Source organism: Streptomyces endocoffeicus (assembly GCF_016741935.1).
GTDB classification, from domain to species: Bacteria; Actinomycetota; Actinomycetes; order Streptomycetales; family Streptomycetaceae; genus Streptomyces; species Streptomyces endocoffeicus.
Genome location: NZ_JAERRG010000003.1, coordinates 1 through 57,671, shown reverse-complemented (window position 1 = coordinate 57,671; position 57,671 = coordinate 1). Strand labels below are relative to the sequence as shown.

Below are 57,671 nucleotides of genomic sequence, written 5' to 3'. Positions count from 1 at the left end.
CGCTGGTCATCGGCCTCGGGCTGATCGGGCAGCTGGTGGTGCAGCTGCTCGCCGCCTCGGGAGTCCGTGTCGTCGGGGCCGACCCCGACCCGGTGCGCTGTGAGCTCGCCGAGCGCCTGGGCGCGGCGGCCTGCGGCGATCCCGCGTCCGCGGCCGTGGAAGCCGCCGTCGCCGAGCTCACCGGCGGCCTGGGCGTGGACCAGGTGTATCTGGCCGCCGGTGGCGGCAGTAACCAGCCCGTCGAGCTGGCCGCCCGACTGAGCCGGGACCGCGGCCGGGTCGTCGACATCGGCAAGTGCCGCCTGGACCTGCCGTGGAACGCGTACTACGAGAAGGAGCTCGACGTCCGGTTCTCCCGCAGTTATGGCCCCGGGCGCTACGACCCGGAGTACGAGCTCGAGGGGCGGGACTACCCGATCGGCTACGTGCGCTGGACCGAGCGCCGCAACCTGGCGTGTTTCCTCGATCTCCTCGCCCGCGGCAGTGTCGACGTGGAGCCCCTGGTCTCCCACATCGCCGACTTCGACGACGCCGTCGAGACGTACCGGCGCCTGAAGGACGGCGACCTGAAGGCCGTGGCGGTGCTGTTCCGGTATCCCGGGCACCCCGGCCACGCCGTGGAAACGGGGTCCCCGGCGGTGGCCGTGCCCGCGGTGCGACGCGGCGGCGGAGTGTCCACTCCGGCCCGGTACGCCAACGCGTCGGTGCGGCTGGCGTTCGTCGGCGCGGGAAACTACGCGACGTCGATGCTGCTGCCGCACCTGGAACGGCGCGACGGCGTCGAGCTGGCCACGGTCGTCACCACTACGGCGCTGTCCGCGGCCAACGCGAAGCGGAAGTTCGGCTTCGCCGAGGCGACCACCGATCTCGACGCCGTGCTCGGCGACCCGTCCATCGACGCGGTGTTCGTGGTCACCCGGCACAGCTCGCACGCCGAACTGACCCAGAGGGCGCTGCGGGCCGGCAAGGCGGTGTTCGTGGAGAAGCCCCTGGCCCTCACCGAGGACGAGCTGGCCGGCGTGCTCGCGGCGGTGGAGGAGTCCGGCAACGACCGGCTGCAGGTGGGCTTCAACCGCCGGTTCGCGCCGCTGCTGCAGGAGGCCAGGAAGCGGTTCGGCGCCCGGACCGGTCCGGCGAACCTCCGCTACCTGGTCAACGCGGGCCGGCTCGACCACGGCAGCTGGTACCTCCAACAGGGCACCGAGGGCTCGCGGTTCGCCGGCGAGGGCGGGCACTTCATCGACACGGCGAGCTGGCTGCTCGATGCCGATCCGGTGTCGGTGTACGCGGTCGCCGCGTCCGGCAACGAGGACCTGCAAATCGTGCTGCGCTACCCGGACGGGTCCACCGCCACCCTCGCTTACGTCACCACCGGCTCGCCGGGCTTCCCCAAGGAGACGCTCGACCTGATCGCGGACGGCAAGGTGCTGCGGCTCGACGACTTCGTCCGTGCCTCGGTGTTTGTGGACAGGGGGGTCGGCCGCGACCGGTGGGTCAGTTCGCGGCTGCCCAAGGCCCGGGACAAGGGCCAGTCCGCCGAGCTGGCCGCGTTCGTCAAGGCCGTGCGGACCGGCGGGCCGATGCCGGTGCCGCTGGAGTCGCTGGTCGCCACCACGGCGGCCACCCTCGCCGTGCGGACCGGCCTGGCCGCCGGTGCGCCGGTGACGTTGGCGAGGGCGCGATGAACATGAGCGCGGGCTGGTACCTGCGGCGGCTGTCCCGGATGGGACCGCGGGAGGTCGGCGGCCGGGTGGGCGACGCGGTGCGCAGACGGCGGTGGCGGTCGGCGCGGCCGGACTGCCCGAGCGTGACCGGCGCCCGGTTCACCGCGGTACTGCCCGCGGGGACGATCGCCGCGGTGCCACCGGACGCCGCGAAACGTCTCATCGCCGAGGCGGACCGGCTGATGGCCGGGCACGCCGAGTACTTCGGGGTGGACCGCGACGACCTGGCCGACCCGGACTGGTGGTACGACCCGAAGACCGGGCGCCGGGCCCCGTCGGGCTACGCCTTCGACGTGCCGTACCGCGACGAGGACGCGGTCGGGGACATCAAGCAGATCTGGGAGCCGTCCCGGCATCAGTACCTCACCGTGCTCGCCGCCGCCTACGCGATCACCGGGAACGAGCGGTACGCCGAGCGAGTGGCCGAGCACCTGCGGTCGTGGTGGACGGCCAACGCGCCGCTGCGCGGGGTGCACTGGACCAGCGGCATCGAGCTGGGGATCCGGCTGCTGTCCTGGGTGTGGATCCGCCGGCTGCTCGACGGCTGGCCGGGCGTGGCCGGGCTGTTCGAGGGCAACCCGGTGGCGCTGAACCAGATCTGGCACCACCAGCGCTGGCTGGCCGCCTTCCCCAGCCGGGGGTCCTCGGCGAACAACCACGTCATCGCCGAGGCCGCCGGGCAGCTCGCCGCGGCCTGCGCGTTCGGCTGGTTCCCCGCCTCGGCGCGCTGGCGGTCCGACGCGCTGCGGTCGCTGGAGCGGCGGCTGCGAAGCAACACCTTCGGCTCCGGCCTCAACCGCGAGCTGGCCACCGAGTATCACGGACTGGTGCTGGAGCTCGGCCTGGCCGCGGTGGCCGAGGCGGATGCCGCCGGTGTGCCGGTCCCCGCGTCGGTCCGGCTGGTGCTGCTGCGGATGACCGACGCGCTCGCGGCCATCGTGGACGGCCGGCTACGGCCGCCGCGCCAGGGGGACGCCGACGACGGGCACGGTCTGGTCGTGGACGGCGCGGGCACCGACCGCTGGGCCTCGCTGCTGGCCACCGGGGACGCCGTGTTCGGCCGGCTCCCCTGGTGGCCGGTGGTGACCGGCACCGATGTGCGCACCCCGCTGCTGGCCGCGCTCATCCGGCCGTACGCGAAGGACGGCACCGCACCGGCCGCGCCCCGCCCGGCGAGCCGCCCGGCGCACTTCGCCGACGCGGGGATGACCATCCTGCGCGGCCCCGGAGAGATCTGGTGCCGCTGCGACGGTGGTCCGCACGGCTTCCTGTCCATCGCCGCGCACGCTCACGCGGACGCGCTGTCCGTGGAGGTCCGGCACGACGGGGTCGATGTGCTCGCCGACCCGGGGACGTACTGCTACCACGGGCAGCCCGAATGGCGGCAGTACTTCCGCTCGACCCTCGGCCACAACACCCTGCAGCTGGACGGCGGTGACCAGTCCGTCTCCGGCGGCCCGTTCCTGTGGACCCGGCATGCCCGCAGCCGGGTCCTGGCCGCCGACACATCGGGCGGGGGCGTGGCCCGCTGGTGTGCCGAGCACGACGGCTACCAGGGCTCCGTGCACCGCCGCCGGGTGGAGCTGACGGCCGCGGCCGAGGAGCTGAGGGTGGTTGACGAGGTGCGCGGCCCGCGCCGGGAGGTGCGCCTGGCGTTCCACCTCGGCCCGGCGATCGCCGCGGACCTGGTGGACAACCGGGCGGTGCTCACCTGGAACAGGGACGGCGAGGACCGCTCCGCGGTGCTCGACCTGCCCGGACAGCTGTCCTGGCGGGCACATCGCGGCGCAACCGGACCGCCGCTGGGCTGGTACTCCGCCGGCTTCGGACGCAAGGAACCCACCACCACACTGGTCGGCACCGGCTTAGCCGACGGCGCGCGGGGGTTCACCACCGTACTCAGGTTCCACGGCTAGGGGGTACGCGTGGTGATCAAGTGGCGGAACTGGGCGTTACCGGTGGCGGCGGCGGCGCTCGTCCTGCCGGCGGCGACCGGCTGTGAGAGCACGCCGGGCGCCCCGGCGGCGGAGCCGACCGCCGCGCCGTCCACGTCCGCGGCCCGGTCCGTGGCCCGGGCGTGCGCCAAGCCCGCGGCCGGGCCGGCGAAGGCACCGGCGGGCGCGGTGACGGTCGACCCCGCGGTGGTCGGTGACCTGGCGGCGAAGACCAAGAGCAACCCCCCGAACACCACGTTCTGGCTTCGACCGGGCAAGCACCGGCTCGACCCGGACCGCTATGCCCAGGTCATCCCCAAGAAGGGGAACCGCTACCTCGGCGCGCCGGGCGCGGTGCTCGACGGCCGGAAGAAGAACCAGTACGCGTTCGGCGGCACCGCCCGCGATGTCACCATCCGCCACCTGACCGTGCAACGTTTCGTGGCGCCGCCGGACGAGGGCGTGGTCAACCATGACTCGGCCGACGGGTGGGTGATCGAGCACGCGACGATCCAGGACAACTCCGGCGCCGGGCTGATGGCCGGTGCCCGCCAGCGAGTCCGCGCCAGCTGCCTGCGCGACAACGGCCAGTACGGCATGAACGCGTACAAGGCCAAAGGCCGTATCAGCGGCCTGGTGGTCGAGGACAACGAGATCGTGGGCAACAACACCGGCGACTGGGAGCGGCGGCGGGAGGGCTGCGGCTGCACCGGAGGCGTCAAGTTCTGGGCCGTCAACGGCGCCGACGTACGCGGCAACTGGGTGCACGACAACCGTGGAACCGGGTTGTGGGCGGACACCAACAACAACGACTTCCGCATCGAGAACAACGTGCTCGAGGACAACGACGGTGCCGCGCTGATCTACGAGACCAGCTACAACGCGGTCATCCGGAAGAACACGATCCGGCGGAACAACTGGGTCGAGGGCCGCAGGGAAGCCGACCGCGGCGACACCTTCCCTTACGCGACCGTCTACTTGTCCGAGTCCGGCGGCGAACCACGGATCAAAGCCCGCACCGACAAGATCGAGATCTACCGGAACGTGCTGGAGAACAACTGGTCCGGGATCACCCTGTGGGAAAACGCCGACCGGTTCTGCAACAGCCCGGCCAACACCTCGTCCGGCGACTGCACCTTGCTGGTCCGGCACACCGACAGCTGCGCGAAGCCGGCGATCGCCAAGCCACCGCTCTACGCCGACTGCCGGTGGAAGACCCAGCGGGTGGACATCCACGACAACCGCTTCGTGCTGGACACGTCCGTCGTCAAGTGCACGGTGAAGTGCGACCGGATGGCGGTGCTGGCCAACTACGGCACCTATCCGGACTGGTCGCCGTACCAGGGCGAAGGGGTGGCCGAGGAGATCACCCACAAGCAGCACAACCGCTGGCACGACAACGTCTACCTCGGACCGTGGCAATTCGTCGCCCACGACCCGAGCCGGGTGCTCGAGTTCGGGCAGTGGCAGGGCACGCCGTACCAGCAGGACGCGGGCAGCACCCTCCGCGCACGGGACGGTGGTTGAGATGGGCGGGGGTCACACACCGAAGGCCGTCGGGACCGTCTGGGGGCTGCTGGTCCTCAACACGCTCGGCTCCGCCGGGGCGAAGACCATCGTCCCGCTGCCCCGCTCCCTCATCCAGATGGTCACCATGGGCGCGCTGGTCGCCGCGTTCGCGCTGGCGCTCGCGGTCAATCTCCGGCTGCGCATCCGGGCCAGTGCGTACGTGTTCCTGCTCACCCTGCTGCTGCTGACGAGCGTGATCTCCAGCGCGCATCTGGAGTCCGGGTTCGGCGCGCTGTTCCGCTGCACCCGGCTGGCGCTCTTCGTCGGCACGCTGTGGCTGCTCAGCCGCTGGTGGGACGGCAGCCTGACATTCGTCCGGCACCACATCCGGATGTACTTCGCGGTGCTCGGGTCGGTGGCCGCCGGCCTGGTCGTCGCACCGGGCGCGGCCCTGCCCGACCTCTACGGCGGGCGGCTGGTCGGCGCGTTGTGGCCGCTCACCCCGCCGCAGATCGGACAGTACGCCGCGGTGATCATCGGGCTCACCGTGCTGCTCGTACTGGGCCGCCGGATCGACAGGGCCGGCGCGACGCTGGTCATCGTGCCGTCACTCGTCCTGCTCGCGCTGACCCATACCCGGACGGCCACGCTCGGCCTGTTCCTCGGCCTGGCGTTGGCGATCGGCTCGCTCCTCCTCACCAGCGCCGCGGCCCGCCGCTTCTTCACCTGGGCGGTGCTGTGCGCCACGGTGGCCGCGGTGGGGTTCGCCTCCGTGCTCCAGGCCTGGTTCCTGCGCGGACAGAGCAAGGAGAACTTCTCCAGCCTCACCGGCCGGGCCAAGGTCTGGGACGCCCTGCTGGCCGCGCCCCGGACGACCGGGGAGAAGTTGTTCGGCGTGGGCCTGGGCGACAAGTCGTTCGGCGGGCTGCCGATCGACAACAGCTGGCTGGCCGTCTACAACGAGCAGGGTCTGCTCGGCGTCACCTTTGTCGCGTTGATCATCATCGTGCTGGGCGGCGTCGCGCTGCTGCGGCCACCGTCGCTGCAGAGGGCCTGCGCGATCTTTCTGATCAGCTACTGCGCGATCGCGTCGTACACCGAGGCCGGTCTTGGCGACGCCTCGCCGTATCTGCTGCATCTGGCCCTGGCCGCCTCGCTGTTGGCGGCACCCGCCGCGGCCGCTCCGCTCGCCACGCCCGAACTCCCTCGACGACACATTCCGCGCTGGGCCCGGAGATCGGAGGTTCCTTGAGCATGCACGGCATGCACGTCCTAGTAGTACACAACCGCTACGCCTCCGCGCAGCCGAGCGGGGAGAACAAGGTCGTCGACCAGGAGGTGGCGCTGCTGCGCGCGGCAGGACACCGGGTCGAGTTGTTCGAGCGGCGCAGCGACGACATCGCCGACCGGTCCTTGCCGGGCAAGGCCGCGGTGCCGCTCCTCGTGCCGTGGAACCCGGCGGTCCGCAGGGAACTCGCCGCCCGGCTGCGCGCCGAGCGGCCGGACGTGGTCCACGTCCACAACGTCTTCCCGCTCCTGTCCCCCGCGGTGCTCGCCGCCTGCGCCGACGCCGGTGTGCCCGCCGTCGCCACGCTGCACAACTACACCCAGATCTGCCCGCCCGGCACGCTCCAGCGCGACGGCCGGCCGTGCGCCGACTGCGTCGGCTCCGCGCCGCTGCCCGCCGTCCGGCACGGCTGCTACCGGAGCTCCCGGCTGGCCACGGTGCCGCTCGCGGTCAGCCTGTCGGTCAACCGGCGGCGGTGGTGGTCCGGCGTGGAGCGGTTCTTCTGCATCTCCGCGGCGCAGCGCGACGTCCTGGTGCGGGCCGGTATGCCGGCCGAGCGGCTGGCGGTGAAGCACAACTTCGTGCCCGACCCGGGCGCCCGCCGAGTGGGCGCCGGCGAGCATCTGCTCTTTCTCGGCCGGCTCGCGGAGGCCAAGGGCGTACGGCTGCTCATGTCCGCGTGGGACGAGATCGCGGCGAGCGGCGGGGTGGGCGTACCGCTGATGATCGCCGGCGCGGGGCCGCTGGAGCGAGAGGTGACCGCGTGGGCGGCGGGCCGGGACGACGTGGCTTTCGTCGGCCTGTTGGACCCGGCGGAGTGCCGGAAGGCCATCGCGCAATCGGTCGCCGTGGTGGCTCCCTCGACGTGGCTGGAGGCGTTCGGCCTGGTGGTCGTGGAGGCGATGGCGGCCGGGGTCCCGACCGTCGCCGCCGGTCACGGCGCCTTCGTCGAACTCGTCGAGGACGGTGTGACCGGGCTGCTGCACCGGCCGGGCGAGCCCGCCTCGCTCGCGTCCCGCATACGCCGGATCGCGGCCGAGCCGGACCGCAACCGGGAGATGGGCCAGGCGGCCCGGCTCCGTTACGAACAGGGTTTCAGCCCGGCCGTCGGGCTGGAGCGCCTGGTGGAGGGGTACCGCACCGCGATCGCGGGTCGGACGGAATCAATGGGGGGCAGTAAATGACACGATGCCGACTCTGCGGCTCGGCGACGTTGGCGAGCGTCGTCGATCTCGGGGCGACACCACCCTGCGAGAGCTTTCTCGCCGCGGACCAACTGGACCAGCCGGAGCCCGCGTACCCGCTGCACCTGCGGGTCTGCACCGACTGCTGGCTGGCGCAGATCCCGCCGCTGATCACCCCGGAGGAGACGTTCAAGGAGTACGCGTACTTCTCCTCGTACTCGACCTCCTGGGTGGAGCACGCGCGCACGTTCGTCGCCGACGCCGCGGAGCGTCTCGCTCTCGGCCCGGACGCCTTCGTGGTCGAGGTCGCGAGCAACGACGGATATCTGCTGAGGCATGTGGTGGACCGGGGGATCCGCTGCCTCGGCATCGAGCCGTCGGTGAACGTCGGCGCCGCGGCGCGCGACGCGGGTGTGCCCACGGTCACGGAGTTCCTGGACCCGGCCACCGGCTCGGCCGTCCGCGCCGAGCACGGCCCGGCGGACCTGGTCGTGGCCAACAACGTGTACGCGCACATCCCCGACGTGGTCGGGTTCACCCGGGGGCTGCGCGCCCTGGTCGCCGACGACGGCTGGGTCTCCATCGAGGTGCAGCACCTGCTGACCCTGATCGAGGAGAACCAGTACGACACGATCTACCACGAGCACTTCCAGTACTACACGGTCGCGTCCGCGATCCGGGCCCTTGCCAGCGGCGGACTCGCGCTCGTGGACGTCGAGCTGCTGCCCACGCACGGCGGTTCCATCCGGCTGTGGGCCCGGCCGGCCGAGGTGGCAGGCGAGCCGACCGCCCAGGTGGCCGACGTACTGGCCCGGGAGAAGGCCGCCGGACTGCGGGAGCTGTCCGGGTACACCCAGTTCTCCGCCCGGGTGGCCAAGGTGCGCCGGGATCTCCTCACGTTCCTCATCGAGGCGGCCGAGCGCGGCAAGACGGTCGTCGGCTACGGCGCCCCGGGCAAGGGCAACACCCTGCTCAACCACTGCGGTATCCGGCCCGACCTGCTCTCGTACACGGTCGACCGCAACCCCTACAAGCACGGCAGGTTCACTCCGGGCACCCGCATCCCGATCCTGCCGCCCGAGCGGATCGCCGCGGACAGGCCGGACTATGTGCTCGTCCTCCCGTGGAACCTGCGGGAAGAGCTGGTCGAGCAGCTGTCCTTCGTGCACGACTGGGGCGGCCGGCTGGTCTTTCCCATCCCGGAACTGAGCATCGTCGAGGCCGCGTCCCGAAAGGTCACAGCATGAAGGTCGTTCTGTTCTGCGGCGGTTACGGGATGCGGATGCGGAGCGGTGCCGCGGACGACGTGCCCAAGCCGATGGCGATGGTCGGCCCGCGACCGCTGATCTGGCACGTCATGCGCTACTACGCGCACTTCGGGCACACGGAGTTCATCCTGTGCCTCGGCTACGGCGCCCACCACATCAAGGACTTCTTCCTCAACTACGAGGAGACGACGTCCAACGACTTCGTGCTGCGCGGCGGGCGGACCGAGCTGCTGTCCACCGACATCTCGGACTGGACGATCACGTTCGCGCAGACCGGCGTCGAGTCGCCGATCGGGGAGCGGCTGCGCCGGGTGCGGCACCACCTGGACGGCGATGAGATGTTCCTCGCCAACTACGCCGACGTCCTCACCGATGCCCCGCTGCCGGAGATGATCGACCGGTTCGCCCGGCGCGACGCCGGTGCGTCGATGATGGTGGTGCCGCCGCAGTCCTCGTTCCACTGCGTGGACCTGGGCGATGACGGCCTGGTGGGGGGCATCACCGCGGTGAGCGAACTGCCACTGTGGGAGAACGGCGGCTACTTCGTGCTCCGCCAGGAGGTCTTCGACCACATCCCGGAGAACGGGGACCTGGTCGCCGACGGATGCGCCCAACTGGCCAAGCGCGGACGGCTGGTGGCGCATCAGCACCGCGGCTTCTGGAAGCCGACCGACACCGTGAAGGAGCGGGCCGCGCTCGACGCCGCCTACGCCCGGGGCGACCGCCCGTGGGCTGTGTGGGAGCACGACAACGCCGGGGTGCGCGCGTGATCCGGCTCGGGGCCGGGTCCCTGGACGCGATCGTCGCCGTGGGCGCGCACTGCGACGACATCGCGATCGGCGCCGGTGGCACGCTGCTGACGTTGTGCCTCGCGCGGCCCGGCCTCCGGGTCGACGCGCTGGTGCTCTCCGGCGGCGGCAGCGAACGCGAGCAGGAGGAGCGGGCCGCGCTCGCCGCCTTCTGTCCGGGCGCCGACCTGCGGCTGACCGTGCTCAAACTGCCGGACGGCCGTATGCCCGTGCACTGGGACGAGGCCAAGGCCGCCGTCGAGGAACTGCGCGGACGGACCGACCCGGATCTGATCCTGGCGCCGCGCACCGATGACGCGCACCAGGACCACCGCGGCCTGGCGAAGCTGATACCCACCGCCTTCCGCGACCATCTCGTGCTCGGCTACGAGATCGTCAAGTGGGACGGCGACCTCGGCCGACCGGCGGCGTACCAGCCTCTGACGCCGGAGATCGCCGAACGGAAGGTGCGGCTGCTGCAGGGGCACTACCCCTCGCAGCGGCACCGGCCCTGGTACGACCGGGAGGCCTTCCTCGGCCTGGCCCGGATCCGCGGCATCGAATGCCACGAGCGATACGCCGAAGCGTTCGCCGTCACCAAACTCACGCTCAACCTGGGGGGTTGAACCTTGCGCGTACTGCTGACCGGACACCAGGGCTATCTGGGCACCGTGATGGCCCCGGTCCTCGTGGCCGCCGGGCACCAGGTCGTCGGCCTCGACGCCGGCCTGTTCGCCGACTGCGTCCTCGGCCCGGCGCCCGCGGACCCGACAGGGCATCGGGTGGACCTGCGCGACGTCACGGCCGAACACGTGGCCGGGGTCGATGCCGTGATCCACCTGGCCGCGCTCTCCAACGACCCGCTGGGATCGCTGGCGCCGGAGCTCACCTACGACATCAACCACCACGCGTCCATACGCCTTGCCCGGCTGGCCCGCGACGCCGGAGTGCGGCGCTTCCTGTACGCGTCGACCTGCTCGGTCTACGGCGCCGCCGGTGGCGACGGCCTGGTGACCGAGGACGCCCCGCTGCACCCGGTGACGCCGTACGCGGAGTCCAAGGTGCGGGTGGAGGACGATCTGCACGCGCTGGCCGACGGCGACTTCAGCCCGGTGTTCATGCGCAACGCCACCGCCTTCGGCTACTCGCCCCGGCTGCGCGCCGACATCGTGCTGAACAACCTGGTGGGCCACGCGCTCCTGTCCGGCGAGGTGCTGGTGCTCTCCGACGGCACCCCTTGGCGCCCGCTGGTGCACGCCGCCGACATCGCACAGGCCTTCACGGCCGCGCTGACCGCGCCGCGGGATGCGGTGCACGACCGGGCGTTCAACATCGGCAGCGAGGCCAACAACGTCACGGTCGCCGAGATCGCCGGACAGGTCGCCGAGGCGGTGTCCGGTGCGAAGGTGGTGATCACCGGGGAGACCGGTGCCGATCCGCGGTCGTACCGGGTGGACTTCTCCCGGTTCCGCGCCGCGGTGCCCGGCTTCGACTGCGAGTGGACGGTGAAGCAGGGCGCGCTCGAACTCGCCGACGCCTACCGGCAACACGGGCTGACCCGGGAGGACTTCGAGCAGCGCTTCACCCGCCTCGCCGTGCTGCGCGCGGCGTCCGGCGCCGGCACCGTCGACGACACCCTGCGGTGGCGCCGGTGACCATGGCCCGCGAACAGCCCACGACCACGGTCGGCGAAGAGATGCACGCACTGGTGGAGCGGCTGTACCCGCTGTGCCGGAGCATCACCGGCGACGGGGTGCGCGCCACCCTGGAGATCGTCGGCGAGTACGTCCCGCTGCGGGTGCACGAGGTGCCGACCGGGACCCAGGTGCTCGACTGGACGGTGCCGCAGGAGTGGAACATCCGGGACGCGTACATCGCCGACACAACCGGCCACCGGGTCGTCGACTTCGCCGTGTCCAGCCTCCACGTGCTCGGCTACAGCGTGCCGGTGTCGGCGACCATGCACCTCTCCGAGCTGCGCCGGCATCTGCACACCCTGCCGGACCACCCGTCCTGGGTGCCGTACCGCACCAGCTACTACAAGCCGGAGTGGGGGTTCTGCCTGGCCCAGGACACCTTGGACGCGCTGCCGGACGGCGAGTACGAGGTGCGTATCGACTCCACACTCACCGATGGCCACCTCACCTACGCCGAGCACATCGTCCCCGGGCAGGTGGCCGACGAGGTGATCGTCTCCTGCCATGTCTGCCACCCGTCGCTGGCCAACGACAACCTGGCCGGCATCGCCGTGGCGACGTTCCTGGCGCGGGCGCTGGCCGAGGAAACGCCGTACTACACCTACCGGTTCATCTACGCGCCCGGCACCATCGGGGCGATCACCTGGTTGGCCCGCAACGCGGAGCGGATCGACCGGGTCAAGCACGGCCTCGTGCTGGCCTGCGCCGGTGATCGGGGCCACCTCACGTACAAGCGGAGCAGGCGCGGCGACGCGGAGATCGACCGGGTGCTGCGACATGTGCTGGCCGCCTCCGAACGCCCGCACCGCGTCACCGAGTTCACCCCGTACGGCTACGACGAGCGGCAGTTCTGCTCGCCCGGGTTCGATCTCGGCGTCGGCTCGCTCACCCGGACCCCGTACGCGGGCTACCCCGAGTACCACACCTCGGCGGACAACCTGGATTTCGTCTCCCCGGAGGCGATGGCGGATACGCTCGCCGTCTGCCGCGAGGCGTTCGCCGTCCTCGACCGCAACCGGCGCTGCCGCAACCTCAGCCCCTACGGCGAACCACAGCTGGGACGGCGTGGGTTGTACGACTCGCTCGGCGGGCGCAGCGACGCGAAGCAGGCCCAGATGGCCATGCTCTGGGTGCTCAACCTCTCCGACGGCGAGCACAGTCTGCTGGACGTCGCCGAGCGGTCCGGGCTGCCGTTCGACACCGTCGCCGACGCGGCCGGCGCCCTGCGCGGCGCCGGGCTGATCAAGGCATGACGCCGATGCCCACCGAGGGGGAGAATCCGCGGACAGCGGCGCCACCGGCCGGATCCGCCAAGCGGGCCCTCGTCGGCCGGCTGTCCTGGGGACTGGCCGACCAGGCGGCCTCCAGCATGTCCAACTTCGTGGTGGGCATCTATGTGGCCCGCTCGCTGGGGGTGACCGCGTTCGGCGTGTTCAGCCTGGCCTGGGTGACCTACGGCGTGGTGCTCAACATCTCCCGCGGGCTGGCCACCGACCCGCTCGTGGTGCGCTTCAGCGGCGTGTCGGACACGTCCTGGCGCGCGGCGGTGGCCCGGTCGACGGGTACCGCGCTCGGCGTGGGTACGGCCATCGGCGCGGGGTGTCTGGTGGCCGGGCCGGCCCTCGGCGGCCGTGTGGGGCCCGCGTTCGCCTGCCTCGGCGTCATGCTGCCGGGGCTGCTGCTGCAGGACGCCTGGCGGTTCTCGTTCTTCGCCGCCGGCGCCGGGCGGAAGGCGTGTCTCAACGATGTCGTGTGGGGCGTCGCGCTCGTTCCGGCCATGATCGTGGCGGCCCGCGTGGGCAGCGTGGCCGCGTATCTGCTCGCCTGGGGCGCGTCCGCCACGGTGGCGGGGGCGTACGGCTACCTCCAGTCCGGCATCCGGCCCCGGGTGACCGAGGCGCGCGGGTGGCTTCGCGAGCAGCGCGATCTCGGCTACCGGTACCTGGTCGAGAACACCTGTCTCAGCGGCGCGAGCCAGCTGCGGGCGTACGGGCTCGGCGCGATCGTCGGGGTCGGCGCGGTGGGCGCGGTGCGCGGCGCCGAGCTCCTGCTCGGCCCGTTCCTCGCCGTGCTGATGGGCCTCTCGCTGGTCACCGTCCCGGAGGCGGCACGGGTGCTGCGGCAGGCCCCGCGTCAACTGGGCAGGTTCTGCCTCCTCCTCGGCGGCGGGCAGGCCACCGGAGCGCTGCTCTGGGGCTCGGCGCTGCTGCTGATGCCGGACCGGCTCGGCGAGTCCGTGCTCGGCGGCGTCTGGCACTCCTCCTCGGGGCTCATCGCGCAGATCACCCTCAGCGTCGCGGGAGCGGGCCTCGGCACCGGCGCGGCGGCCGGGCTGCGCGCGCTCGGCGCGGCCCGGCGCAGCCTGCGCTGCCAGCTGTTCGCCTCCGCCTGCTATGTCGGCGGCGGGCTCGGCGGGGCGGCCGTCGCCGGCACGGCCGGCTCGGCCTGGGGCGTCGCCGCCGCGACCGTCAGCGGCTCGGCCGTGTGGTGGCTGCAACTGCGGTCCGCCCTGCGCGAGCACCACCTCAACTCCCTTCCCGAAGTGAGGACTTCATGACCGCGCAACCCAGGCTGAGCATCGGCCTGCCCGTCTACAACGGCGAGGAGTACCTGGCCGAGTCGCTCGACGCCCTGCTCGGCCAGACCTACGAGGACTTCGAGCTGGTCATCTCCGACAACGCCTCGGCCGACGGGACCGAGGACATCTGCCGCGAGTACGCCGCGCGGGACGCGCGCATCCGGTACCTCCGGCTGCCCCGGAACATCGGCGCCACGCCGAACCACAACCGGGTGTTCGCCGAGTGCCGCGGCGAGCTGTTCAAGTGGGCCTCGCACGACGACCTCTACGCCCGCGATCTGCTGCGGGCCTGCGTCCAGGCGCTGGACGAGCGGCCGGACGTGATCCTCGCACACGCCGACCAGGCGGTCATCGACGGCGACGGCCAGGTGAAGGTCCCGTACGAGTACACGCTCGCCACCGGCTCACCGCATCCGGCGGAGCGCTTCCGCAGCATGCTGTTCGAGCCCGGCGGTGACGACTTCTACGGGGTGATCCGGGCCGACGCGCTGCGCCGGGTGAAGCCGATGGACAGCTACCACCACGCGGACCGCACGTTCGTCGCCGAGATCGCCCTGCACGGGCGCTTCCACCAGGTGCCGGAGCTGCTGTACTTCCGCCGCGACCACCCCACCCGCGCCGAGCGGGCGAACCCCTCCAAGCGCTCCCGGTGCGTCAACCTGGACCCGCGCCGGGCGGGCCCGCTGCATCCGACGCCCCGGCTGCTCGCCGAGTACGTCTGGGGCTTCGCCTCGGCGATCCGGCGGGCCCCGTTGTCCGCGGCCGACCGGCGCGCGTGCTACCGCCACCTGGCCGCGTGGATGACCAGCCGGGTCCGGCCGGGCGCCGGTGAGCGGGTCGAGGACCGCGCCCCGGTCGACCCGGCCCTGCTCACCGTCTCCGTCGACGCCCTCGTCGCCGGGCGTGAAGGGAGGCGGGCATGAGGACGGCGACACGTGTGGGGGTGTTCGGCCTGCTCGGCTCCGGCAACCTCGGCAACGACGGGTCGCTCGAGGCCGTCCTCGGGTACCTCCGCGCCGAGCACCCGGAGGCGGTCGTGGACGCGCTGTGCGGCGGACCCGAGGCCGTGACGGCCCGGTTCGGGATCCCCGCGACGCGGCTGCACTGGTACCGCGGGGAGTACCGGACCGCGTCCCGTGCGGGCGCGATCGCGGGGAAGGGCCTGGGCAAACTCGTCGATGTGTTCCGCACCGCCGCCTGGGTGCGCCGGCACGACGTGGTGATCGTGCCGGGCATGGGCGTCCTGGAGGCCACGCTGCCGCTGCGGCCCTGGGGCTTCCCGTACTCGCTGTTCCTGCTCTGCGCGAGCGGCCGGCTGCTGCGCACCCGGGTCGCGCTGGTCAGCGTCGGCGCCGCCGAGATCGGCAACCGGCCGACCCGGGCCCTGGTGCGCTGGTCGGCGCGGCTGGCCGCGTACCGGTCGTACCGGGACGCCCAGTCCCGCGACGCGATGCGGGCGATGGGTGTGGACACCGCGCGCGACGAGGTCTACCCGGATCTCGCGTTCTCCCTGCCGGCACCGCCGCCGAGCGGGCCCGCGCGGTCGCCGGGCCCGGTCTGCGTCGGCGTCATGGACTTCCACGGCGGCAACGACGACCGCGCCCGTGCCGACGAGATATACCGGCGCTACCTGGACGGGACGATCCGGTTCGTGCGGGCACTCGTCGAGGACGGCAGGCCGGTCCGGCTGCTCACCGGCGACACCTGCGACGCGACGGTGGTCGCCGCGATCCTCGACGCGGTGGACTCGCCGCTGGTCACCGCCGCCGAACCGGCCTCACTGGACGACCTGATGAAGGAAATGGCCGCGGCCGACACCGTCGTGGCGGTCCGCTACCACAATCTGATCTGCGCACTGAAGACCGGCACACCTGTGCTCGCCCTCAGCTACGCGACGAAGAGCGACGCGCTCATGGCCCGGATGGGCCTCGGCGCGTACTGCCACCCGGCCCGCGAGGTCGACGCCGACCAACTCATCGCTCAGTTCCGGGCGTTGGAGAAGCACTCCGCCGAGCTGCGGCAGACGCTCACCGAGCGGAACCAGGCCGCGGCCCGGGACCTGGAGCACCAGTTCACCGCCCTGACCGCGGCCGTGTTCCCCGCGTCCACCCAGGCCCACGCCCTTCGGGAGGCACCGTGAAAGCGACCGAAGTCCCGGAGATCGCCGGCGCGTTCCTGTTCGAGCCGACGCCGTACGCCGACGAGCGCGGCTTCTTCTGCCGCACCTTCGACGCCGATGTGGTCCGCTCGGTGGGCCTCGACCCGCACGCCTTCGTCCAGGACAGCGTGTCCCGCTCGGTCCGGGGCGTGCTGCGCGGCCTGCATCTGCGCTCCGGCGCCGGTGAGGCCAAGCTGGTGCGGTGCTCGTACGGGAGGATCTTCGACGTCGTCGTGGACCTGCGGCCGGACTCGCCGACGTACCTGGGCCGGGCCTTCTTCGAACTGTCCGGCGAGACGCAGGCGACCCTGTACATCCCGGCGGGGTGCGCGCACGGCTTCCAGGCGCTGACCGAAACCGCCGACACCTCGTACCGGATCGACCGCCCGCACGATCCGGCCGAGGATGTGACGATCGCCTACGACGACCCGGAGCTCGCCATTCCCTGGCCACTGCCGGAACCATCGATGTCCCAGCGGGACCGGGAGGCGCCGAGCCTCGCCGAGGTCCTGAAGCACAAGGAAGGGTGAAGTCTGCTTGGCCACCGAAGAGTTCCTCCTGCCCCGGTCGCGGCTGGCGAACGAGCGGCTGCACGCCATGATCCCCGGGGGCGCGCACACCTACGCCAAGGGCGACGACCAGTACCCCGAGAACCTGGCCCCGGTCATCAGCCACGGCCACGGTGCCCACGTATGGGACATCGACGGCAACCGCTATGTCGAGTACGGCTCCGGCCTGCGGTCGGTCAGCCTCGGCCACGCCCACCCACGGGTGAACGAGGCGGTGCGGCGGGAACTCGACCGCGGCGGCAACTTCGTCCGGCCGTCCATCGTGGAAGTCGAAGCCGCGGAACGCTTCCTGGCCACGGTGGAGACCGCCGAGATGGTGAAGTTCGCGAAGAACGGCTCCGACGCCACCACCGCCGCGGTGCGCCTCGCCCGCGCCGCCACCGGGCGCCCGCGGGTGGCCATCTGCGCCGACCATCCGTTCTTCTCCGTCGACGACTGGTTCATCGGCACCACGCCGATGTCCGCCGGTGTTCCGGCGGCGACCAACGAGCTCACCGTGGCGTTCCCCTACGGGGACCTGGCCGCCACGGAGGAGTTGCTCACCCGGTACCGGGACGAGGTCGCCTGTCTGATCCTGGAACCCGCCACCCACACCGAGCCGCCGCCCGGGTACCTCGAGGGCCTGCGCGAGCTGGCCGACCGGTACGGCTGCGTACTGGTCTTCGATGAGATGATCACCGGCTTCCGCTGGTCCGAGGCGGGCGCCCAGGGCCTGTACGGCGTCGTCCCCGACCTCTCCACGTTCGGCAAGGCGCTGGGCAACGGATTCGCCGTCTCCGCGCTGGCCGGGCGCCGCGATCTGATGGAGCTGGGGGGCTTGCGGCACTCCGGCGACCGGGTGTTCCTGCTGTCCACCACACACGGCGCGGAAACGCACTCGCTGGCCGCCGCGATGGCCGTGCAGACCATCTACGCCGAAGAGGGCGTCACCGCGCGGCTGCACGCCCTCGGCGAGCGATTGGCCGCCGGTGTCCGCGGCGCCGCGGCGAGTACGGGCGTCGGTGACCACATCGTCGTCCGGGGCCGGGCCAGCAACCTGGTCTTCGCCACCCTCGACGAGAACGGGCAGCCGTCGCAGCGGTACCGCACCCTGTTCCTGCGCCGGCTCCTCGCGGGCGGGGTGCTGGCCCCGTCCTTCGTGGTGAGCAGCGCGCTCAGCGACGCCGACATCGAGCACACCGTGGACGTGGTGGCGCAGGCGTGTGCGGAGTACCGGAAGGCGCTGGACGCCGCTGACCCCACCCCCTGGCTGGCCGGACGACCAGTGAAGCCCGTATTCCGCCGCTTGGCGTGACGTGATTGACGTGACGTGATTGACGTGACGCGATTGACGTGACGTGACGTCAGCGACGCCCTGGCCGAGGGCCGTCGGCCATCCGGTCGACCAGCCACGCGGTCGCCGGAATCACCGCCAGCGCGGTGCACCAGCCGCCGAGGACGTCGGTCGGATAGTGCGCGCCCAGGGCGACCTGCGCCCAGCCCATCGCGGCGCCGGCCACGAGCGCCGCGGCGAGCACGAGTGATGTGCCGACCGTCCTGCCGAGGCCGAACCGGCCGGTCGCGAGCAGCGCCCCGACGAGGGCGAGTGCGGTGAAGAAGGCGGTGTGCCCGCTCGGATAGGACAGGTTGCCGTCGCCGTGGATGGTGCGTCCCACCAGATGCTTGAGCAGCGTCGCCGTCCCCACGGTCATGGCGGAGCCGGCAACGACGAGCACCGCCGCGCGAGGACGCCGAAGCAGCAGGCAGCCCGTCACAGCGACCACGATCAGCATCGCCGCTCCGGCGGGTTCCCCCAAGAAGTCCATGGCCAGCGCGACGCGCCTCCAGGGCGGCCGCACGCTGTCCGCCGTCGGCTGGATGATCCACCTGTCCACCCCGCCGGACTCGCTGTGTCCGGCGTACCGGACCCCGAGCACGCCGACCACCAGCGCGGCGAGGGCCGCGATCGGCCCGAGCCACGCGCGCAGCGGCCGGGGCAGCACCGCGGGCGCCTCGCGGCGGGCTGGGCCGACTTCCAGATCCGCTCCGGCCAGGCGATCCAACGCGAGCCCCCCGTCGTGTCCGACCCACCCTCGAGCGACCGTAACCGCCCCGCGGACACCCTAACCAACAATCGAGGAAGCGGCCCGGTGGTCAGCAGAAGATCCGGGCACAGCGCCGACTCCGCCGCCGATGCCTTCAGCCCAAGGCGCCCCGCTGCCGCAGATAGTTCTGCCCCGTGGTGGTCTTGAGCCACTCCGTGGCCATGGCCAGCAGGGCCGCGTCCGCGGGCACCGCCAGGCTCAGCCCCGTCGCGTGCTCGACGGCTTGGAGCCGGTTGCGCACCGTATTGCGGTGCCGGTACGTACGGTCGGCGACTTCCGTGACGGAGCCGAACGCGAGGTAGTGCCGCAGTGTCTCGATCAGGCTTTCGTGATCACGCGCCGCCATCAGCGGAGCGAGCACATCGCGGGCCATGACACCGGTGAGCTCCTCGTCCCCCGACATGATCGCGCCGATCCAGTGGTGCCGGATGGGGCGCAGCCCGGGGACGGCATCGCTTCGGATCGCCGCACGAGCCAGCCGTACGCCGCGAGGCGTACTCGCCAGGCCGTCGACGTCGACGGTGCCGCACCTCCAGGCCCCCAGTGGGGTGAGGTGCTCGTGGACGTCCTCGCTGGAGCGACGGCCCCGGTTGATCACCCCGAGCAGCTCGTCGCCGAGGTAACCGAAGTGACAGGGGAGGTTGGAACGCCGCAGCGCCTGGTGACAGTCGGCGAGGGATCGGTCGCTGGTGGGGGCTCCCTCGGCCACGAGGACCACCAGGGGGGCATCGGCCGGAATGCCGAGCTTGGCCGAGGCATCGGCCGCGACGGCGGTGTCCCGCTCGCCCTCCAGCACCAGGCGTTCGAAGGCGCGGCTGCGGACCTGGAGGCGATGGCTGGTGAGATCGCGTTCCGCGCGGTGGTAGGCGTCGACGACCTCGACGCTGTTGGTGTCCGTCGCCTCCCAGACCAGCAGCAGACCGTCGAGGAACCCCGGATCGCCGGCGAGCCCCCGTTTCCGGCCCTCCTCGACGAACGCCTCCCACAGCACCCGGAAGTCCAGCTGGAAGGAATGCACCAGCGCCGGAAGGGGAAAGCCCTGCTCAGCGCGTTGGCGCCCCACATCTGAGGTGGCTCGGGCGACGTCCGGCGGGACAGCGTCCCCGGAAAGCCGGGTCAAGGCGAGTTCGAGGGTCCGTCGCATACCGGCCAGCTTCACAGCGGGCTCCACGGGCATGTCCGCGTACGCCCGTTCCTGGCGGTCCAGACAGGCCTGCGCGTTCGTCGCCAGCTCCTCCAGACGCTCGGCGAGCAGCATCCGGGCGATCGAACGCACCGCCTCCGCGTGCCGCCCCGAAGGCTGTCCCTCTGAAATGCGGCGTGGCCTATGTGGCTCGCCCCGTGGGCGCGGCGGTGTTCGGTCACTACGGTGACAAGCTGGGCCGGAAGACCAGCCTGACCGCGACCCTCGTACTCATGGGCGGTGCGACGCTGGGAATCGCCGCCCTGCCCACCTACGGCTCCATCGGCCTCGCAGCACCCGTCCTCCTCACCTTCCTCCGCCTGTGCCAGGGCTTCGGACTCGGCGGGGAGTGGGGCGGGGCGACGTTGCTGGCCGTCGAACACGCGCCCCCGGGGAAACGCGGCCTCTACGGATTGTTTCCCCAACTGGGCAACCCGATCGGATTCTTCCTCTCCAACGCGGTACTGCAACTGACACTGCTCGCCGTGGGGCGCGATGGCTTCGAGCGAGGCGGTTGGCGGGTGGCCTTCCTCATCGGTGGCGCCTTCATCAACCGGGTCGCTGATCGGTGTCGTCGTCGCGGTGACGCTCGGCTGGAGCATCTGCCACGCGGCCACTTTCGCGGTGCAGTCCAGCTACCTCGCCGAACTCTTCCCCACCGAAGTGCGCTACAGCGGTGCCTCGATGAGCTACCAGATGTCCTCGGTGATATTCGGTGCCCCGGCGGGAGCCATCGCCGCTTCCCTGTACGCGGGTACCGGATCGGTCTACAGCGTGTCGGTCTACGTCATCATCGGCTGCGCGGTCGGCTTGATGGCCCTCACCCGGGTCCGAGAGACGTTCCGCACGTCCCTGGACAGCCCCCCGGAACCCACTCGGGCAGCCACCGCGTCCCGGGCGGCCTTGTAAGCCTCACGAACGCTCCACGGCGTGCGCCAGTGGCAGTTGCCCTCCCAGGCTCGGCGGGTGCGTACCGCACGTCGAGTGTGCCGTCGAGGTAGCGGCCGCGCGACTCACCGCGACGGATCTTCCCGCTCGAGGTCTTCGGGACCGTGCGTACGGCGATGAAGACGACCTCGTGCACGTCGATCCAGTGTTCCTCGGAGACGGCGCCGCGGACCGCGGCAGCCACCGCGTCGGTGTCGCCGTCGAACGCGTGGTCCAACTCGGCGACGATCACGAGCCGTTCCCGGCCGTCCTCCTCGATGCCGAACGCGGCCACACAGCCGCCGCGTACCGCCGGATGGGAGTGCTCGGCGGTGTACTCGACGTCCTGCGGATAGTGGCTGGTCCAGTCGACGACGATCACATCCTCGATTCGGCCGGTCACGCAGATCTCACCCGTCCGGCCGCTCACGGACCGGACACACCGGGAGAGTGGCTCGCACCGCATCACGATGCGGCTACCGCATGCCCGTCGTCATGACAGGCGCCTCGCATCAGGCATGCCACGCCCATCGTTTGCCGATCAACTACAGTCTTCGGCATGTTGCCATTGTCATCTCGACCTGGTCTTTTCATCGGCAGGCTCGACGAGAAGCGCCACATTGACGAGTTGACCGGCAGGGCAGTCTCGGGCCGGGGTGGCGCGCTGGCCCTCAGAGGCGAAGCGGGCATCGGCAAAAGCGCGCTGCTGACGTATGCGGCGCATGCGACGCCGGCATTCCGGACCATTCGCGCCACCGGCTCGGAATTCGAGCGACATCTGCCGTACTCCGGATTGCATCAGCTGTGCGTGCCGCTGCTGCGGCACCTGGCCGATCTGCCGCGCCGGCATCACGATGCGTTGCGGGTAGCCTTCGGTCTGGCCGAGGGGACGCCCGACTCGTTCCAGATCGGCCTGGCGGCCTTGGGGTTACTGACGGCCGCGGCGCAGGACCGGCCCCTGCTGTGCCTGATCGATGACGCGCAATGGCTGGACAGTGCGTCGTTGCAGGTCATGCTCTTCCTCGTCCGCCGGGTCACGACCGATCCCATCGCGATGCTGTTCGCGGCCCGGTCGGGGCACGGGGCGAACGAGTTCGATGAGCTGCCGGGACTGGTCATCCGCGGCCTGAACGACGAGGACGCCAAGATTCTGCTGACGACGCGCAGCCCGCTCCCGCTGGACGACCAGGTGCGTGACCGGCTGATCGCGGAGGCCCAAGGCAGTCCGCTGGCGCTGCTCGAACTGCCACGGGCCGGGGGCTTCGTACCGCCCGACGTGTCCTCCGTACCGACCCGGATCGAGCATGGTTTCCACACCAGGCTGACCGGCCTGACCGCGGAAGCCCGGCTTCTGCTCACCGTCGCGGCCGCCGACCCGACCGGCGATCCCGGCCTGCTCTGGACGGCCGCACACCACCTCGGCCTCGACCTGACCCCGACCTGCGCGGAGGCGGCCGCGACCGGGCTGGCCGAATTCGGCCTCCGTATCCGTTTCTGCCACCCACTCGCGCGATCAGCGGTGTACCGAGCCGCCTCGGGCGATGAGCGCCGCACAGCTCACGGCGCGCTGGCCGAAGCCACCGACCCGACGGTGGCGCCGGACCGGCGGGCCTGGCACCGCGCTCAAGCCGGCGCCGGCCCCGATGAGGACATCGCCGCCGAATTGGAGCGGTGCGCCTCACGGGCGCGGGCACGTGGGGGCGTGGCCGCGGAGGCGGCGTTTCTCGAACGCTCGGTGGCGCTGTCACTGGACCCCGAGCGCCGGATCGAACGGACTCTGGCGGCAGCGGAGGCCCACTTCGACGCCGGGACGACGGACGTGGTGGAGGAACTGCTCGCGACTCTGGAGACGGCCACGCTGGATGACTACCGGCGCGCCCGGGTCGATCTGTTACGGGGCCGGACGGCGTTCACCCGGCAACGCGACGACATCGGCCCGACACTCATGACACGCGCCGCCCAACGGCTGTCCGCTCTGCGTCCGGAGCAGGCACGCGACTCGTTCCTGGATGCCGTCGAGATGAGCCTGGTAGTCGGCCGTGGCAGCGGCGTCATCCACAAGGCGGTGGCCGCGGCTCAATCCGCGGCCCCGGCATCCCACTCCCCCGACCTGCTGGACGCGCTGATCGAGCTGGTCACCAACGGTTACCCGACCGCCGCTCCGCTCCTTCACCGGACTCTGCACGGCGAGAACAAGCCATTGTGGGTACGACGGCCGGCCCTCGCGTCCATGATCGCAATCGAGCTGTGGGATCCGGAGACTCACACCACCATCGCCGATTGGCTGGTGAAGGACGGCCGCGAGTCGGGTTCCCCGCTGCTGCTCCGGCTCGGCCTGGCACAGACGGCCATCGGCGCCGTCATGATCGGCGACATCGGACAGGCGATCGCCGCCACTGCCGAGGAGGCCGCCATCGCGGACGCCGCCGGCGTTCCTCCTCTCGCCCACCACCGGCTCCATCTGGCGGCGCAGCGTGGCCGGCGCGAGGAATTCCGGGAAGTGGCCCAGCAGGCCGAGAACGCTCCGCGGAGCGCGGGGCAGGTGACCAACCTGCACGCGACGGCGGCCACGTTGAACAACGGACTCGCCGATTACCCGGCCGCACTGGCCGCGGCCCGCAGAGCCACCGAGCACGACGACATCTTCCTCACCGGATCAGTCCTGCCCGAACTCATCGAGGCGGCCGTCGCCTGCGACGACCACGCTGCCGCGACGGAGGCGCTGACGTCGCTGACCGAGCGCACCCAGGCCGGCGGAACCACCGTCGGCCGAGGAATCGCCGCTTACTCACGAGGGCTCGTGACCGGCGTCGAGCACCACTTCCTGGAGGCCATCGAGCTCCTCGCCGAAGGCCGCCTGGTTCCCTACCTGGGCCGGGCGCACCTGCTGTACGGACAATGGCTGCGCCGTGAACGCCGCCGCCGCGACTGCCGACAGCACCTGCACACCGCCCACGAGCTGCTGTCCAAAGCCGGAAGCGAGGGCTTCGCCCAACGGGCCGCCATTGAGCTGCGCGCCACCGGCGAAAAGGTCCGCCCCCGTTCCTCGCGGCCCTACGAGAAGCTCACCATGCAGGAAGTCGCCGTCGCCCGCCTCGTCGCGTCCGGCGCCACCTCCAACGAGGTGGCCAACCAGCTCTTCATCAGCAAGCGCACCGTCGATGCCCACCTGCGCAACATCTTCCGCAAGCTCGGCCTCACTTCACGACGGCAGCTCAAGGACCACCCCGACCTGCCCGTCCACGACCGGTCCGAGTAGACGTCCGTTTCCGCCCCGCCCACCGTCATCGACGGCCTCTTCGGCATGCACCCCGCCGCCCGCGGGGGCTCCTTCCGTTCACGTAATACCCCCCTGGGTATACCTGTTAGGGTGAGCGCCAGATACCCCCGGGGGTACGAAGGGAGCAGTGAACCGTGTTCTTTGTGGACACCCTGGAATTCGACGGCCTGGGCAACCGCAGCTACCTGGCCGGCGGGCCCCATGCCGCGGTGGTCATCGACCCGCCGCGCGACATCGACCAGGTCATCGCCGCGGCCACCCGCCGCGGGGTGCGCATCGCTTTCGTGGCGGAGACGCACTTGCACAACGACTACGTCAGCGGCGGCCTGGAGCTGGCCCGCGTCACCGGCGCCCACTACCTGTTGCCGGCCGGGGCCCATGTGTCGTTCGCCGGCACCCCGGTCGCCGACGGCGACACCGTGGCGGTGGACGAGGGGCTGGCGCTGCGCGCGATGGCCACTCCCGGGCACACCCCGCACCACACCTCCTACGCCCTGACCGAGGACGGGCACGGTGTGGCGGCGTTCACCGGCGGATCGCTGCTGATCGGCACGGTGGGCCGCCCGGATCTGGTCGAACCAAGGCTGACCGAGCAGCTGGCCCGCGCCCAGCACGCCTCCGTCCACCGGCTGGCCGATGAGCTGGACGACGAGGTGCCGGTGCTGCCCACCCATGGATTCGGCAGCTTCTGCTCCTCCGCACCGGCCGAGAGCGACGCGACCACGATCGGCGAGGAGCGCAGGACCAACGACGCACTGACCATGGACGTGGACACCTTCGTCACCCGGATGCTCGCCGGGCTCGACGACGTGCCCGCGTACTACGCGCACATGGGGCCGGCCAACGCCGCGGGCCCCGCACCGGTCGACCTCACCCCGCCGGGGCATGCGGACGCCGAGGAGATCGCCTCCCGGCTGGCCGCGGGTGAGTGGGTGGTGGACCTGCGCAGCCGCGTGGCCTTCGCCGAGGGGCATGTGGCCGGATCGTTCAACTTCGAGGGCACCGGCAAGCTGGCCACCTATCTGGCCTGGCTGATCCCGTGGGGCAAGCCCGTCACCCTGCTCGCCAACACCGCGGAGCAGATCACCGACGCGCAGCGGGAGCTCACGCGGGTGGGCATCGACCGCCCGGCCGCCGCCGCCACCGGCGACCCGGCCGGCTGGGTCCGCGCCGGCGAGCGGCTCGCCACCCTCCACCGCGCCCGCTTCGCCGATCTCGCCGATGTCGTCAAGCGCGGCGACGACGTGGTCGTCCTGGATGTGCGCCGGGACTCCGAACGCGCGGGCGGCCGTATCGACGGCTCGGTCCACATCCCGGTCCATGAGTTGCGCGGCCGTATCGGCGAGGTGCCGGACGGGGTGGTGTGGGTGCACTGCGCCGGCGGGATGCGCGCGGCGATCGCCGCCTCCCTGCTCGACGCCGCCGGCCGCGACGTAGTCGCTGTCGACGACGGCTTCGACGCCGCCATCCCGGCAGGACTGACCCTCACCCGCCCCGACGGCACCGACTGACGCGCCCTTCCACGCCACCCACACGAAAGTGATCAGATATGTTCTCGCTTCTTCGCCGCGGCCCGGGCCGCCTCACCGCCGAGCAGGCCCATCGGCGGACCAGGGCCGGCCAGGCCGTCCTGCTGGACGTCCGCGAAACACCGGAATGGAACGCCGGGCACGCGCCCAGCGCACTGCACCTGCCGCTCTCCCGCCTGACAGCCGGGGCAGCGCTCCCGGAAGCCGTGCGGGGCAACCCCGTGGTCACGATCTGCCGCTCCGGCCACCGCTCCCAGCAGGCCGCCAGATTGCTGGCCGAACGCGGCGTCGAGGCCACCGACGTCAACGGCGGCATGACCGCATGGGCACGTGCGGGCCTGCCGGTCACCGGCGATCGGGGCGGCCGCGGTGTCATAGCGTGAGCGCGCTGATCCTGGCCCTGATCGCCGGGGCCGTGGTCGGACTCGCGCTCGGCGCACTCGGCGGCGGCGGCAGTGTCCTGGCGGTACCCGCACTGATCTACCTGCTCGGCTTCACTCCGGCCGCCGCCACCACCGCCAGCCTGATCATCGTCACCGCCACCTCGCTCACCGCCCTGTACGCCCACGCCCGCACAGGCAATGTGCGCTGGAAGGCCGGCGCCCTCTTCGCCGCGGCCGGACTCCTCCCCGCCGCCGCGGCCGGAGCCGCCGCATCCCGCCTGCCGCAGCCCGTGCTGACCGCCGCGTTCGCGGCCGTCGCCGCACTCGCCGCCGTCAGGATGCTGCGCCCCGGCAACGCCGCCACCGGCCATGCCGCCACCGACTCAGCAGTCAGCGAGGTAAGGCCCGTCAAGGCAGCCGGCACCGGCGCGGGACTGGGCGCCCTGACCGGACTGCTCGGCGTCGGCGGAGGGTTCCTCGCGGTCCCGGCCCTGGTCACCGTGTTGGCATTCGAGATGCGGGCCGCCGTCGGCACCAGCCTGCTGGTCATCTCGGCGAACTCGCTCGCTTCCCTGACCACCCGGGGTGACACCACCTCCGGCCTCGACTGGGCGGTGATCGGCCCCTTCACCGGGGCGGCGATCCTGGGCGCCTGGGACGGCAAACGCTTGGCCCTCCAGGTGACCGGCACGCTCCTGCGGCGCGCCTTCGCCGTCGTGCTGCTGGCTGTGGCCGCCTTCATGCTGATCGACGCCCTTACCTGACGAGTCGGGCGGCGATTCGATGCCGCGGCACCACGGCTCAGGCCGGAGACCGGCTCAGGCCAGCGAAAGGAACAGCTTCTCCAGCCGGGCACGCATCTGTTCCCGGTCACCGGAAGCGGCCATGTCCTCATCGGTCAGGCAATGCTGCAGACCGGTGGCGATGATCGCGAAACCCGCCTTGTCCAAAGCCCGGGACGCCGCCGCGAGCTGCGTGACCACGTCCTCGCAGTCCCTCCCCTCCTCGATCATCTTGATCACACCAGCGATCTGACCCTGGGCCCGGCGCAGCCGGTTGACCACCGTCTTCATTTCCTCAGCCGCCATCGCCAGTTCCACAACCCACACTCCTTCGCGATACCCCCTTGGGTATCTTACCGAAGGGGCAACCTTAACCGAGCAAAGGAAAATCCCCCGTGGCATCCACCGCCCTCACCGCCCTCACCGCCGACCAGGCCGGCGCCCGCCTGCACGAACTGACCGTCATCGACGTGCGCACCCCCGGCGAATACGCCTCCGGCCACATACCCGGCGCCCACAACGTCCCCCTCGACCACCTCGATACCGCTCTGCCCGCCCTGAAGACAGCTGCCGGTCGCGGCGGTCTCCTCATCGTGTGCGCCTCCGGCGCCCGCTCCGCGACCGCCTGCCGGCGCCTGGCCGATCACGGCATCACCGCCGCCACTCTCACCGGGGGCACCACCGCTTGGACACAGCTCGGCCACGAAACCCAGCACCCCGCCGACACCCGCACCCCGTGGGCCATGGACCGCCAGGTCCGGCTCACCGCCGGATGCCTCATCCTGGCCGGCCTGATCGCCGGACAGAGCTGGGGCGCGGCGCGCTGGCTGTCCGCGGGCGTGGCCGGCGGCCTGGTCCTTTCCGCCCTGACCAACACCTGCGGCATGGCCAAGGTGCTCGCCAAACTTCCCCACAACCGGCCCAGGACAGCCGACCTGGAGGCCACCCTCGCCGCCCTGACCGCCTGACGCCACCGCCCGATCGCGCCGTGACGTGGGCCCGGCACCGGTGATCAGCGGAGCGGTCATCGCACCTTCGCCGGCGGGTGTGTGCCTATGCGCGGTCACCGTCGCCGTCGCCGTCAGATAGGCAACTCATGCTGATGCGACGAGACACCAGGCCAGTTCATAGTCGGTTCATAGTCGGTATGAAGGGGAGCACGATGATCTACCACGGCATCCGTCTGAAGGCCAAGGCGGGCGTGACGCAGGAGCAGATCGAGGAGGCGCTGGAGAGCATGCGCAACCAGGGCCGGGTCATCCCGGCGGTGAAGTCGTTTGTCGCCGGCCGCGATTTCGGAGGCGATTTCGACTGTGGCGCCGTGTTCGTCATCGAGGACCTCGACGGCTACTGGGAGTATCTGACGCATCCGGCGCACGCGCACACCGACCGGATCGGTATGCCCATGGTCGAGAAGTACGACTCGTACGACATCACCGACGATGACGACCCGCAGATGGGCGCGAAGATCGCCGATCTGCACCGGCGACGGTACGAAGGCGACCCCGAACTGGCCGCGCTGGTGAGCAAGGCGCCGTAGTACTCCGCGTACTCGTCGACGACGAGGCGGACGCGGCGGGCGGCGGATCACCCGCGGATCAGCGATTCGAGGATCTCGATCGCGGTCGGAATCGTTTCCTCCGCGATGTCGAAGTTCTCGCTGTGATGAGGCCCCGGGCTGCCCGCCCCGACCATCAGATAGGCGCCCTTGCCCCCGCGCCGCTGGACATGCCTGATGAGAAGGTTGGCGTCATCGCTTCCCGCGAACGCCCGGGTCCGGATGACCTCGGTGACCTCGTCATGGGCGGTGGCCACGTGGACGATGCGGTCGATCAGTTCGTCGTCCGGTGCGACGGTCGCTGATCGGCCCATCACCGCGACGTTCGCCCGGACCCCCTGGGCCAGGCTCGCCCCTTCCACAATCGATCGGACCCGGTCGACCAGCTCGTCGACGACCTCGTCGTCGGTCGCACGCGCCTCGCAGGTCATCACCGCGGAGGAGGGCACGATGTTCACCCCGTCGCCGGCGACAAGCGTGCCGACATTGAGCCGCGTGTCCGCGGTGCTGAAGCGCGGGAGCCCCATGATGCCCAGCGCGGACATCGATGCCGCGAGCAGCGCGTTGCGGCCGGCCTCCGGTGTGCCGGCCGCGTGAGCGGCCTTGCCCGCGAAGTCGACCTTCAGCTTGCGGGTCGCCATGCCACCGGTGAAACTCCCCACGACCCCGCCAACGGCCATGTCTCCGGCCATGTGCACCGCGAGCATGTTGTCGATCTCGTCGGCCACCCCGGCGTCGATCATCGTCTGCGCTCCCCGCACCCCCTCCTCGGCAGGCTGGAACAGGATCCGAAGCGTGCCCGCGAAGTCATGGTCCGACAGGCGGTGGAGCAGGCCGACGCCGATGGTGGCGTGGGCGTCGTGGCCGCACGCGTGCATCGCGCCGTTCGTCGAGGCGAACCCGTTGGCCACCGGGAAATGAGCGGCATCGGTCGATTCGCGCATCGGAAGCGCGTCGATGTCGACGCGAAGCCCCCAGCGCGGCCCCGGACGGGCGCCCGCGATGTCGACGACCAGCGCGGTGCCGTTCTCCCGGAAGTACCGGGCCCGCTCTTCCGGGACACCCGAATCCGCCGCCCGAGCCGCCCATTCGTCCAGGGTTTCCGGGGCCGGGAAGTTGACGACGGCGGAGAGATCCTGAGCGGCTTTCCCCGTGCGGACGCGTATCTCCAGTCCCTCGAGGGCCTGTTCGATCCGGGCCGCGGTGCCGATCTCCAGGAATGCGGGTTCCGGGTTCCGGTGCAGTTCTCGGCGAAATGCTACGAGCTGCTCAAAATCCACGAGCGCCCTCTCTTTTCTCGGTGCACGGGCGCCCGTCCGGGCCGCCTGGCGCCGAGGCTATGAGAAGTGCCACGCATTGAGTCCGGATGCCGGTTCATCGGCACGGATCACCGAAATCCGGGCCTGGATACGCATGGTTCGCGACGGCGGCGACCGCGGTCCCCCGAGTCTCCTCGGTCCCTCAGCCGCCGAGGCGGGTCCCCTCACCCCCTCGGTTCCTCCGTCCCCTCAGTCCTCGAACACCGGGTGATGGCCGAGGGGGACCCAGCGACGGTGCCGACTGTCCAAGTCGAGGACGTGGCCGGCTCGCTTCGCGATCCTCGGGACGATCCACCGGTCCTTGACCAGCACCTTGGGGAACACCGTGGTCAGCCGGTTCTCGATCTCGTCCAGCTCCTGCAGATTGCGCAGCCAGAGGAACACCGCGAGATTGGCGTCACCGGTCACGGAGGCACACAGCCGCACATGGTTCAGCAGCCGGAGCGAGGCGACGACACGCTCCAGTTCCAAGGGCTCGACATCCAGCCACAGTGCCGCCGCGGCGGACCAGCCCATGAGGGCATGTGCGAAGTCCACCCGCCATCTGACCCAGCTCGCGGCGAGTACCGCGTCGATGTCCCGCGAGATCATGGAAAGGGACCGGCCCAGCTCCCGCTGCATATCCGCGGCGGTTCGACGGGTGTCCGCCTCGAGTGCGGCGACGACCGCCCGGTGGACGGGCCTGCGCTGCTTGGGCGGATCGGTCGGCCGGAGGTCGTGCAGCGCCTTGATCTGTTCCTTGGAGAGTGTCTTCAGCCGCCAGCTCGACCCTTCGAAGAAGATCTTTCGCAGGTAGTGGGTGCGGGTGCCGAGGATGCCGGGGATCACGGCGATCCGCTCGTCGATGTACCGGTCCATGGAGAGCAGGCTGTCGGTGGAGATCATGATGTACAGATCCCGCGGGCCGGAAGTGCAGTGCACGCTGGAGACGGGGCCCTGCCGGCCGAGTTCGGCGAGCACCTGTTCCCGTCGGCCGGGGGCGCAGCTGATCTCGACCAGGGCGGAGATCATCTGATCGCGGAGGTGCGGGGCGTCGCCCTCGGAACAGCTCGTCCACACCTGCCGCCGGCCGGTGAGCGCCGACCACCGGCGGGAGATCGTCGAGGGGTCGACCCGGAGGATCCTCCCGAGCTGAGCCCATGAGACCCGGGGATGGATCTGCAGGGCGTTGATGATCTGGAAGTCCAGCGCGTCGGCCATGCACAGCATCATGCGGTGAGGACGCCGATCCGGCCAGAACCATGCGCGCGCCCGCCGCCGGCCGGGCTGATGCGGCTCCGCGGGGCATGGAAAGCCGTGCTTTCGTGCAGGCAACCGCAACACGGCCGAAACCTACTGATGGGTCGCGCGGAAATACCGTGCACCAGCGCCGCGCCTTTGCCGAATTTCTTGCGTGGTGCGTCCCGGTGGGTCAGCGACGGATGTGTGCGACTTAGGCTCCGGGCACCTTTTCGGCCGTTGCGTGGGAGGCGTCGTGTTTCGTCGGGGTGCTGTGCTGGCGGTGGTGGCCGCATGGGGGCTGAGCGCCACCGGATGCGGAGTGGATGAGGCCGCGCTGAGGGGGTCGACGGACACGATCAACATGTCGTTGAACACCGATCCGGCGACCTTCGATCCGGCGTTGGCCGGCGGCGGCGACGACTTCACCGTGGCCCGGCTGCTGTACGACACGGTGGTGCGCAAGGACTCCGGCAACCGCCTGGTGGGTGGGATCGCGTCGACGTGGGAGGCGGAGGACGCCGCCCACTACACGTTCACCATCCGCAAAGGGCTGACCTGCTCCGACGGGAGCCCGATCACACCGTCCGCGGTGGCGCGGTCGCTGACCCGGTTCGCCTCGCCGGAGACGGGATCCCCGGGCCGGACCCTGGCGCTGGGGTCGGCCACGGCGACGTTCACGGCCGACGATGGAGCGGCCACGGTGCGGGCCAGGCTGTCCGCTCCCTGGTCGGACTTCCTCACCGGGCTGAGTCTGCCCTCGGCCGGGATCGTGTGCCCGGCGGGATTGGACCATGCCGAGCAGTTGGCGACCGGCAAGGTCAAGGGGGCGTTCTCCGGCCCGTACACCTTGACCTCCGCCCGGCCGGCCGTGTCGTACGGGCTCACCCTGCGGAGCGGTTACACGGCCTGGCCGAGGTTCGCCAGGCCGCTGCGGGGGGTTCCCGCCAAGCATCTGGAGCTCACACCGATCACCGACTACTCGACGATCGCCACCAAGCTGGTGTCCTACAGCCTGGACGTGGGGGTGGTCGCCGACGAGAACGTGAACCGGTTCGACGGCGACTCCCGGTTCACCACCTCCAGCGCGTCGAACACCACGACCTATCTGCTGTTCAACGAGCGTCCGGGGACCGTCTTCGCGAACCGGCCCGACCTGCGCACCGCGGTGGCGCGGGCCATCGACGCCCAGACCTTCAGCGACATCGTCAGCGGCGAACGGGGCAGCGTGATCCGCTCGGTCGCCTCAGCCAAGGTGCCCTGTGTCAACACCGACCGGTCGGCACTGGTCGCCGCCGACCGCGCCGCCGCCGCCAAGAAGCTGAAGGGGGTCCGTTTCCGCATCGTGGGCACGACCCTGCTCCGCGGCGGCAACGACTACATCGCCGAAGCGCTGCGCAAGGCCGGGGCGACGGCGAGGGCCGACTCCCTGGACAACGCCAACTGGGCCACCGTGACCGCCGCCGGCGGCAAGGACTGGGACATCAACGTCCAGGGCGACAACAACATGATGGGCACGCTCACCTCCTCCCTCCTGCGTGTCATGGGCCCGCCGACCGAAAAGGGCGGCCGCAACAAGACGGGCCTGGTCAACGACGAGGGATACGCGGCCGTCGACCGGGCCATGAGCAAGCTGGACCGCACCGCGCGGTGCGCCGCTCTCCACTCCGCGCAGAAGTCGTTCCTGAAGCGGGTCGACGCGATCCCGCTGTCGACCCTGCCGTCCACCACGGTCGTCGCCAAGGGATACAGCATCCGCACCTTCGACGACTATCTCGACCCCGCCACCCTCCGCATCGACAAGTAGCCGGAAGGCCGCACACACCATGACTTCTCCCGACGCCACGGAGATCCCGGGGCTCCCGCCACCCGCCTCCGCGGGCGACCGCCCGACGACAGGTCCACGACGGCTCCGCCAACCCTCCTCGCCCTGGCTCGGGTTCGCCCTCCGACGGCTCACCGGCCTGGTCACGATCTTCCTCGCACTGCTCGTCGTGTCGTTCCTGATCGTCCAGCTCATCCCCGGCGACCCGGCGGCGGGCATCGCGGGCGCCAACGCCGATCCCGCGGACATCGCACGCGTCAGACACGAACTCCGACTCGATCGACCGGTCTGGGAGCGGTTCGTCGACTACGTGGGGGATGTCTTCTCCGGACACCTGGGCACGTCGTTCAAGTACCGGCAGCCCGTGGAGACGATCATCTTCAACCGCCTCCCCTTCACGGCCACCATCGCGCTGGCGGGAATCGTCATCGTCCTGCTGGTCTCGATTCCGCTGGGAATGATCGTCGGTGTGCTCACGCGCGGCGGCCGACGCACCTGGCTGGACACGACGTTCGGGGTGGTCACCGGTTTCCTCGACGCCGTTCCCGGCTACATCATGGCGTCGTTCCTCGTCGTGACGTTCGCCGTCGGCATCGGAGCGGTGCCGCTCTACCCTCCGGCGTACACCCCCCGCTTCGCCGCCCAGTCGTTCGTGCTGCCCATCGCGTCGATCGTGATCGGACCGATCTGCACCGTCTCCCGGGTCGTCCGCCGCGAAACGGCGGTCGTGCTCGACAACGACTACATGCGCACCGCGCACGGCTGGCGGCTGCCCGCCCACAAGCGCTACGTCAAGTGGGCACTGCCGAACCTCCTCACCACCACGCTCACCCTGAGCGGGCTCATCCTGACCGGGATGATCGGCGGAGCCATCATCATCGAGTCCGTGTTCGCGCTGCCCGGTCTCGGCAGCGGCATCATCAAGGCCATTCTCGACCGCGACTACCCGGTGATCCAGGGCATGGTGATCGTCATCGGCATGATCGCGGCCATCGTCAACCTCCTCGTCGACGTCCTGCTGGGGCTGATCGACCAACGGACCCTCGGGGGATCACATGTCTCCGCGTAGCCGACGACACCACGGGAACCCCGGACTCGTCCTCGGTCTGGCCCTGCTGGGCATCGTCGTCCTGATCGCCGTACTGGCACCGGTGTTCTTCACCGGCGAGGCGGACGCACTGGGCAGCCGATTCGCCCAGCCCTCGTCCGGCCATCCGCTCGGCACCGACGCCGCCGGTCATGATGTGCTGCTCCGCGGCCTGGTCGCCACCCGGCTGACCCTGGTGATGACCGTGGGCGCGACGGCGATCGCGGTCGCCCTCGGCATCCTCCTGGGCACCGGCGTGTGGCTCATGGGACCCCGGGCCCGGGAGGTCTGCCTGCGCGTCATCGACGCGATGGTCGCCTTCCCCGGTCTCCTGCTCGCGCTCGTCGTCGCGGCGGTGCTCGGCGCGGGCGGTTCCTCGGTGGTGATCGCCATCGGCGTGGCCGGGATACCGTACTTCGCCCGCCTGACCGCGAATCTCGCCGCGAAGGTGTCCCAGCGGGAGTACGTCCGGACCGCGCGCCTGCTCGGGGTGAGCCATCCGCGCATCGCCATCAGGCACATGCTGCCCAATATGGCCGAGCCCCTGCTGGTGCTGTCGGCATCGACGTTCGCCAGTACACTCACGGCCCTCTCCGCCCTGTCGTTCGTGGGGATCGGCGTCCAGTCGCCGTCCTACGACTGGGGAAAGCTGCTGAGCGAGGCGCTGCCATCGCTGTTGGCGGGCCGGCCGTTCCAGATGGTGGGCCCGGCGGCCCTCGTCATCGTGACCGGGCTCGCCGCGATCCTGATCGGCGACGGTCTCGCGGCCGCGGCGAACCCGCGAACGGCCAGGAGAGCAGCGGGCCGAAGAGGTGCCCGGGACACCGAGCGGGACACCCCGGTGCCGAGGGACGAGTATCTCGTCGACGTACAGGACCTGTGGATTCACAGCGGGGACAAGCCGCTGGTCAAGGGCGTCTCGTTCGGCATCAGGCCGGGTGAGATCGTCGGTGTCGTGGGCGAGAGCGGTTCGGGCAAGACCCTGACCGCGATGTCCCTCGCCCGGCTTCTGCCGGACGGCCTCACCCTCAGCTCCTCCCGCATGGCCATTGGCGACCTCGACCTCCGCTGGCCGGTCCCGCCGGGCCTCATGGCCGAGACGGTCAGCCTCGTCTACCAGGACCCGGGCTCGACGTTCAACCCGGCCTTGGCGCTCGGGACCCAGCTCACCGAGGTGCTGCGCACCCACAAGCACATCGGTGCGCGGGCGGCGAGGCGCCGCATGGTGGAGGCGCTCCAGGCGGTGCACTTGACGCATCCGGAGCGCCGCATGAAGCAGTATCCGCACGAACTCTCGGGCGGCATGCGACAGCGGGCGATGATCGCGACAGCGCTGGCGACCGAGCCGCGACTGATCATCGCCGACGAGCCGACCACGGCCCTGGATGTGACGGTCCAGGCGGAGATCCTGCGCGAACTGGAGCGCGTCAACGACCGGCTCGGCACCTCGATCATGTTCATCTCGCACGACATCGGGGTGGTACGGGCACTCTGCCATCGCGTGGTCGTCATGTACCGCGGCGAGGTGGTGGAGGAGATCGACGCGGCGGACCTCACCGTGGAATCCGCCCGGCATCCCTACACCAGGGCGCTCCTGGCGGCCACACCCGACATCGACAGACCCGTGGAGACGCTGCCCGGCATGGCGTGGACCCCGGAAGCGGCGAAGGAGCACTCGCATGGCTGAGGCTGAGCAGACGGCGGCACAGACACCGGCACAGAAGGCGGCGCAGACGGCGTCACGGACGGCGGCACAGACGGCGGCCGTCCAGGTCCGTGACCTCGAGGTGAGCTACGGCTGGGGAAGGAGAGCGACGCGGATCCTGCACGGGATCACGATGGATGTGACCAGGGGACACACCGTCGGCATCGTGGGGGAATCGGGATCGGGCAAGTCCACTCTGGCGAAGACCCTCACCGGTACGATCCGGCCGACGAACGGGAACGTCCGGATCGCCGGTCTGGACGTGTTCGCCACCCGCGGCACGGACCGCACGGGGATGCGGCGGAGGGTCCAGATGATTCCCCAGGACCCCTACTCCTCGCTCAACCCCCGTCGAACCATCGGCGAGGCGCTCGCCGAAGCGGTGGACCCGCGCCATGCCAAGGTGAAGAAGCACCAGGACGAGATCGTCCACTGGCTCGAGACCGTCAGAATGCCCGCGGACACCATCCACCAGTATCCCCACGAGTGCTCGGGCGGGCAGCGCCAACGGATCGCGATCGCGCGCGGGCTGATCCTCCGGCCCGAGGTGGTGATCGCGGACGAGATCACCTCGGCGCTCGATGTCTCGGTCCAGGCGGAGATTCTCAACCTCATCGCGGGACTGCGCCGAGAACTCGGCCTGACCATGGTGTTCATCTCGCACAACCTCGCCGTCGTCAGGCATGTCAGTGACGAGGTCGCGGTGTTGTACCGCGGCGACATCGTGGAACACGGTGCGACCGCGGACCTCTACGAGCGCCCGCGGCACGCCTACACCCGTGCACTGCTCGACGCGGTCCCGGGCACGGCCGGGACCTGACCCCTTCACAGTGCGACGTGCCGCCGGGCCTTGATGGGCGCCGCGGCCGATCAGCTGGGGCCGGGGAGTTCCGGCAGGCGCGGGGCGTGGAGCCAGGCGGTGAACAGCGCGTCCAGAGGCTGTGCGGCGCGGCGCCGGGCGAGAGCGGTGAACTCCTCGGTGGTGACAGTGGCGTGGCGGTACGTGGCCGTCCATTCCCGCAGCACCGCGAAGAAGGTGTCGTCGCCGAGGACCGTACGGAGCGCGTGCAGCGTCAGCGCGCCCCGCTGGTAGACCCGGTCGTCGAACATCCGCGGCATGCCCGGGTCCGCGACCAGCAGGTCCTGCGGCTGATCCGCCAGCCTGGCCCTGGTGCGGGCCGCGATGGCGGCGGCGGGGACGCCGCCGGAGGCTTCCGACCACAGCCACTCGGCATACTTGGCGAAGCCCTCGTTCAGCCAGATGTGACGCCAGTCGGCGACGGTCAGACTGTTGCCGAACCACTGGTGGGCCAGCTCATGGGCGACCAGCCGTTCACAGCCGCGGTGCCCGTCGACGTGGTTGGCGCCGAAGATGGAGAGCGTCTGTGCCTCGACCGGCACCTCCAGCTCGTCGTCCGTCACCACCACGGCGTACTCGTCGAACGGATACGGGCCGAAGAGGTCCTCGAAGGCGGCCATCATCCGGGGCTGGCGGGCGAAGTCGTGGTCGAAGCGGTCGCGCAGCCGCGGCGGTACCGCCGCCCGCTGGGGCACCGCGCTCACGGCCGCGTCGGTCAGCTCGACCAGGTCGTACAGGCCGATCTGGACGGTGGCGAGATAGGTGGACATCGGCGCCGGGTGCTCGTACACCCAGGTCGTGGTGGAGGCGCTGACCGTGCGCGAGTCCAGGGTCCCGGGCGCGACCACCGCGTACGGCGACGGCGCGGTCACCTCGATCCGGTACGAGGCCTTGTCGGCCGGGTGGTCGTTGCACGGGAACCAGGACGGTGCGCCGATCGGCTGGCCCGCCACCAGCGCCCCGTCCTCCAGCTGCTCCCAGCCCAGGTCGCCCCAGTGCCGGGTCTTCACCGGCCGGGGCACCCCGACGTACCGCACCTCCACGGTGAACGGGGCCCCGGCGGGCAGCGGGCGCGCCGGGCGGATGCGCAGCTTGTCCCCCCGGTGGGTGTAGCGGGCCGCGCGGGCCCCGTCGACCAGCACCCCGTCGACCCGGAACGCGCCGAGGTCGAGGCTGAACCCGGACAGCGCCTCGCCGGCGGCGCCCGGTGCGGTGACCAGTTCGGCGCCCGGCTCGGCGCCCCGTTCGGCGACCGGTTCGGCGACCGCCGAGATCCGCGCGCGGCCCGAGAGCCGCCCGGTGTTCGGACGGTAGGTCAGCTCCAGGTCGTAATGGGTCACCCGGTAGCCGCCGTTGCCGTGCTCGGGCAGATAGGAGTCCCCGGACCGGGCCGCCCCGGCGCCGCCGCCGGGCGCGGTCCGCGCCCGGCCGCTCTTGGCCCTGCTCACTTCGCCGCGTCCTCCGCCTTCTGCGTCGTGTCGTCCTTCTCCGTCTTCCCCGTCTTACCCGTCTTCCAGGCCGCGATCGGGTTGCCGAGCCACCGGGTGCCCGCGGGCAGGGTCTCGCCGCGCATCACCAGCGACGCCGGACCCACCGTGGCGTGCTCGCCGACCGTGGCGCCCGGCAGCACGATGCCGTGCGGGCCCAGGGTCGCGCCCTCCTCCAGCACGACCGCGTCCATGCGCATGATCCGGTCGTGGAAGAGATGGGTCTGCACCACGCATCCCCGGTTGACGCTCGCCCCGGCGCCGATCCGCACCAGATCGGCCTCGGGCAGCCAGTACGTCTCGCACCACGCCCCGCGCCCGATGCGCGCGCCGAGACCCCGCAGCCACCAGTTCATCAGCGGTGTACCGGAGACGGCCCCGGCCAGCCACGGCACGGCCAGCACCTCCACGAAGGTGTCCGCCAGCTCGGTGCGCCACACGAACGAGCTCCACAGCGGGCGTTCGGTGGCCTTGAACCGGCCCACCAGCAGCCACTTGGCCAGCACCGCCACGACGCACGCGACCACACCGCCCGCCAGCAGCAGCACCCCGCCCAACGCCAGGGCGGCGGCGAATCCCCACCGCCCGGCGACCGCGCCGAAGGCGGCCAGCACCAGCACCGCGAGCGCCGCACCGGCCATGACGGGCACGATCCGGCACAGTTCGACGGCGCCGCGCGCCCACTTCAGCCGCCGCGCCGGACGGTACGTACGGCTCTGGTCGCCCTCCTCGGCCGAGCGCGGCAGCTTCATCGGCGGCATCCCGAGCCAGGAACTGCCCGCCTTGGCGCCCTTGGGAGCGGCGGACAGTACGCCCACCAGACCGCGCTTGGGGACCGAGCTGCCGCCCGCGGCCATGCCGGAGTTGCCGAGGAACGCCATCTTGCCGACCCGCGACTCGGCGATCCGGAGCCAGCCGCCACCCAGTTCGTAGCTGGCGACCATGGTGTCGTCGGCGAGGAACGCGCCATCGCCGACCGTCGTCATCGACGGCAGCGCCAGCACGGTCGACGCCTCGACGTCGCGGCCGACCTTCATCCCGAGCGCCCGCAGCCACACCGGGGTGAACAGGCTGGCGTACAGCGGGAACAGATGCACCCGCGCCATGTCCATCAGCCGCTCGGTGGCCCACGCCTGCCAGGCGATCCGCCCGTGGACGGGGTGATGGCCCGCACGCAGGCCGAGGCCGAGCGCCCGCACCCCGGCGAGGACGATCAGCGCGTAGCAGACCATCCCGGCCACGGTCGCCAACGGCACCGCGGCCAGCGCGTGGAGCAGCGCCGTGCCCGCGTCGCGGGTGCCCCGGACGAACAGCGCGACGACGGCGAGTGCGGGCAGCAGCGCCAGCGTCGGCAGCAGGGTCAGCCCCAGCGAGGTCAGCCCGTACACGAACGCCCAGCGACGAGTGCGGGCCGGGCGCTCCTCGGACCACTGGTGCGCCGCCTTGCCGGACTTGGCCGCCGGCACGCCCGCCCAGCGGCGCCCCGCGGGCACCGCACCGGTCACCCCGGACCCCGGGGCGATCTCGGCGCGCTTGCCGATCCGGGCGCCGGGGAAGAGCGTGCTGCGGGCGCCGACCGTGGCGCCCGCGCCGATCCGGATCCGGCCGATCCGCAGCCGATCGCCGTCCAGCCAGTGACCGGACAGATCGACCTCGGGCTCGACCGCACAGCCCCTGCCGAGCTTGAGCATCCCGGTCACCGGCGGCAGCGCGTGCAGATCGACATCGTCGCCGACGCGCACGCCCAGCGCCCTGGCGTAGTGGGTGAGCCAACTGCCGGACAGGCCGGTGGCACCGCTCAGTTCGGCCAGCCGCTCGGCCGTCCACAGCCGCAGGTGGACGCCGCCGCCGCGCGGGTACGTACCGGGCTTGAGCCCCCGCAGCAGCAGCCGGGCACCGCCCGCGGCGATCGTGATCCGGCCGGGCGGCGAGACGAAGAACAGCCAGCCGAGCGCGATCCACCACCAGGAGACGGTGGGCGCCCAGGGCGCGGGGCCGATGAGCCGCAGCACGTTGAGGACCGCGGCCGCGGCCACGCCCCAGCGCAGCCCGGCCACCGTCAGCAGCGGCAGCGTCAGCAGCGTCTGCGCGGCACCGGTGCGCCCGGGGACGGGCCGTACGGTGCGCACGTCCGTCGTCCCGGCGTGGGAGTCGTCCAGCGTCCGGGCGAGCGCGCCCAGCGTCGGATTCTGGTAGATGTCGCTGACCGAACCGCTGGGGAAGCGGTCCCGGATCTGCGAGACGAGCTGGGCCGCGGCCAGGCTGCCGCCGCCCGCCGCGAAGAAGTCGGCGTCCGGGCCGCTCGCCGGGGTGCCCAGCACCTCGCCCCACAGCTCGGCCAGCCAGCTCTCGGTATCGGTCAGCGCGTCCGCCGCCCCGGCCGCGCCGACGCCCGGCAGCGGCCAGGGCAGCGCGGCCCGGTCCACCTTGCCGGAGGTACGGGTGGGCAGCGTGTCCACCACCGCGAGCAGCGGCACCAGCGCGGTGGGCAGCACCGTCCGCAGCCGGTCCAGCGCGTCCGCCTGGTCGAAGCCGCTCTCTTCCTCTGCTACGACGTACCCCACCAGCAGCTGGTGGCCCGCCTTGGTCTTCCGTACCGCGGCCGCCGCGCCCGCGACCCCCGGCAGCGCCTGGAGCGCGGCGTCCACCTCGCCCAGCTCGATGCGGCGGCCGCCCAGCTTGACCTGTTCATCGGCCCTGCCGACGAACAGCAGCCCCTCCTCCTCGGCGCGCACCAGGTCGCCGCTGCGGTACGCCCGCGACCAGCCCAGCGACGGCAGCGGGGCGTACTTCTCGGCGTCCTTCGCCGGGTCGAGATACCGGGCCAGCCCGACCCCGCCGATCACCAGCTCGCCGACCTCGCCCATGGGTACGACCTCGCCCCGGGAGTCCACGACCGCCAGCTCCCAGCCGTCCAGCGGCAGCCCGATCCGCACCGGGCCCTCGCCGGTCAGCTGCGCGGCGCACGCGACGACAGTGGCCTCGGTCGGACCGTAGGTGTTCCACACCTCGCGGCCCTCGACCGCCATCCGCTCGGCCAGTTCCGGCGGGCACGCCTCACCGCCGAAGATCAGCAGCCGTACGTCGTCCAGCGCCTCCACCGGCCACAGCGCCGCCAGCGTGGGGACCGTGGAGACCACGGTGATCTCCTGCTCGACCAGCCAGGGGCCGAGGTCGACGCCCGTGCGCACCAGCGACCGGGGCGCCGGCACCAGGCAGGCGCCGCTGCGCCAGGCGAGCCACATCTCCTCGCAGGACGCGTCGAAGGCCACCGACAGGCCGGCCAGCACCCGGTCGCCCGGTCCCATGGGCTCATCGGCCAGGAACAGCCCGGCCTCGGCGGCCACGAACGCGGCCGCGCCGCGGTGGGTGACGGCGACGCCCTTGGGCCTGCCGGTCGATCCGGAGGTAAAGATGATCCACGCGTCGTCGCCGGGCCCCGGACGGCCGGGGACGCCGTGCGGCTCGGCCAGCACCGTCATCTCGAGCCCGGCACCGAGGACCACGCTCACCCCGGCCTCGGAGAAGACCAGCTCGGCCCGCTCGTCCGGGTCCTCCGCGTCCACCGGCACATAGGCCGCGCCGGCGGCCAGCACGGCAAGGATCCCGACGTACAGGTCGGCGGTCCCGGACGGGACCCGGATGCCCACCCGGTCACCGACCCCGAGGCCCGCCTCGACCAGCCGCAGCCGCACCCTCTCCACCTCGGCGAGGAGCGCACGGTAGCTGAGCGGCTCCGTACCGTCGTCGACGGCAGGGGCGTTCGGGTGGCGACGGGCCGTCTCTCCGAGGACGTCCATGAGGGTGCGCTCGGGGTGGGCGCCGCGTCCGGGGAACAGGGCGAGCGGCGCCGCGGGCTCCCGCTCGGCGGGGGCGAGCAGCGGGTCGATCAGTGCTTGGGGCTCGTCGATCAGTGCTTGGGACTCGTCTATTACGGCCATCCGGCCTCTCCGCAGTCGGTGAACCGAATGTTCGGCGACACCGCCCGGTCAACCCGGACCATCGGCCTCTGCCATCCGGCTCCACACTGAGCCGGGTCCCGAACACCCGCTCGCGGCTGATGGTTTCCGCGAGGGCGACCACTCGGCGCGGCCGTCCAGCGGCCGGCTCGAATCGCGGGCACCGGCGGCCGGACGGGCATGTTCCGCCCCTCCGGTCGAACCGACCCCCGCATACGCCGAACAGGCAGTTTACCCAGCGTTAACAGGATCCGCTCGCCCTCCGAGGCGTCGGCGGCCCGAGCCCGCGGCCACGCGCCACGGTGGCACGCCGTTCCCAACGGCCACCGCCCCTTTCGTATCGTGCCTGGTGGGAGGCGGATTTTCTGGTCTCGCTCGGCGGCCCGGCGACGCCACCCGACGGGCCCCGGCCCTGTGGTCGGTCTCACAGCGGCCACAGTCCGGGCGAACAGGACCCGCCACCGGCAAACGGCCTGGCGACCGACGAACCGGATTACCTTATCCATTTTGGTGGTACGGTGACGACAGCGAATCGGATAGGCCTATCCGATTAAAAACCGGATAGGCCTATCCAGATCGCTCGGCCGCTACCGCCTTCATGAAAGGGACATGCCCGTGACCAGCATCGCCATCGTCGGAGCCGGCCCTCAGCTGGGCCTGGCCATCGCCCGCACCTTCGGCTCCCACGGCCTCGACGTCGCCCTCATCTCGCGCGACCGCGACAAGCTCGACGACCTCGTCGGCACGCTCACCACCGAGGGCATCACCGCCGCCGCCTTCCCCGCCGACGTGCTCGACCGCGGCGCACTCACCCAAGCCCTCAAGGATGCCGCCACCCAGTTCGGCCGCATCGACGTCCTCGAATACTCCCCCGTCGGCACCTTCGGCTCCACCACTCTGACCAGCCCGGCCGACACCGAACCGCCCCACGTACAGCACGAGATCGAATTCCAGCTCTACGGCGCCATGACCGCCACCAAAGCCGTACTGCCCGCGATGCGCGAAGCCGGCACGGGCACCCTGCTCTACACCACCGGCGCCGGCTCCATCGACCCCGTACCGCAGGTCGGCAACGTCAACGCCGCCGCGGCGGCCCTGCGCAACTGGGCCATCAACCTCCACAAGGAACTGGACGGCACCGGCATCCAGGCCGCCCACGTCGGCATCGACGTCTCCATCGGCATGTCCGTCGTCCCCGGCTTCCCGACGGCCGAGCCCGAGCAGATCTCCCCCGTCTACTGGGACCTGCACACCACCCAGCGCGACCGGGCCGAGCTCGTCTTCAGCCTCTGACACCGGACCAGCGGCTTGCCGATGCCCGCCGCCCCGCCCCGCCCCGCGGTCAGTCGCTCTTGTCCGGCGCCGGCGCGGTGGGCCCTCCCGGACTGGCGCGGAGCATGGCCCTGTAGAGGGCGTCGTGCTCGGGCGAGTCGGGCAGGGGGCCGCGGGCCGGGGCCTCGAAGGACTGGATCACCAGGGCGACGACGCGTCGCCAGGCGTCGGGAGCGGCGTCACCCGTAGCGTTGATGACGCCGGCGTTGGCCATGTGCAGCAGCACCAGATCCGAGGGGTCGAAGTCCTCGCGCAGACGGCCGGTCGCCTTGGCGCGGTTGATCAGCCGCACCATGGCCTCGTATGCCTCGTCGCGGCGCCGCTCCAGAGCCTTGGCGGTGGGGAAGGTCATGGTCAGTACGTCGGCGAAGCCATAGTCGGCGGCCTGCATCGCGCAGGCGGCCTCGATGTAGCCGACGAAACCACGCCAGGGGTCGGGGTCGTCCAGGGCGACCGCCACCGCGTCGGCATAGGCATCCATGCGGTCGGAGAAGACGGCGGCGACCAGCTCCTCCTTCGTGGGGAAGCGGCGGAACATGGTGGCGATCCCCACTCCCGCCTCGCGGGCCACGGAGGCCATGGAGGCGTTCAGCCCCTCACGCCCGAACACCGTGCGCGCGGCGGCGACGATCCGCCCGCGGTTGCGCTCGGCGTCACTGCGCAATGGCTGGGCGGCGGAGTCGTCAGGGTGCTGGGCGCCGGGGCTCATGGGACCACCGTAGCAACCGGATCACCCTATCCAGTTCTGCCGCCTCTTGCTTGCCGTCAGCGAACCGGGGATGGACCGGTGAGGTTTTCCGGACACAGGATCGCGTCCGGCTCCTCAGCGCTCATCCCTCCCTGAAGAGCCTCCGGACAGCGCCGACAGGAGAAGCCCGGTGAGGTCTTGGCGCCGCTGCTTCCCGAGCACGCGTTCCAGGGCGGCATCCACTTCGGCGTAGGCATCGCGCCCCGCCCGCAGGAGATCCTGGCCGGTCGCCGTGACGTGGAGTTCCGCGGTGCGGCCTCGTCCGGGGTCGGTGCGGCGCTCGACGGCACCGCGCTCTTCCAGTTGCCGGACGGTGGCTTGGGCGCTCTGTGCGGTGATCCCTGCCCTGCGGCCCAGTTCGCTGTAGGACATTCCCGGTTCCCCCGTCAAGTGACCGAGGGCCGCGAGATGGCGCAGTGTGTAGCCGGTCGGCTTGAGTGCCCGTTCGACGTCCTGGCGTGTTCGCCGCCCCAGGGCGGCGAGCAGGAAGGCGGTGCTGGTGGGCGGGGGCTGGGCGGTCACGACTCCTCGTTCCTCTTCGGAAAGTTTCAGTTTGACTTTAACTGGGATTCCGGGCAGTCTCCAGTTCGAGCGGGCGCGGCGCGGGACTGGGCCTTGAGTTTCAGGCCAGCTGAAACGTGCGGGGGTGCGCGATCCGCCGGCACGGCCGCGGATGCCCGGTGATCCAGATGAAGTGAGATGACGGAGATGAAGCTCCTCGTGGTCGGCGCCAACGGCGGCCTGGGCAGGCAGGTTGTCACCCACTCCCTGGAGCGCGGGCACCAGGTGACCGCGCTCGTACGACGGGGTGCGGGGCAGGCCGAGACGTCGGGGCCGCGCATCGTGGAGGGCGCTGTGGGCGATGACCTGGCCGCCGTACGCCGCGCCGTCGACGGGCAGGACGCGATCGTCAGCGCACTGGGCAATCCGCTCTGGCTCAAGGCACGTACCGGCTCCGCGGTGATGGCCCGGGCCACCGCGAATCTGGTGGCCGCCATGCATCTGCATCGGGTACGGCGTATCGCCATGCCGCTGGCCTGGGGAAGCGGCGCCTCACGACAGCACACCGCGTGGCCGCTCAAGGCACTGACCCGGCTGCTCATCCGCCGTGACTACCAGGATTTCGACACCGCGGAGGCGATCCTCGCCGCCTCGGGGCTCGACTTCACCATCGCCTACTTCGGTTCGCTGACCGACCGGCCCGCCTCACCTGCCTGGTCCGCCCGCCCCGACATCACAACCCCCTCGCCCCTGGCGATCAGCCGCGCCGATCTGGCCCAGTGCCTGCTGGACGCCGTCGAATCCGCCAGCCCCGCCGCCGACCGCCTCTCGGTCAGCGGCGCGCCGAAAGGATGACGCTTCCATGGACCTCACGGGCAAGACCATCGTGCTGACGGGGGCGAGTTCGGGTGCGGGCGCCGAGGCCGCCCGCCTCCTCAGCGCCCGAGGCGCCGCACTGCACCTCGTGGGCCGCGATGAGAAACGCACACGGGCCATCGGTGAGGAACTGCGCGCGCCCACCTACACGGCCGACTTCACCAGCCTGTCCCAGACCCGCGGTCTGGCCGCGCGGTTGGCCCACGCCGTACCGAACATCGACGTACTGGCGCTCAACGCCGGAGGGGTCATGCCCCCGTGCCTCACCGACGCCGGGATCGACGCCTCCTTCCAGGCCAACGCCCTGGCGCCGTGGCTGCTGATGACACAGCTGGCCGGGCAGCTCGGTACCGGCCGCGTCCTTCTGACCAACTCCCGGTCCCACAACAACGCCGTTCTTTCCCCGAACAACCTCGACGCCGCCCTCGCGGGAGAGCCGCGTGTGTCGGGCCACCGGACCTACGCCCGGGCCAAGCTCGCCGCTGGAGTGCTGCTACGCGAGTTCCACCGCCGCAACCCGGGCGTGGACGCCGGCGACTTCCACCCCGGCATCATGGCCTCGGACTTCGGCCGGTACATGGGACGCACCGGCAGCCTCCTGAAGACCGCCGCCCGCCCGTTCATCGGCACCCCTCGCCAAGGCGCCGAACGGCTGGTTGATTTGGCCACCCGCCAACAGGCCCTTGACGGCGCCTACTTCGTCCGCACCCGCCCCGCCAGGGGTTCTGCCCAGCTCCACAGCCAGGAGCTCGGCACGGCCCTGTGGGAAGCCGCCAACCGCGCGACCGCCGCATAGCGGCACACGCGACCGCCGCATAGCGGCACACGGCGAGCGGCTGCCTGGACACTCACAGGGCCCCCAGTGCCCGTACGCGATTGCCGACCGCGCGGCGGCTGACGGCTGCCGCGGGATCGAAGGTGTCGAAGGCATGGGGTACGGCGGGGTACTGGATGAGCTCGACCGGCACCCCGGCGCGGCCGAGCCGTTGCGCGTAGGCGATGTTCTCATCGCGGAAGAGGTCGAGCTGGCCCGTTTCGATGTAAGCGGGTGGAAGCGCGCCCAGGTTGTCGGCGCGGGCAGGGGCGGCATAGGCGGGGGTGTCAGGGCCGCCCGCGGCATCACCCAACAGACAGCGCCAGCCGGTGAGGTTGTCCGCCGCACTCCAGGTCGCCGTGTCGGCGAGGTCGGGCTGGGCGACGATGGTCCGGTCGTCGAGCATGGGGTAGATCAGGATCTGGGCCGCCAGGGCAGGGCCCCGGCGGTCCCGGGAAAGAAGAGCCACCGCGGCCGCGAGGCCACCACCGGCGCTGTCTCCCATGATCGCGATGCGAGCGGGGTCGATGCCGAGGCCGGCGGCGTTCGCCACGGCCCAGCGCAGAGCGGCGTAACAGTCCTCTACGGGGACCGGGTGCGGATGCTCGGGGGCCAGGCGGTAGCCGACCGAAAGCAACGCGACGCCGGAGAGGTGTGTATAGATGCGGCATTGTGTGTCGTGGGTGTCAAGGCCGCCGAGGAACATCCCGCCGCCGTGCAGGTAGACGGCCAGTGACGCCACCCGGGCACCCTGCCGCCGGTACAGGCGCAAGGGGATCGTGGCCCCGTCGCCGGCCGTGGCCGAGCAGGGTGTCACCGTGACGCCGGGAGGGGCGTTGAGCTCCGCGGCCTGAGCGGCTATCGCCTCGCCGAACACCTCCCGCCGGGTCTGCCAGTCACCGGGTGCCGGCGGGGGTGCGGCCTTCATCGCCGCGACTACCGGGGACAGCGCGGCCGCGATTTCGGTGTCCATCGGTACCGTCATCGGTTCCTCCTTCTTCCTGTCACTGCGTAAGGGCCGCGCCCGGACAAGCACCGAGCCGCTCGTCGGCTCGCCGCGTCGGCACGCACTGGCGTGGCCTCCTCCCTTGGGTTACAGTCTGCCTGAAACAGGCTTTCAGTCAAGCTGTAACTAAGCGGGAGGGGCCGGCATGGCCAGGGATGCCTCAGTGCCGATGGGGGTGCGGGCACAGGAGGTGATGGTCGGACTGCTGGGCCGGCTGCCGGATCGGGTGCGGTCGGCGATGGCGGGACCGGAGATCATCGTGGACGGCGAAGCACTGGCCGTCGATGCCCGCCTGCTGATCCGCTCCCTCGGCGGCAAGGAGTCGGCTCTGGTCGTCGAGGACTCACCGGAGCTGTCCCGCGCGACGCTGGAGCGCGACGCACCGATGCTCCGTGCCGGCCGGCGGCCGACGCGGGCGGTGACGGTGACCGAGGTAGGCCTGAAGGGCGGGCGGAACGCTCTGGAGGCGACCTTGTACGAACCCGCGTCCCGCCCCGGAACCTCGGGTGCGCTGGTGTTCTTCCACGGCGGAGGCTGGGTGATCGGCAGCCGCGCCGGATATGACCACGTGGGACGCTTTCTCGCCGAACACTCAGGCCACCGGGTGCTGTCGGTGGGCTACCGGCTCGCACCCGAGGACCCGTTCCCCGCCGCGGTGGACGACGCACTGGCGGCATTCGACGACACCGTTTCGCGGGCTGAGGAATTCGGCATCGACCCGGGCAGGATCGTGGTCGGTGGGGACAGCGCGGGGGCCACGCTCGCCGCGGTGACCGCCCGTCGTGCCGCCGAGCGGAGGCACGGCCCCGTCCCGGCGGGGCAGTGGCTGCTGTATCCCGCCACGGACCTGGCCACGCGTCACCCGTCCCGGGACACCTACGGCAAGGGATTCCTGCTCACCGACGACGACATCCTCTGGTTCTATGACCACTACCTCCCCCCTGGAGTGGACCGTACGGATCCGGATGTGTCGGTCGTCTACGGCGAGGTCGCCCGGGACACGCCGCCGGCGCACCTCGTCACGGCGGGATTCGATCCGCTGCGTGACGAAGGCGAGGCCTACGCCGACAAGCTTCGCTCCGAGGGTGTCCCGGTCACAGCCGTCCGCGAAGCGGACCTGCCGCACGGCTTCCTGCCGTTCGTCCATCTCGGCCCCCGGTTCAACCAGGCCGTCACCGCGAGCGCTCACGCGCTGCGCCGGATGCTGGGCTGACCGGTTTGCCCATTACCTCCGGCGCCGTTTCACCGACCGCTCTTCCCGACCGGACAAGGACTTGTGTCATGCATGTACAGATCGCGCTCTACGACGGCTTCGACCCCCTCGATGTCCTTGGACCCTTCGAAGTCTTCCACTCCGCGGGCGAGTTCTCCGGCGGAGAGGTGTCCACCGAGTTCGTCAGTGCCGAAGGCGCACGGGAAGTGGTCAGTGGATTCCCGTCGATCAAGCTCACCGCGACCTCCGCCGTGGACGTGAACAAGAAAAGCGTGATCGTCGTCCCCGGCGCCGCGGGAAGCCTCTCGCTGGATCCCGGCGTCGCCGGCGACATCGGCTGGATTCTCAGCCAGGCGCGCTCCACGGATCTGCCGGGCCGGCTGCGCGAGGCGCTGGCCCGCCCGGACATGACCGTGGCCACCGTCTGCGGGGGTTCCATCCTCCTCGCCCACGCCGGCCTGGCGGACGGCCGGCCGCTGGTCACTCACGAGCGGGGCCAGGACCTCGCCGGAACGAAGGCCGTCCCGGTAGAGGCCCGCATGGTCGACGACGGCAACCTGCTCAGCTGCGGCAATGTCACCTCCGGCATCGACCTCGCCCTGTACCTGGTCGAACGCGAGGTCGGACCCCGCGTTGCCCATGCCGTCTCGGAACTCATCCGGCACGAACGGCGCGGCACGGTCTGGAGCGCCACCGGTGCCCCGGTTTCCCTGGTGTGACGACGGCTACGACACCGCCCGCACAACAGGAGAACCGAACCGGACCGCTCATCGGTGTGCTCGTGGTGGCAGCGTTCGTGATGTTCCTCAACGAGACAGTTTTCAGCGTGGCACTGCCGGTACTCACCCGTGTCGGCGTGGTACTGGCGGGGCTGGCGCCAACGCTTCCGACACGCCGAGCGCCGACCTAGGATGAGTCATGACCGTAACGCGTTTGTCTCCTGACGGTATCGACGAGGCCGCCCGTCTCATCGCCCCTGCCTTCCTCCACACTCCCCAGTTCGCGGACCCCTCGCTCTCCCGCGCACTCGGCCGGGACACCGTGGTCAAGGTGGAGACGCTGAACCCGATCCGGTCCTTCAAGGGCCGCGGAGCGGACCTCTTTCTACGGCGGCAAGCGGCGGCCGCGCGGCATGTCGTCTGCGCCTCGGCCGGCAACTTCGGCCAGGCCATGGCGTATGCCGGACGGGCCCGCGGTATCCCGGTGACGGTGTTCGCCGCCCATGACGCCAACCCCAACAAGGTGGCGCGGATGCGGGAACTGGGCGCCGAAGTCCTACTGTCGGGAGCCGACTTCGACGCCGCCAAGGACGCGGCCCGGGTGTACGCCGGCACCCGCCCGGAGTGCGTCTTCGTGGAGGACGGCGACGAGCCGCTCATCGCGGAGGGAGCCGGCACCATCGCCGTGGAACTGGCCCCGCTCGGTCTCGACGCGATCGTGGTCCCGGTCGGCAACGGCGCACTCATCAGCGGCATCGGTTGCTGGACGAAGGCCCGCTCACCTCGTACCCGGATCATCGGGGTGTGCGCGGCCGGCGCCCCCGCCATGGCGACGAGCTGGCGCACCGGCGTGCCCCGGACCACGGGACCGGTGCGCACCATGGCGGACGGCATCGCCGTACGGGTGCCGGTGCCCGCGGCGGTGGCCTGGATGCGCGAGGTCGTCGACGAGGTTCTCCTCGTCGAGGAGGAGGACATCCGGCGGGCACTGCGGTTGGTGCGGGACACCCTGGGCCTGATCCTGGAACCCTCGGGCGCGGTCGGCATCGCCGCCGCACTGCGTCACGACCTCGGTGTCGCTTCCCTGGCCACGATCCTCACCGGCGGCAACTTCTCCCCCGGCCTCCTGCGAGAGCTCGCCCCGGACCCGGCACACACGGACCACGCGGACCACACGGACCACACGGCTTCCCCGGCGACCCACTAGCCCCCCGTCACGGTCCACTTCTGCCGCGCCGCCCCAGCCGATCCCGCGCGGCAGCCGCACGCTGAGGGCGATCGTCGGGGCTTCTACCGTTCCGTTCACGGGTTCGACCTGAGATTCGTGTCCCGGTGGGGCGCGGTCCGAGGTTGCGTGATCGGCGGGACATCCCCCGGCTCGAAAGAACTCAGATGTGTGCCGGGCACGGCCACATGTCAGCGGGCCAGGGCTGCCATCAGGCTCCGTCCATCGGCGGCGCGAGGCGTCGGCTGAGTGTGCGGACGGCCTCGGCCAGGCGAGGGTCGGTCGCCCGGCGCGGTGGCGAGAGCGGCAGGCCGTCAGGGCCGACGACAAGTCCCGGCCGGCCGGCGAGGGCGAGGTCGGTCGCAGCGGCGACCGACGAGCGGGCGGCCTGCGCCGGGGTCCCGGACGTGGTGCGCTGGAAGGCCTTGTGGACCAGCGGCCAGAAGGGCCGCAGCCAGGGGGCGACAACTCGGGCCGAGGACATGGTCCCGGTGGTCATGGTGGTGACCGCGCCACCGGGATCGGCGGCGAACACGGAGATGCCGTCACCCTTCAGGCGCTGCGCCAGGTCCAGGGTGTAGGCGAGGTTGGCGAGCTTTGCGCGGCCGTACGCGTGGAGGCCGTAGTACCCGCCTTGCCGCTCGGCGGTGTCGATGCGGCCGGTCGGGATGCGGACCGAGCCGGAGGTGACGTTCACAACGCGACTGGGAGCGCCGGCGCGCAGGGCGGGGAGCAGCAACTCCGTCAGCAGGTAGGGGCTGAGATGGTTGAGCGCGAAGCTCGCCTCGATGCCGTCGGGCGTCACGCGCCGGTCGTCGAACATCGCTCCGACGTTGTTGACCAGCACGCTCAGAGCACCGTCCGCCGCCACGCGATCGGCAAGCTCCCGTACCTCCGACAGGGATGCGAGATCGGCGGTGACGAACCGGGCCTCCGCGGCGGTGCCGGCGGCGTTGATGCGCTCGACGGCGCTGCCGCCCCGCCCCGCGTCGCGGCCGACCACGGTCACCGCGTATCCGGCCGCGGCGAGGCCCACCGCGGTCTCCAGACCGATTCCGCCAGTTCCCGCCGTGACGACCGCGCGCCGGTTCATTGTTCCTCTTTCTCCCTGTCGCTACGACGGGGCACTCTCTGGTACGCAACAAGCCGTGCCCGGTGACCTTCTGTGGCACGTCGGGGCTTCGTGCGATCGGCCCACGGGAACGGTGACCGGCCGCCCCCAAGCACGCACTGCGCCGCTGTGCGGCCCGGGAGCCTTTCTGGCGAGTTACAGTCTGCATGAAACTTGGTTGCAGTCAAACTTCAACTTCGAAAGGGGAAACAGGCGGTCGTCGGGCAGCTCCAGGCAGCGTTCGGGCAGCGCTTCGAGCGGCATGTGCACGGCCCCGGGATCCGCACACGGTTCCACTCGTACGCGCGGCGGACGTCCACGACGATCGCACCGTCCGCGACGAGGCGGACCGCCTCGTCGGCGATGACGGCCGGTGGCCGCCGGAAGCCTGTACGCCAAGGGCACCTGGACCCTGAACTCCGCCAAGCGCGACTGGATGCGGGTCTACGTCCTGCGTACCGTACGCGGGACCCCACAACCTCTTGGAAAGCATGGAATGAAACATGTCCCGAGCGGCACAACCACTCAAGCAACCACCTGAAGTACACGCCAGGCGCCCACCTACCGGTCCCGCTGCTCGCGGAGATGGTGGCCGTCGGCGCCCTCCTGGCCCCCGCCTCGCGGCTCTTCCGTTGATGACCTTTTTGGGTGTGCCCCCGCAGCCACGTTAGCCCCCCGCTCAAGTGCGTCTGAGCAGCGTGCTCCTGTCTCCCCGCGGGTGGGCGGGGTGCGGTCAGTCCGCCGGGATCATGTCTTCCGTAACCGTGTCCTTGCTGTACAGCATGACCCGGAAGCTGCTGACCGTTCCATCGGTGAACACCGCCGGGACGAACGCCCGCATCGCCGACCATGAGCACACGCCGATCTACGCGGCCGCTACGCTGAGCGCCTCACAACAGGCCAGGCAAGCAGCAGTCACGAGAAGAAGTCAGCGGTACCAGGAAGGAACCAACCGCATGCCTGTCGAGTTCATTGGCACGATCAGTACCAGGGACCAGCCGGAGATAAGGCTGAGCGGCGGCCGGGTCATCGACTACCACGGCCAGTACTACCAGGTCGAGAACCACTACTCCGGCGTCAAGCCGGCCCAGCAGCCGAGGATCAGGCTGTCCTTAGGCGGCTCGTCCTCGGCCTCGTCCACGTCCACGTCCACGTCCGAGGCGGCCTACCTGGTCGGCGGCAAGCACGCCGACACCTGCGCCCTGTGGGGCGAGCCCCTGGCGGAGAGCGCGGGAGTGGCGGCATGAGCACCCAGAAGCGGCAGCTCAAGCTGGGCGCGATCACGATGGGCGCCGGCGGCCCCGGCCAGCCCTACCTCTGGCTCGACGAGGACCTTCCGGTCGATGCCAGCGTCAGCATCAACTGGTACATCGAGCAGGCCCGCCTGGCCGAGGAGGCCAAGTTCGACCTGGTCTTCATCGTCGATGGTCTGTTCATCACCGCGGACTCGGCGCCGCACTACCTCAACCGCCTTGAGCCGCTGACCCTGCTGTCGGCCCTGGCAGGCAGCACCAGCCACCTGGGTCTGGTCGCCACCGTGACCACCTCCTACAACGACCCGTTCAACACCGCCCGCAGCTTCGCCTCCCTGGAGCTCATCTCCGGCGGCCGGTCCGGCTGGAACGTGGTCACCACCGGCGACGCGGGCGCCGCGGGCAATTTCTCCCGCGACGAGCACTACGACTACGACACCCGCTACGCCAGGGGCCTGGAGTTCGTCCAGGTCGCCCAGGGACTGTGGGACTCCTACGAGCAGGACGCGTTCCCGCGCGACCGTGCCACGCGCACCTTCCTCGACCCGGCCAGGCAGCACGCCCTGAACCACAAGGGTGAGCACTTCCAGGTCGTCGGCCCGCTGAACGTCTCCCGTTCCCCGCAGGGCCGGCCGGTCATCTTCCAGGCCGGCGACTCCGAGCAGGGCCGCGACCTCGGCGCCACGATCGGCGAGGCCATCTTCACCAACGCCTCGTCCATCGAGGCGGGCCAGGCGTTCTACAACGACATCAAGACCCGGGCGGCGAAGAAGGGCCGCGACCCGGGGCACATCGTCGTCATGCCCGGTACCTCGGTATTCGTCGGCGACACGGACGCCCAGGCCAGGGAGATCGAGCACGAGATCCAGACCGGGGACAGGGACTTCGACCGAGCCCTGGCGGGACTCGGCCGCCCGTTCGGCTGGCACGACTTCCGCCAGTACGACCTGGACGCCCCGTTCCCGCAACAGGCCCTCGCCCACGCGGAGCGCGGCTTCCGTACCAACGCCGAGAAGATCGCCAACAAGGCGAAGGAAAAGGGCTGGACGCTCCGCCAGACCGTGGAGTTCATCTCGAGCCCGCGCCCGACCCCGTTCGCGGGATCGCCGGAAACGGTGGCCACCCGGCTTCAGGAGTGGTTCGAGGGCCGCGCCCTCGACGGCTTCAACTACCCCATCGGGCACCCCGGCCAGTGGCGGCGCTTCCGCGAGGAGGTCGTTCCGATCCTCCAGGAACGCGGCATCGTCCGCACCGAGTACGAGGCCACCACCCTCCGCGGCAACCTGGGCCTCCCGGTACCGGAAAACCGCTACACGGAAGCCCGCGAGGAGGAGTCCTCCTCAGCGAGAAGCTGAGCGGTCGCGCAGATCGGCGTGCTCGGCGTGTCGGCGTGTTGCCTTTCTTGCTGCCGGGGTACCACCACCGCACCTATCTGCGCCGTCGGTGCGGCGGAATACCCGCGGCACGGGCCTTGTTGCTCGCCATTATTGATCAACAAGGAGGAGGTCCCATGCCTGCGATCCTTCGGCCCCGCGCGCTACGTTCCGGCGACCTCGTGGTCGTTACCGCGCCCTCGGGCCAGCTCGAGCCGGGTGAGGAACCACTGCTTGCCCGCGGTGTGGCGATACTCGAGCGGATGGGTTTCCGCGTGCGGGTCAGCCCGATGGTCAACCCGGCGCGGAATCGCTGGTGGGCGTCGGGCACTCCGGCGGAGCAGGCCGATGAACTCAATGTTCTGCTCCGGGACCCGGAGGTGCGGGCCATCGTCGCGCATACCGGTGGACAGACGACCATCGGCTATCTTGATTTGATCGATCTGGACGCGATCCGGGCCGACCCGAAACCGATCCTCGGCTACAGCGACATCTCGCTGCTGCACATGGCGTTGTACGCCAAGACCGGCCTCGTCGGCCTCCACTCCGACATCGCCACCCACGGCTTCGGCAGTGATTGGTACACGCTGGGCGACGAGGCCCGTCGCTCCGAGCTCGTCGACCTCTACACCCGTGTGCTCACCAAGGCCGAGGCGCCGGGTGTGCTGCCGGCGATGGGGGCTTGGGAAACCTGGCGGCCGGGCCGCGCGCAGGGACCACTGTTCGGCGGTTTGCTGAACCGCCTGGTCCTCTTGCAGGCGACACCGTTCGCGCCGGCCGCCGAACGCTTCGAGGGCGCCGTGTTGTTCTGGGAGGAGGTGCAGCGGCCGGTCTCGCGGATCTGGAACGACCTGCACACCTTGCGGCTGTCCGGTGTGCTGGACCGGATCGCGGGCATGGTGGTCGGCATCCCGACCGAGGTCACGCCCTACGAGGGTGGCGGAGAGCGCGCAGGTCTACGCGACGTGGTACTCGATGTCCTGGCGCAGCGTGACATCCCGGTCCTCGCCCAGGTCGACTTCGGCCACACCTCGCCCAACCTGCCGCTGCCCATCGGCGTCCGCGCACACGTGGACGCGGACAACCAGACGCTGTCCCTGCTCGAGTCGGCGGTCGCGGAAGGCTGAGCTCTGTTGGTGCGCCGCTGGCTGCGCGGGGACGTGCTCAAACCCTGGCAGTACCGGTCCTGGATGTTCATCCGCGACCCGGACTTCCGCGCCAAAGCCCGGCGTGTCCTTGACCTACACTCCCGTACGCTCGAGTGTCCCGCTCGGGCCGGACGAGTACGTCGTCTCCAGCGACGAGAAGACCTCCGTCCAAGCCCGCTGCCGCTGCCATCCGGCCCTGGCCCCGGGCCAGGACCGGGCGATGCGGGCCCATCAGGAATACGGCCGCGGCGGTGCGCTGACCTGCCCTGACAGCCTGATCAACCCCTGCCCTCCGGGTTCGGGACGAAGGCGGGTAGCGCGGCGAGGCTGTGGCGCACGGCCTCACCCCCGTACTCGAACATCTGCCGCTCGTAGTCGCCGACCGCGCCGAGGAGGTCTTGGCGGCGCTCGGCGGCCTCGATCAGGCAGCGGCGCAGCAGGTCGGCATCGCGCAGGGCGGTGTTCGCACCGTTGCCGCCGGTCGGGGAGGTGGCGTGGATGGCGTCTCCGAGCAGTGTGACCGGACCGGGCGCCCAGCGCTCGCGGGGCTCGACCACCCGGATGGACAGCAGGGTGCTGTTGTCCGGGTCGGCCTGCTCGATGAGCGCCCGCAGGTCCGGATGCCAGCCCTCCATCCTGGCCAGCGCGGCCTCCTGCGCGGTTGGGGCGCCGAGCGAGCCGTTCGCGCCGAGCGAGCCGTTCGGTGGCAGGAGCATGGCCCAGCGCACGTAGTCGCGGATATCGGGGAGGGTCACCTCGGGTGCCAGTTCCTCGGCCGCCTGCTTCGGCGGGGTACGGAAACGCATCGCTCCGAGCATCAGGCTCACCTCGTCCCCGGCGATCTTCGAGCCGAAGGCCCGCTCCAGGGTGGCAAAGCGCTCGGTCAGCGGCGTACGGCCGATGACGAACCGGGTGCCGGTGTCGGTCGCGGTGGTCCGCGGCGAGAGCACCGCGCGGACGGCGGAGCCGACCCCGTCCGCCCCGACGAGCAGGTCGGCGGTGGTCGGGGCGCCGTGCGCGAACCGGGCTTCGACCTTGCCGTCGTCCAACACGTCGTAGCCGGTCAGCGCGGCTCCGGTGCGCACGGTGAGTCCGGTCAGCAGCAGGTGCCGCAGCACATGCCGGTCGACCACGATCCCGGTCCTGCCGGGGCCGAGCTCGCCGATCTGGTTCAGCTGCGGGTCCAGGATCAGCTGCCCGGCATAGGCGTCACCGACGATCGCGTCCAGCAGCGGGTGCCAGCGCGGCGGCAGACAGCCGCGCAGCGCCTCGAACCCCGTCGGGCTCAGCATGAGCCGGTAGCCCTGGAACCGCGCGGTGATCGCCGGGTCCCGCTCGTACACCTCGGCCTCGATCCCGGCACCACGAAGCCCCTGTGCCAGGCACAGACCTCCCAGACCGGCTCCGACCACGGAAACTCGCATCACACACCTCCTGAACAGACTTTCCGAACCCTGTTCAGGACCTGAGCAGGGGGTACGCGCACCACGCAGACTCCGATACGAACTTAGTTCTGCAGGCACGATCTAAGGTCTACTTGGCGAACTTAGATCGTGTCAAGCTATAGTGATCCGTATGCCCTCCGATCCCCGGCAACGCCGAGCAGCTCGTCACGCCCAGCCCGCTGGGGAGCCCGCAGCGGCGCCACCACGCAAGAAGCCCATCACGGTCGACCGGATCACCGACGCCGCCCTGCAAGTCGTGGCCACCGAGGGCTACGACGCGCTGACCATCCGCCGAGTCGCCGCGGTACTCGGCACCGGGCCGTCATCGCTGTACGCGCACATCGTCAGCAAAGAGGACATCGACGATCTGCTCGTCGGCCGGCTCTGCTCCGAGGTCGTGCTGCCCGAACCGGACCCGGCCACGTGGCGCAAGCAGATCCTCGACGTGTACGCGCAGATCCGCGACCAGTACCTGAAGTACCCCGGAGTCTCCCGGGCCGCGCTGGGCGTAGTCCCGACCAATCTCTCCACGTTGCGGGTCAAGGAAGGGCTTTTGGCGATCCTGCTCGCCGGCGGAATCGAACCGCGGAACGCCGCCTGGGTGCTCGATGCTCTGTCCCTCTACGTCAGCGCCTACGCCTTGGAGCAGTCGCTGGTCCAGCAGCGGCGCAGGCACCCGGACCAGGAATGGGTCCTCGGCCGCGAGGAGCTGATCGGCCGGTTCACCGCACTGCCGGCCGACACGTTTCCGCAGACCCGACGCTATGCCGCTGAGCTGACCTCCGGCACCGGACACGACCGGTTCGAGTTCACCCTCGGACTGATGATCGACAACCTCACCCAGCTCCGGCCCCGGCCGACACCGGCATCCGACACCGCCGGATGAACGACGGCTCGCCCTGCTCGCCATCGCGCGACGACCCCAGCCAACGTCGGCAGCGATCACGAAGGGGGCGCGGGCCGTGGAACGGAAAGTCCGCTGCCCTGGTGCCGTCACACACCAGGGCAGCGGGGCAATTGACCCT

Annotated in this window: 49 protein-coding genes and 1 pseudogene (1 of these 50 running past the window's edge); 37 read left to right on the top strand and 13 right to left on the bottom strand. The window is 71.0% G+C overall.

What is annotated here, in order from left to right; all coding sequences use genetic code 11:
- The 15 genes in view from JK364_RS10470 to JK364_RS10400 are tightly spaced (at most 11 nt apart) and all read left to right on the top strand, a layout consistent with a single transcriptional unit that may run on beyond the window.
- A protein-coding gene (locus JK364_RS10470) for a bi-domain-containing oxidoreductase (RefSeq protein ID WP_201849945.1) crosses the window boundary here: on the top strand, nucleotides 1–1,685 show its 3' portion. It extends 520 nt beyond the left edge of the window; the window shows 1,685 of its 2,205 coding nt (coding positions 521–2,205); its start codon lies beyond the left edge, outside the window; its stop codon occupies nucleotides 1,683–1,685.
- A complete protein-coding gene (locus tag JK364_RS10465; RefSeq protein WP_201849943.1) occupies nucleotides 1,682–3,640 on the top strand; it encodes an alginate lyase family protein in 1,959 nt (652 codons plus the stop codon). Before JK364_RS10470 ends, JK364_RS10465 begins: the two co-directional genes overlap by 4 nt.
- Before the next feature lie 9 nt (nucleotides 3,641–3,649).
- A complete protein-coding gene (locus tag JK364_RS10460) occupies nucleotides 3,650–5,185 on the top strand; it encodes a right-handed parallel beta-helix repeat-containing protein (protein ID WP_201849942.1) in 1,536 nt (511 codons plus the stop codon).
- 1 nt (nucleotide 5,186) lies between these two features.
- Nucleotides 5,187–6,419: an O-antigen ligase family protein gene (locus JK364_RS10455; RefSeq protein ID WP_201849941.1), complete on the top strand. Its 1,233-nt coding sequence runs from the start codon at nucleotides 5,187–5,189 to the stop codon at nucleotides 6,417–6,419.
- 11 nt (nucleotides 6,420–6,430) lie between these two features.
- The gene (locus JK364_RS10450; protein WP_201849940.1) at nucleotides 6,431–7,639 is read left to right on the top strand and encodes a glycosyltransferase; all 1,209 of its coding nucleotides are present in this window, start codon (nucleotides 6,431–6,433) and stop codon (nucleotides 7,637–7,639) included.
- A complete protein-coding gene (locus JK364_RS10445) occupies nucleotides 7,636–8,886 on the top strand; it encodes a class I SAM-dependent methyltransferase (RefSeq protein WP_201849939.1) in 1,251 nt (416 codons plus the stop codon). Before JK364_RS10450 ends, JK364_RS10445 begins: the two co-directional genes overlap by 4 nt.
- Nucleotides 8,883–9,677, top strand: coding sequence for a glycosyltransferase family protein (locus JK364_RS10440; protein WP_201849938.1), 795 nt, complete (start codon nucleotides 8,883–8,885; stop codon nucleotides 9,675–9,677). The genes JK364_RS10445 and JK364_RS10440 overlap by 4 nt, the downstream gene beginning before the upstream one ends.
- Entirely contained in the window at nucleotides 9,674–10,321 is a 648-nt protein-coding gene (locus tag JK364_RS10435) for a PIG-L deacetylase family protein (RefSeq protein ID WP_201849937.1), read from the top strand. Before JK364_RS10440 ends, JK364_RS10435 begins: the two co-directional genes overlap by 4 nt.
- Before the next feature lie 3 nt (nucleotides 10,322–10,324).
- Nucleotides 10,325–11,350, top strand: coding sequence for an NAD-dependent epimerase/dehydratase family protein (locus JK364_RS10430; RefSeq protein WP_201849935.1), 1,026 nt, complete (start codon nucleotides 10,325–10,327; stop codon nucleotides 11,348–11,350).
- A gap of 2 nt (nucleotides 11,351–11,352) precedes the next feature.
- Nucleotides 11,353–12,645, top strand: coding sequence for a DUF4910 domain-containing protein (locus JK364_RS10425; protein WP_201850686.1), 1,293 nt, complete (start codon nucleotides 11,353–11,355; stop codon nucleotides 12,643–12,645).
- A complete protein-coding gene (locus tag JK364_RS10420; protein WP_201849934.1) occupies nucleotides 12,642–13,949 on the top strand; it encodes an MATE family efflux transporter in 1,308 nt (435 codons plus the stop codon). The genes JK364_RS10425 and JK364_RS10420 overlap by 4 nt, the downstream gene beginning before the upstream one ends.
- Entirely contained in the window at nucleotides 13,946–14,893 is a 948-nt protein-coding gene (locus tag JK364_RS10415; RefSeq protein WP_201849932.1) for a glycosyltransferase family 2 protein, read from the top strand. Before JK364_RS10420 ends, JK364_RS10415 begins: the two co-directional genes overlap by 4 nt.
- Nucleotides 14,890–16,110, top strand: a complete 1,221-nt coding sequence (locus JK364_RS10410) for a polysaccharide pyruvyl transferase family protein (protein ID WP_201849929.1) — start codon at nucleotides 14,890–14,892, stop codon at nucleotides 16,108–16,110. The genes JK364_RS10415 and JK364_RS10410 overlap by 4 nt, the downstream gene beginning before the upstream one ends.
- On the top strand, nucleotides 16,107–16,658 hold the full coding sequence (rfbC, locus tag JK364_RS10405; protein ID WP_201849927.1) for a dTDP-4-dehydrorhamnose 3,5-epimerase: 552 nt from the start codon (nucleotides 16,107–16,109) through the stop codon (nucleotides 16,656–16,658). The genes JK364_RS10410 and rfbC overlap by 4 nt, the downstream gene beginning before the upstream one ends.
- A gap of 7 nt (nucleotides 16,659–16,665) precedes the next feature.
- Nucleotides 16,666–17,991, top strand: coding sequence for a glutamate-1-semialdehyde 2,1-aminomutase (locus JK364_RS10400; RefSeq protein WP_201849925.1), 1,326 nt, complete (start codon nucleotides 16,666–16,668; stop codon nucleotides 17,989–17,991).
- A 49-nt stretch (nucleotides 17,992–18,040) separates the two neighbouring features.
- On the opposite strand, the gene JK364_RS10395 is transcribed toward JK364_RS10400, so the two are convergent.
- Together JK364_RS10395 and JK364_RS10390 are read right to left on the bottom strand one after the other, a co-directional pair.
- Nucleotides 18,041–18,739 carry a phosphatase PAP2 family protein gene (locus JK364_RS10395; protein ID WP_230991750.1) on the bottom strand — a complete coding sequence of 233 codons (699 nt, stop codon included), beginning with the start codon at nucleotides 18,737–18,739 and terminating at the stop codon, nucleotides 18,041–18,043.
- 136 nt (nucleotides 18,740–18,875) lie between these two features.
- Nucleotides 18,876–20,057, bottom strand: coding sequence for a PucR family transcriptional regulator (locus JK364_RS10390; RefSeq protein ID WP_201849923.1), 1,182 nt, complete (start codon nucleotides 20,055–20,057; stop codon nucleotides 18,876–18,878).
- 44 nt (nucleotides 20,058–20,101) lie between these two features.
- Between JK364_RS10390 and JK364_RS57515 the strand changes: the two are divergent.
- A pseudogene (locus JK364_RS57515) lies at nucleotides 20,102–20,500 on the top strand (MFS transporter); the annotation flags it as partial.
- Nucleotides 20,460–20,873 carry an MFS transporter gene (locus tag JK364_RS58015; RefSeq protein WP_372461938.1) on the top strand — a complete coding sequence of 138 codons (414 nt, stop codon included), beginning with the start codon at nucleotides 20,460–20,462 and terminating at the stop codon, nucleotides 20,871–20,873. The pseudogene JK364_RS57515 and the gene JK364_RS58015, both read left to right, overlap by 41 nt.
- On the opposite strand, the gene JK364_RS57510 is transcribed toward JK364_RS58015, so the two are convergent.
- Entirely contained in the window at nucleotides 20,785–21,294 is a 510-nt protein-coding gene (locus JK364_RS57510; RefSeq protein ID WP_307841250.1) for an acyl-CoA synthetase family protein, read from the bottom strand. The two genes, JK364_RS58015 and JK364_RS57510, sit on opposite strands and share 89 nt — an antisense overlap.
- Before the next feature lie 225 nt (nucleotides 21,295–21,519).
- Here JK364_RS57510 and JK364_RS10380 point away from each other — a divergent pair, with 225 nt between their 5' ends.
- The 4 genes from JK364_RS10380 to JK364_RS10365 all read left to right on the top strand — a co-directional run bounded on the left by JK364_RS10380 (nucleotide 21,520) and on the right by JK364_RS10365 (nucleotide 26,847).
- The gene (locus JK364_RS10380; RefSeq protein ID WP_372461937.1) at nucleotides 21,520–24,150 is read left to right on the top strand and encodes an AAA family ATPase; all 2,631 of its coding nucleotides are present in this window, start codon (nucleotides 21,520–21,522) and stop codon (nucleotides 24,148–24,150) included.
- A 155-nt stretch (nucleotides 24,151–24,305) separates the two neighbouring features.
- Nucleotides 24,306–25,682 carry an MBL fold metallo-hydrolase gene (locus JK364_RS10375; RefSeq protein ID WP_201849919.1) on the top strand — a complete coding sequence of 459 codons (1,377 nt, stop codon included), beginning with the start codon at nucleotides 24,306–24,308 and terminating at the stop codon, nucleotides 25,680–25,682.
- A 38-nt stretch (nucleotides 25,683–25,720) separates the two neighbouring features.
- On the top strand, nucleotides 25,721–26,083 hold the full coding sequence (locus JK364_RS10370; protein ID WP_201849917.1) for a rhodanese-like domain-containing protein: 363 nt from the start codon (nucleotides 25,721–25,723) through the stop codon (nucleotides 26,081–26,083).
- A complete protein-coding gene (locus JK364_RS10365; protein WP_201849915.1) occupies nucleotides 26,080–26,847 on the top strand; it encodes a sulfite exporter TauE/SafE family protein in 768 nt (255 codons plus the stop codon). The genes JK364_RS10370 and JK364_RS10365 overlap by 4 nt, the downstream gene beginning before the upstream one ends.
- 54 nt (nucleotides 26,848–26,901) lie before the next feature.
- Here the strand turns inward: JK364_RS10365 and JK364_RS10360 are convergent, their stop codons facing one another.
- On the bottom strand, nucleotides 26,902–27,183 hold the full coding sequence (locus JK364_RS10360; protein ID WP_201849913.1) for a metal-sensitive transcriptional regulator: 282 nt from the start codon (nucleotides 27,181–27,183) through the stop codon (nucleotides 26,902–26,904).
- 77 nt (nucleotides 27,184–27,260) lie between these two features.
- Between JK364_RS10360 and JK364_RS10355 the strand changes: the two genes are divergently transcribed.
- Nucleotides 27,261–27,833, top strand: coding sequence for a rhodanese-like domain-containing protein (locus JK364_RS10355; protein WP_201849911.1), 573 nt, complete (start codon nucleotides 27,261–27,263; stop codon nucleotides 27,831–27,833).
- Nucleotides 27,834–28,012: 179 nt separating this feature from the next.
- Nucleotides 28,013–28,405, top strand: coding sequence for a Dabb family protein (locus JK364_RS10350; protein ID WP_230991748.1), 393 nt, complete (start codon nucleotides 28,013–28,015; stop codon nucleotides 28,403–28,405).
- A gap of 47 nt (nucleotides 28,406–28,452) precedes the next feature.
- Here the strand turns inward: JK364_RS10350 and JK364_RS10345 are convergent, their stop codons facing one another.
- Entirely contained in the window at nucleotides 28,453–29,703 is a 1,251-nt protein-coding gene (locus JK364_RS10345; RefSeq protein ID WP_201849909.1) for an amidohydrolase, read from the bottom strand.
- 228 nt (nucleotides 29,704–29,931) lie between these two features.
- Nucleotides 29,932–30,942 (bottom strand): Lrp/AsnC family transcriptional regulator, encoded by a 1,011-nt coding sequence (locus JK364_RS10340; RefSeq protein ID WP_201849907.1) that lies wholly within the window; start codon nucleotides 30,940–30,942, stop codon nucleotides 29,932–29,934.
- A 274-nt stretch (nucleotides 30,943–31,216) separates the two neighbouring features.
- Between JK364_RS10340 and JK364_RS10335 the strand changes: the two genes are divergently transcribed.
- From JK364_RS10335 to JK364_RS10320, 4 genes are read left to right on the top strand one after another with little or no spacing between them, the layout of a single operon-like run.
- Nucleotides 31,217–32,767 carry an ABC transporter substrate-binding protein gene (locus tag JK364_RS10335; RefSeq protein ID WP_201849905.1) on the top strand — a complete coding sequence of 517 codons (1,551 nt, stop codon included), beginning with the start codon at nucleotides 31,217–31,219 and terminating at the stop codon, nucleotides 32,765–32,767.
- A 19-nt stretch (nucleotides 32,768–32,786) separates the two neighbouring features.
- Nucleotides 32,787–33,854: an ABC transporter permease gene (locus JK364_RS10330; RefSeq protein ID WP_201849903.1), complete on the top strand. Its 1,068-nt coding sequence runs from the start codon at nucleotides 32,787–32,789 to the stop codon at nucleotides 33,852–33,854.
- Entirely contained in the window at nucleotides 33,841–35,559 is a 1,719-nt protein-coding gene (locus JK364_RS10325) for a dipeptide/oligopeptide/nickel ABC transporter permease/ATP-binding protein (protein ID WP_201849901.1), read from the top strand. Before JK364_RS10330 ends, JK364_RS10325 begins: the two co-directional genes overlap by 14 nt.
- A complete protein-coding gene (locus JK364_RS10320; protein WP_201849899.1) occupies nucleotides 35,552–36,397 on the top strand; it encodes an ATP-binding cassette domain-containing protein in 846 nt (281 codons plus the stop codon). Before JK364_RS10325 ends, JK364_RS10320 begins: the two co-directional genes overlap by 8 nt.
- A gap of 50 nt (nucleotides 36,398–36,447) precedes the next feature.
- Here the strand turns inward: JK364_RS10320 and JK364_RS10315 are convergent, their stop codons facing one another.
- Together JK364_RS10315 and JK364_RS10310 are read right to left on the bottom strand one after the other, a co-directional pair.
- Nucleotides 36,448–37,884 (bottom strand): M1 family metallopeptidase, encoded by a 1,437-nt coding sequence (locus JK364_RS10315; RefSeq protein WP_201849897.1) that lies wholly within the window; start codon nucleotides 37,882–37,884, stop codon nucleotides 36,448–36,450.
- Complete coding sequence (locus JK364_RS10310; protein ID WP_201849895.1) at nucleotides 37,881–41,864, bottom strand: Pls/PosA family non-ribosomal peptide synthetase; 3,984 nt, start codon at nucleotides 41,862–41,864, stop codon at nucleotides 37,881–37,883. The genes JK364_RS10315 and JK364_RS10310 overlap by 4 nt, the downstream gene beginning before the upstream one ends.
- Nucleotides 41,865–42,497: 633 nt before the next feature.
- Between JK364_RS10310 and JK364_RS10305 the strand changes: the two genes are divergently transcribed.
- Nucleotides 42,498–43,175 carry an SDR family NAD(P)-dependent oxidoreductase gene (locus tag JK364_RS10305; protein ID WP_201850681.1) on the top strand — a complete coding sequence of 226 codons (678 nt, stop codon included), beginning with the start codon at nucleotides 42,498–42,500 and terminating at the stop codon, nucleotides 43,173–43,175.
- A gap of 49 nt (nucleotides 43,176–43,224) precedes the next feature.
- Here the strand turns inward: JK364_RS10305 and JK364_RS10300 are convergent, their stop codons facing one another.
- Nucleotides 43,225–43,923, bottom strand: coding sequence for a TetR/AcrR family transcriptional regulator (locus tag JK364_RS10300; protein ID WP_201849893.1), 699 nt, complete (start codon nucleotides 43,921–43,923; stop codon nucleotides 43,225–43,227).
- Nucleotides 43,924–44,037: 114 nt separating this feature from the next.
- Entirely contained in the window at nucleotides 44,038–44,484 is a 447-nt protein-coding gene (locus JK364_RS10295; protein ID WP_201849891.1) for a MarR family winged helix-turn-helix transcriptional regulator, read from the bottom strand.
- Nucleotides 44,485–44,661: 177 nt separating this feature from the next.
- Here JK364_RS10295 and JK364_RS10290 point away from each other — a divergent pair, with 177 nt between their 5' ends.
- Nucleotides 44,662–45,318, top strand: a complete 657-nt coding sequence (locus JK364_RS10290) for an NAD(P)-dependent oxidoreductase (RefSeq protein WP_201849890.1) — start codon at nucleotides 44,662–44,664, stop codon at nucleotides 45,316–45,318.
- 7 nt (nucleotides 45,319–45,325) lie between these two features.
- On the top strand, nucleotides 45,326–46,135 hold the full coding sequence (locus JK364_RS10285; protein ID WP_201849888.1) for an SDR family NAD(P)-dependent oxidoreductase: 810 nt from the start codon (nucleotides 45,326–45,328) through the stop codon (nucleotides 46,133–46,135).
- Nucleotides 46,136–46,187: 52 nt separating this feature from the next.
- Here the strand turns inward: JK364_RS10285 and JK364_RS10280 are convergent, their stop codons facing one another.
- Nucleotides 46,188–47,138 (bottom strand): alpha/beta hydrolase, encoded by a 951-nt coding sequence (locus JK364_RS10280; RefSeq protein WP_201849886.1) that lies wholly within the window; start codon nucleotides 47,136–47,138, stop codon nucleotides 46,188–46,190.
- 166 nt (nucleotides 47,139–47,304) lie between these two features.
- Here JK364_RS10280 and JK364_RS10275 point away from each other — a divergent pair, with 166 nt between their 5' ends.
- The 3 genes from JK364_RS10275 to JK364_RS10265 all read left to right on the top strand — a co-directional run bounded on the left by JK364_RS10275 (nucleotide 47,305) and on the right by JK364_RS10265 (nucleotide 50,298).
- Nucleotides 47,305–48,372, top strand: a complete 1,068-nt coding sequence (locus JK364_RS10275; protein WP_201849884.1) for an alpha/beta hydrolase — start codon at nucleotides 47,305–47,307, stop codon at nucleotides 48,370–48,372.
- 68 nt (nucleotides 48,373–48,440) lie between these two features.
- A complete protein-coding gene (locus tag JK364_RS10270) occupies nucleotides 48,441–49,091 on the top strand; it encodes a DJ-1/PfpI family protein (protein ID WP_201849882.1) in 651 nt (216 codons plus the stop codon).
- A gap of 199 nt (nucleotides 49,092–49,290) precedes the next feature.
- A complete protein-coding gene (locus tag JK364_RS10265) occupies nucleotides 49,291–50,298 on the top strand; it encodes a threonine ammonia-lyase (protein ID WP_201849880.1) in 1,008 nt (335 codons plus the stop codon).
- Between the two features lie 229 nt (nucleotides 50,299–50,527).
- Here JK364_RS10265 and JK364_RS10260 read toward each other — a convergent pair whose 3' ends face one another.
- Complete coding sequence (locus tag JK364_RS10260; RefSeq protein WP_201849878.1) at nucleotides 50,528–51,409, bottom strand: SDR family NAD(P)-dependent oxidoreductase; 882 nt, start codon at nucleotides 51,407–51,409, stop codon at nucleotides 50,528–50,530.
- A gap of 974 nt (nucleotides 51,410–52,383) precedes the next feature.
- On the opposite strand from JK364_RS10260, the gene JK364_RS10255 reads away from it, so the two are divergent.
- The 3 genes from JK364_RS10255 to JK364_RS10245 all read left to right on the top strand — a co-directional run bounded on the left by JK364_RS10255 (nucleotide 52,384) and on the right by JK364_RS10245 (nucleotide 55,180).
- The gene (locus JK364_RS10255; RefSeq protein ID WP_201849876.1) at nucleotides 52,384–52,674 is read left to right on the top strand and encodes an LLM class oxidoreductase; all 291 of its coding nucleotides are present in this window, start codon (nucleotides 52,384–52,386) and stop codon (nucleotides 52,672–52,674) included.
- Nucleotides 52,671–54,035: an LLM class flavin-dependent oxidoreductase gene (locus JK364_RS10250; RefSeq protein ID WP_201849874.1), complete on the top strand. Its 1,365-nt coding sequence runs from the start codon at nucleotides 52,671–52,673 to the stop codon at nucleotides 54,033–54,035. Before JK364_RS10255 ends, JK364_RS10250 begins: the two co-directional genes overlap by 4 nt.
- Before the next feature lie 116 nt (nucleotides 54,036–54,151).
- Nucleotides 54,152–55,180 (top strand): S66 peptidase family protein, encoded by a 1,029-nt coding sequence (locus tag JK364_RS10245; protein WP_307841217.1) that lies wholly within the window; start codon nucleotides 54,152–54,154, stop codon nucleotides 55,178–55,180.
- Between the two features lie 299 nt (nucleotides 55,181–55,479).
- Here JK364_RS10245 and JK364_RS10240 read toward each other — a convergent pair whose 3' ends face one another.
- Nucleotides 55,480–56,625, bottom strand: a complete 1,146-nt coding sequence (locus tag JK364_RS10240; RefSeq protein ID WP_201849872.1) for an FAD-dependent oxidoreductase — start codon at nucleotides 56,623–56,625, stop codon at nucleotides 55,480–55,482.
- Between the two features lie 151 nt (nucleotides 56,626–56,776).
- Here JK364_RS10240 and JK364_RS10235 point away from each other — a divergent pair, with 151 nt between their 5' ends.
- On the top strand, nucleotides 56,777–57,532 hold the full coding sequence (locus JK364_RS10235) for a TetR/AcrR family transcriptional regulator (protein ID WP_201849870.1): 756 nt from the start codon (nucleotides 56,777–56,779) through the stop codon (nucleotides 57,530–57,532).
- Nucleotides 57,533–57,671: the final 139 nt, after the last annotated feature.

Excerpts from the sequence above, each read along its gene's own strand:
- JK364_RS10410 (WP_201849929.1), top strand. The coding sequence starts at position 14,890 with ATGAGGACGGCGACACGTGTGGGGGTGTTCGGCCTGCTCGGCTCCGGC.
- JK364_RS10255 (WP_201849876.1), top strand. The coding sequence starts at position 52,384 with ATGCCTGTCGAGTTCATTGGCACGATCAGTACCAGGGACCAGCCGGAG.
- JK364_RS10320 (WP_201849899.1), top strand. The coding sequence starts at position 35,552 with ATGGCTGAGGCTGAGCAGACGGCGGCACAGACACCGGCACAGAAGGCG.
- JK364_RS10450 (WP_201849940.1), top strand. The coding sequence starts at position 6,431 with ATGCACGTCCTAGTAGTACACAACCGCTACGCCTCCGCGCAGCCGAGC.
- JK364_RS10270 (WP_201849882.1), top strand. The coding sequence starts at position 48,441 with ATGCATGTACAGATCGCGCTCTACGACGGCTTCGACCCCCTCGATGTC.
- JK364_RS10455 (WP_201849941.1), top strand. The coding sequence starts at position 5,187 with ATGGGCGGGGGTCACACACCGAAGGCCGTCGGGACCGTCTGGGGGCTG.
- JK364_RS10465 (WP_201849943.1), top strand. The coding sequence starts at position 1,682 with ATGAACATGAGCGCGGGCTGGTACCTGCGGCGGCTGTCCCGGATGGGA.
- JK364_RS10265 (WP_201849880.1), top strand. The coding sequence starts at position 49,291 with ATGACCGTAACGCGTTTGTCTCCTGACGGTATCGACGAGGCCGCCCGT.
- JK364_RS10350 (WP_230991748.1), top strand. The coding sequence starts at position 28,013 with ATGAAGGGGAGCACGATGATCTACCACGGCATCCGTCTGAAGGCCAAG.
- JK364_RS10340 (WP_201849907.1), bottom strand. The coding sequence starts at position 30,942 with ATGGCCGACGCGCTGGACTTCCAGATCATCAACGCCCTGCAGATCCAT.
- JK364_RS10420 (WP_201849934.1), top strand. The coding sequence starts at position 12,642 with ATGACGCCGATGCCCACCGAGGGGGAGAATCCGCGGACAGCGGCGCCA.
- JK364_RS10445 (WP_201849939.1), top strand. The coding sequence starts at position 7,636 with ATGACACGATGCCGACTCTGCGGCTCGGCGACGTTGGCGAGCGTCGTC.
- JK364_RS10415 (WP_201849932.1), top strand. The coding sequence starts at position 13,946 with ATGACCGCGCAACCCAGGCTGAGCATCGGCCTGCCCGTCTACAACGGC.
- JK364_RS10330 (WP_201849903.1), top strand. The coding sequence starts at position 32,787 with ATGACTTCTCCCGACGCCACGGAGATCCCGGGGCTCCCGCCACCCGCC.
- JK364_RS10260 (WP_201849878.1), bottom strand. The coding sequence starts at position 51,409 with ATGAACCGGCGCGCGGTCGTCACGGCGGGAACTGGCGGAATCGGTCTG.
- JK364_RS10310 (WP_201849895.1), bottom strand. The coding sequence starts at position 41,864 with ATGGCCGTAATAGACGAGTCCCAAGCACTGATCGACGAGCCCCAAGCA.
- JK364_RS10240 (WP_201849872.1), bottom strand. The coding sequence starts at position 56,625 with ATGCGAGTTTCCGTGGTCGGAGCCGGTCTGGGAGGTCTGTGCCTGGCA.
- JK364_RS10275 (WP_201849884.1), top strand. The coding sequence starts at position 47,305 with ATGGCCAGGGATGCCTCAGTGCCGATGGGGGTGCGGGCACAGGAGGTG.
- JK364_RS10235 (WP_201849870.1), top strand. The coding sequence starts at position 56,777 with ATGCCCTCCGATCCCCGGCAACGCCGAGCAGCTCGTCACGCCCAGCCC.
- JK364_RS10250 (WP_201849874.1), top strand. The coding sequence starts at position 52,671 with ATGAGCACCCAGAAGCGGCAGCTCAAGCTGGGCGCGATCACGATGGGC.
- JK364_RS10280 (WP_201849886.1), bottom strand. The coding sequence starts at position 47,138 with ATGACGGTACCGATGGACACCGAAATCGCGGCCGCGCTGTCCCCGGTA.
- JK364_RS10440 (WP_201849938.1), top strand. The coding sequence starts at position 8,883 with ATGAAGGTCGTTCTGTTCTGCGGCGGTTACGGGATGCGGATGCGGAGC.
- JK364_RS58015 (WP_372461938.1), top strand. The coding sequence starts at position 20,460 with ATGGCTTCGAGCGAGGCGGTTGGCGGGTGGCCTTCCTCATCGGTGGCG.
- JK364_RS10300 (WP_201849893.1), bottom strand. The coding sequence starts at position 43,923 with ATGAGCCCCGGCGCCCAGCACCCTGACGACTCCGCCGCCCAGCCATTG.
- JK364_RS10325 (WP_201849901.1), top strand. The coding sequence starts at position 33,841 with ATGTCTCCGCGTAGCCGACGACACCACGGGAACCCCGGACTCGTCCTC.
- JK364_RS10425 (WP_201850686.1), top strand. The coding sequence starts at position 11,353 with ATGGCCCGCGAACAGCCCACGACCACGGTCGGCGAAGAGATGCACGCA.
- JK364_RS10290 (WP_201849890.1), top strand. The coding sequence starts at position 44,662 with ATGACGGAGATGAAGCTCCTCGTGGTCGGCGCCAACGGCGGCCTGGGC.
- JK364_RS10285 (WP_201849888.1), top strand. The coding sequence starts at position 45,326 with ATGGACCTCACGGGCAAGACCATCGTGCTGACGGGGGCGAGTTCGGGT.
- JK364_RS10370 (WP_201849917.1), top strand. The coding sequence starts at position 25,721 with ATGTTCTCGCTTCTTCGCCGCGGCCCGGGCCGCCTCACCGCCGAGCAG.